This is a genomic window from Cupriavidus oxalaticus (genome assembly GCF_016894385.1).
GTDB lineage: Bacteria > Pseudomonadota > Gammaproteobacteria > Burkholderiales > Burkholderiaceae > Cupriavidus > Cupriavidus oxalaticus.
Genome location: NZ_CP069812.1, coordinates 1,632,310 through 1,688,643 on the forward strand (window position 1 = coordinate 1,632,310; position 56,334 = coordinate 1,688,643).

The following is a 56,334-nucleotide window of genomic DNA, read 5'->3' on the forward strand; positions in this document are numbered from 1 at the left end:
GCGGTTGCACGTTCGCAATCGGTGTCGGTCTCGCCGGCGCCATCCACGTGGCTCAGGCGCAAGAGGCCTGGCCCGGCAAGCCGCTTCGCCTGGTGGTGGCGGGGCCGGCGGGCGGCACCGCCGACGCCCTGGCGCGGCTGCTGGCCGAGGGCCTGCAGCAAAGACTGGGCAAGCCCGCCATCGTGGAAAACAAGCCCGGCGCCGCCGGCGCGCTGGCAATCAGCGATCTGCGATCCACCGGCAAGGACGGCCATACCCTGCTGGTGATCCAGGGTGGCGTCGTCAGCGAGGCGCCGCTGGCGTACAAGGTCCATTACGAGCCGTTCAAGGACCTGAAGCCTCTGGCCCAGGTCAGCCGTACCGGGTTGGTGCTGGTTGCCAACAAGGATCTGCCGGTTTCCAACCTGAAGCAGCTGGTCGACTATGGGAAGTCGCAGAAGGATGGAGTGGTCTTCGCGTCTTACGCTGCGGGCTTGCGGGGGCACACCTCTGGCATGCAACTCGGGCAACTCACGGGCGTGCCAATGCGGCATGTGGGCTACAAAGGCTCGCCTCCGGCATTGAACGACCTGATGGGCGGCCACGTGCCCCTGATGTTCGATGGGGTGACAACCTCGTTGCCACTGATCAAGGCCGGAAAGATCAAGGCGATTGCCGTGGGCTATCCGACCCGGATTGCCGGACTTCCCGATGTGCCGACCTTCAATGAGCTTGGCTATCCGCAGTTGGCGCAAGCAGGCTGGTTCGCCGTGTGGTCCCGCCCGGACGTCGATCCTGCTGTCCAGCAAAAGATCCGCGAGGTGACGCTGGCGTATTTCAGGCAGCCCGCGGTGCAGCATCGCATCAAGGAGATGGGCATGGAGCAGGGGAGTGCCGCCACCCCGGAAGAATTGGTGGCGGACTTGAAGCTGGCATACCAGCAACAGTCCGCGCTGCTGAAATCCATCAATTACCAGCCGGACTGAGCCGGACTTAGCCGGACTGAATTCCGGCTATCCGCGGGCCGTCGTCGGGAGATTCGCTTGCGAGAGCTCGCGGATGAACGCTTCGGCCCGCGGCCATTCACCATAGCCCGAGGCCGGGTTCAGGTGCCCGACCTCGCCCAGCTCGACGAAGCGGCTTCCCCACGCCTGCGCCAGCTCGCGGGCGCGGTCGAGGCGCGTCAGCGGATCGTTGCTGCTTGCCGCAACAATGCTGGGGAACGGCAACTCGCCACGAGGAATCGGCAGCCAGCCCTGGGCGTCCAGTGCCTCGGTCGTCGGGTAGCCTGCCGGCATCGGCGTCTCGAGGTCCGCGGGCGCTGCCAGCAGGGCGCCAAGAATCTCGCGTGTGGCACCCCGGGCCGCCCAATGGGCGACCATCATCGCGCCCGCGCTGTGCGCGACGATGATCACCGGCCCGTCGATGGCGGCCAGGGCGCGGTCGATGGCCTCGACCCGGGCAGCGCAACTGAGCTTGTCCTGCTCAAGCGGGGCGACGCTGACGACGCGAGGCAGCCTTGCGGCCAGCAGCGTCTGCCAGTGTTCCGGCACGTGGTCACGCAGGCCGGGAACGATGAGGACGGTTGGTTTGGTAACGGTCATGTCAGTCTTTCAGTAGGGTTGGTCACCAACGATGGCGGCGCGCTCCATCTTTCGGTGACACGGTGGGTAATCCATCACTGCGTAGTGCTGGGTCGAACGGTTGTCCCAGAACGCCACGCTGTTTTTCTTCCAGCGAAACCGAACCTGGTATTCCGGAATGCTGGCCTGGCTGACCAGATAGTTGAGCAGGTGGCTGGCGCCCGGCGCCTTGTCGAGCCCGAAGCGCACGTTGGCCGGCACATTGAAGTTGGTGAAGTGCGTCGTAAAGCTGCCATTGACGAACAGCACTTTTTCGCCGGTTTCCGGATGGGTGCGGACAACGGGGTGCTCGGCATCCGGATACCGCGCCTTCAGCGCAAGACGTTTCTCGATCGGCATGGCTGCGCCGAAGCTCGCCTCGATGCTGTGCCGGGCGCGCAATGGGGCGATCCTTGCCTTGATCTCCTCGGGCAGCTGGCGATAGGCCTCGACCATGTTGACCCACATGGTGTCGCCGCCCACGGGCGGGCATTCGACACAGCGCAGCACGCAGCCCAGCGGCGGCCTTTCGCGCCAGGTGGCATCGGTATGCCAGGAGTTTTCGTTGCGTTCGGGCGGGCTGTCGGGAGTCTTGTAGATCTGGACCAGTCCCGGGTAATCGGGATGGCTGCCCACCACGGGATGGTCCTCCAGCTCGCCAAAGCGGCGCGCAAAAGCCACATGCTCCGCGCGCGTGATGTCCTGGTCGCGGAAGAACACCACGCGATGCTTGAGCAGCAGCGCCCGGATCTCCGCCATCTGCTGGTCGTCCTGGGCAGCCGCGCCGAGGTGCACGTTACTGAGCTCGGCGCCGATCGTGCAGGTGACTGGCTCGACCCGGATGGAATTCCCGAGCGAGGTGGCGCGGACCACCGCGGGTGCCGCTTCTGGGCGTTGGCTCATGAGTGTTGTCTCCTATGGTGGATCTGGCCTGATCTGGCCGATCGCCTGCGGAGTTTGGACGCCACGGGTTTCTCCCGCTTGACACTACATGACAGGCTTTTATCATTCCGTGTCACTGTTTCACTGGGCTCTGCAATGTCGTCTCTAGTCCGCGCTGCGGCCCTCACCAACTACAGCGAGGTCGCCCTGGCTGCCGGACTGGATCCGGTGCGGATGCTCCTTGACGCGGGCTTGAGCCCCAGTGTCCTGCGCGAGCCGGACTTCATGATCCCAGGGGAGCGTGTCGGACGACTGCTGCACGCGTCCGCAACCCTGTCGGGCAACGAAAGCTTCGGTCTGTGCATGGCCGAGTCGCGCCTGTTGTCCAACCTCGGGCCGGTAGGATTGCTGATCCGCGACCAGGCGACGCTGCGCGACTCGCTGCGCATCCTGATGCGCTATCAAACACTGCTCAACAGTGCGCTCTCGCTGGCGGTCGAGGAATGCGGCGGGCTGGTGATCATTCGCGAGGCGGTCATCGCCGGCAACGCCCACCAGCCCACGCGTCAAAGGGCAGAGCTCGCGCTCGGGGTCATCGTGCGCTTGATCCGGCAGCTGCTGAGGCCGGACTGGGAACCGCGGCGCGTCTGCTTCGAACATCCTGCGCCACGCGACCTCAGTACGCACCAGCGGTTTTTCGGCGCTTGCATCGAGTTCGACCACGAATTCAACTGCATCATCTGCACGAAGGCCGATCTCGATGCCCGCAATCCCTCGGCCGATCCCGCCATGGCGCGTTACGCGCAACAGTTGGTAGACGCTTCCGCCATTGCCCGGCAAGTGACCATGCTGGAGGACGTGCGGCGCGTCATCCTGCTGCTGCTGCCCAGCGGGCGCTGCACCATCGAGCAGGTGGCGGACCATCTTGGCGTGGTGTGCCGCACGGTCCAACGCCGGCTGGCGGAAGAGGGGCAGAGCTTTTCCTCGATCGTCAATGGCATCCGCACGGAACTTGCCGCGCGCCATGTCCTCGAGAGCGATCGTCCATTGACCGAGGTGGCGACCCTGCTCGGTTTCTCCGCGCCAAGCGGATTCTCGCGCTGGTATCACGCGCAGTTTGGCTGCAGCCCGAAGGAGAGCAGGGTGGCGCGGGGCACCATGCGCCGGCGGCCAGGCCCTGTGCATGCCAACGCATAGCACTTCGCGAGGTCATGCCGGATACGGTTGCCGTTGCCGTGCCCAGCCCTTCGAGAATTGCACTAAGCTAGACACAAGAACTTTCAATGGGGCGGCAATGCAACTCCACCTCTTGTTTCTACGCGTCCGCCGCGCCCTGGGCCGTGCCCTGGCCCAGGGTGCGGCCATTGCCGTTCTCTCGGCTGGCCTGGCGGGATGCGAAGGCGTTCCGAGGGATACCAGGGGAACACCCCCTCCGCCGCGCGAGCCTATCGCGGCTGGTGACGAGGTGTATCCGGCGCCAACGTCAGTACGAGACACGCGGCCTTCGACGCGCACACCATAGAGGCTGGGGCCGCAATTTCAGTCAGCTCCGCTGGACGGTTCCCTGTCCTGCAATGCAGGGGTGGGGTTATCCGTCGATGTCGCGTGGATCGTTGCAAAAGGAGCTTCGCTCCATGATCTGGTGGTCCCGGCCGTGGATCAGCAAGTCCACCTTTGCACGCCTGGCCTTCTCCGTCCCGGTAGCGATCGCATGATCCATCGAGGTGAATCGCTGCTGGTTGCCGGAGCGTCCTTCTGCTTCGACCGCCCAACCATTATGGGTGGGCACGACGTGGATATTCTTGCCTGGCATGGCACTCTCCGGAAGTTGGCAGTGTCAGTGTCTGCTCAACGACAGCGCGCCGGTATCGGGCGTCGTCTGACAAGGCCACGGGCACTGACGTGATGTGAATGCCGTTATCCACGTCTAAATCATTGATTTTATTTGTATTGCGGCCCGTTGCGATGCCGTTGTCACGCGGATTGACGTCATTGCTTCGGCATCACGGCCAGGTCCGGGCGCGCTTGCCGATCGCTTGCAGCAACGCAAGTGCGCGGGCAGCGGCCGTCGCCGCGTCCGGTACATCGCCACGGACGTAGAGCGGCCGCAGCTCCTCGATCTCGCCCAGGTTGCGCACCAGGCCTGCTTCGGCAAGCGAGTACTTGCGGAGCCGGTTGACCGCTGTCATGGTGGTGTGGACCATGTCCTCGTCCTCGGCGGACACGCCACGACGATGCAGCACATAGTTGACCCAGTGGGTTCCCGCCAGCATCGCCCCTTCGATCTTCATTTCCCAGTCGTCATCGCCAAGCCGGGACATGGATCGTTCGATGCGTTCGGCCTTGATCCGATGGTCATCGGCTTTCATGCCTGCTCTCCCCGATCGCGCGCGTGAAGATGGAAACGACGGTGCCAAAGGCGCGTTCGCATTCCTCGACGATTGCTCGTGTCGGCACGCCATAGCCGCGGATGCATGGATCCCGGTGCTGCTCGATGGTATGGAGGGCGACTTCCAGTTCCCGGATGAAGGCAGGCACCGCGCCCTCGATCGGCGGCCAGCCCACATGGCTGACATCTCCGAGGCCGCGCAGCGTATAGGCGTAGGTGCCATCGGCTTGCGGTACGACATGGACACCGGGGATCGTGGAGAAGGCCCGGTCGTCGTTGGTCAGGCCCGCGACATGCAAGGTGGCGTTGAGCATGTTGGTGCCGGCGGTCAGCGTGGTCCAGAACCAGATCTCGAAATCGGCGAGCGGGTCGAGACGCTGGCGCAGCGCGCTCAGGCGCTGCGCCTTGTCGATATGAGCGGGGATATTCACGGCTGCGTCCCTGGATTCACGCCGGCCTTGCGGATACGGCATTCGTGGCGAACACACGTGGCCGGGGTGGGGATGTCCTGGATCTCGAGTGTGCCGCCTTCGGCGCCAGGGACCATTCTTATGGCTTTCATCGCATCTCCTTGGTCTGGAACGTGAAACTGGACGGTGGCGTGAGGGACCTTTCGCAGACAGGTTCGACACGATGCAGTCTAGCAGTCGAAATTAATAATGTCGACAACAATAAAAGGAACGTCTATAGTCCTTTCCAACAGTGGCCTGGGGTGGTCGGCATTGGCCGGGGATCCCGACCCGAGGAATCCAGCCAACTCGTTGTCACGCGAACAGGGAGACGTTCATGATCATGGTTGAGAAGCTGACCCGCTGCATTGGTGCGGTGGTATCGGGGTTGCATCTTGGCGAGGCGTCGCGAAACGACGCGCTGTTTGCCGAGATCAAGGCGCTGCTGTTGAAGCATCGCGTCCTGTTCTTCCGGAACCAGGACATCACGCGCGCAGAGCACGTGGCGTTCGCGTCCAGGTTCGGCGACCTTGAGACCCACCCGGTGGCTGGCAGTCATCCCGACCACCCCGGGCTGGTGCAGGTCTATAACGCGGACCAGAAACGGCCTTACGAGAACAACTACCATACCGACGGGCTGTGGCGCCCGACGCCTCCGATGGGGGCCGTGCTCCGGTGCATCGAGTGCCCGGAGGAGGGCGGGGACACGATCTGGGTCAATATGGTCGAGGCGTACAGGCGGCTGCCCGATGACATCAAACGGCGCATCGATGGCTTGCGTGCAAAGAGCAGCATCGAGCATTCGTTCGGTGCCGTGATGTCGCCGGAAGAGCGGGCAAACCTTGCCAGGAAGAACCCGGAAGTCGAGCATCCCGTGGTCCGTACCCACCCGGAGACGGGCGAGAAGATTCTCTACGTCGGCAGCTTCACCACGCATTTCGTCAATTACCACACGCCGGAGAACGTCCGCTTCGGCCTCGACAAGAATCCGGGGGCGGGCCTGCTGCTCCAGTACCTGCAGAGCCAGGCTTCGGTTCCGGAGTACCAGGTGCGTTATCGCTGGCGTCCGAACGATGTCGCCGTCTGGGATAACCGGGCCACGCAGCACTACGCCGTCATGGATTACTGGCCGGCGCCGCGCAAGATGGAGCGTGCGGGGATCATCGGCGACAAGCCGTTCTGAGGTCCGCGTCGTACCGGGCGCCCGAGCCCGCCGTCATGGCGCGCGTTATCGAGCGCGTGGCATTTCCGTCCAGATCAGAAGCGGGTGGGCTTCTGGTTCCTGGTTGTCTCCAACCGCTCCTGGGAGCGTTCAAAGGTCTCATTGGAATACTTCCGATGAGATCTTTTTTTGTGAGGGCCGATCACCCCGTTTCATGCGTTATTAGCGCGACATCAGGAATTCAGGCTGCCAGCCGGGATTCTCCAATTCGGCTCGATGGTAGTTTGGAGACGCATTCGTTCATGCCGCGATTCGCGGATCGAGCTTCAACGGAAGTGAAGCAAGGAGGAGACAGAATGACATCACGCATGCAATCGCTCGTTGCCGCATTGGGAGCAGGGACCGTGCTGACGCTGGGCACGGCCAGCGGTGCAATGGCGCAGGAAGCCTGGCCCAGCCGCCCGATCCAGCTGATTGTCGCCTCTTCCGCAGGGTCGGGGACCGATGCCCTGGCGCGGCTGATGGGCCAGCGCCTGTCGGAGGTGCTGAAGCAGCCCGTTGTGGTGGATGCCAGGCCCGGCGGCAGCGGCATCATTGCCGCAAAGGCGGTCATCAAGGCGCCGAACGACGGCTACACGCTCTTGTATGCCACCGCATCTGGCCATGTGATCGCTCCTTCGGTCATGAAGCACTACCCGCTTGATCTGAGGAAGGGTCTCGTTCCTGTCGCACAGACCATGGAAGGCGGGGTGATCCTGGCGGTCAATGCTGAACTGCCGGTTCACAACCTGTCCGAGCTGATCAATTTCGTGAAAGCGAACCCGGACAAGTACAGCTACGCGACCTGGGCGAACGGCTCTTCGGCCAACCTGACCATGGAGTGGCTCAAGAAGAAGACCGGAATGAAGACCGAACACGTGGCGTACAAGACCTCGACGCAGCTTCTCACCGATGTATCCTCCGGCGTGGTGAAAATCGGGTGGGCTGATCCGTCGGTGATGACACCCTTCGTGCGTTCAGGCAAGGTGCGTCCCATTGCCATTCCCGGCAACGTACGCCCACCACAGTTCCCCGAGGTACAGACGATGGGCGAGCAAGGCTACGGCTTCGATGCGGTGGGATGGTTCGGGGTGTTTGCGCCCGCCGGAACGGATCCGGCCATCGTGAAGCGGCTTCATGCCGAGATCAACAAAGTCCAGCAGTCTCCCGAAGCGGCGGCGATGATGAAGAACATGAACTTCGGGCCGCCGCCGGCGAAGACGACCGAGCAGTTCCGGGATATCGTGGACAGCGATCTGAATACCTGGTCGAAGATCGCCGCGGACGCCGGTATCCAGCTTGACCTCTGACGGCACGCGGACTCAGGGCGGCTTCGGACCTCGATAAACCGGGAAAGCCGCCGCCCTGCAGGATCCCATCCAGCCAGGAGGCTTGACCTGAATGGCGGCCTCCCCGGAGGTCGCCGCAGCCGCGGCGACGTCTCTTCCTTCCTTCCCTCCTTCCTTCCTTCCTTCCCTCCTTCCTTCCTTTCAGTAGCCTCCGGCCGCGAGCTTCGGTTCGATCTGCCAGGGGAACCCGCGCTTGTGCAAACGCTTGAGCCAACGTGAGTGTTCCGTGGGCAAAGAATTTTTTTGAAACCTCACCAAGGCACGGCAGGGGCCAAGCGCGCCGCCGATGGCTTCGTCGCCATCGCGGGACGAACATTCGTGGTGTGATTAATGTCGACAAAAACAGGAATCGTGTATATAGTTTTTTCAAGCGGGGAAGGCCGGTGCTGCGGCAACCCCGTCCACGTCCAACAGAGGAGACGACATGACAGACCTGACCGACGCCCGCTTCGCCCAGCTGGCGGGCAAGATCATCGACTTCCGGCTGCGCCCGCCCACCGGTCCGTACCGGACGTTCTTCACGCCTAACGTGGTGGGCGCTGTCAATCGCGTCCTTGGCCACCCGGTGCCGCGCTCGTACACGATCAGCACCGAGCCATACCCGCATGCGGAGGATCGGGCGCTCCGGGCGCTGATCCACGAGATGGACAGCGTGGGGGTGCGCCTGGGCGTGATGAATGGCCGGCATTCAGTGAACCGGCCGACACCGGTGCACATCGAGGACCGGGACCTGGCGGAGCTGGCGCAGCGCACGGAGCAGCGGGTGCTGGGGCTGGCGGGAATCGACTTCGACAAGCCGGTGGGCGAGATCATCGAGGGGCTGGACACGGCGGTGAAGGAGCTGGGGCTGGTGGGGGTGTGCATGGAGCCGGGGCTGGCACGCGCGCCGATGTATGCGGACGACGAGAAGCTGTTCCCGCTGTACGAGAAGATCGAGGAACTGAAGGTGCCGCTGCTGTTCATGACCGGCCCGCTGGCGGGCCCGGACATTTCGCACACGGATCCGGTGCGCTTTGACCGGGTGGCGCGGCGCTACTCGACGATGCCGGTGGTGCTGGGGCATGGCTGCTACCCGTACGTGAACGAGGCGGTGGCGCTGGCGTTCAAGAGCGAGGTGACGGGACTGATGAACGTGTTCGTGTCGCCGGACGTGTACACGTTCGCGCCGGGCGGACAGGGGTATGTGGAGGGCATCAACTGGCTGTCCAGGCGCTTCATCTACGCGTCGGCCTATTCGTTCTTTGGCGTGGACGACTCGGTGCGCGACACGCTCAGGCTGCCGATCAGGGACGAGGCCCTGGAGGACTACATGTACCGCAACGCCGAGGCGCTGCTGCGCCTTGCAAAGGGAGCCCAGGCATGAGCGAGCGCAATACAAAGATCGTCATGAAGCGCCATCCCGCGGGGATGGTGCAGCCCGAGGACTTCGAGGTGGTGCGGGCCGACCTGCCCACGCTGTCCGAAGGCGAGGCGCTGGTGCGGGTCATGTACCTGTCGCTGGACCCGTACATGCGCCCGATGATGGATCCGGTGCGCTCGTACGTCGAGCCGCTCACGCCGGGCCAGGTGATGCCGGGCGGCACGGTCGGGGAGGTGGTGGCCAGCCGCGACCCGGAGTTGCCCAAGGGCACGCTGGTGGCGGCGCCGCTGGGCTGGCAGAGCCACGGGGTAGTGACGCGAGGGGCGGTGCGGGTGGTCGATCCGGAGCTGGGCCCGCCGTCGGCGGCACTGGGCGCGCTGGGCATGACCGGGGTGACGGCGCATTACGGGATGCTGGCGCTGGCCAGGCCCAGGGCAGGCGAGACGGTGGTGGTGACGGCGGCCTCGGGTGCGGTGGGCAGCGTGGCGGGGCAGATTGCGAAGCTGCAGGGCTGCCGGGTGGTGGGCATTGCCGGCGGCGCGCAGAAGTGCCGCTACGTGATGGAGGAGTTGGGCTTCGATGCATGCGTCGACTACCGCGCGGCGGACTTCGAGCAGCAGCTTGCGGCGGCCACGCCGGACTATGTCGACGTGCTGTTCGAGAACGTGGGCGGCCCGGTGATGGACGCGGTGCTCAGGCGCATCGCGGACCATGCGCGCATTGCGCTGTGCGGCAACATCAGCCAGTACAACGAACAGGCGCCGTACGGCTTCCAGGGCATGCGCCAGTTGCTGATGCACCGCGTGACCGTGCACGCGTTCGTCATTGCGGACCATCGCGCTTACTGGCCGGCCGCGCAAGCCGACCTGGCGCAGTGGCTCAGGGAAGGAAAACTGAAGTACCGGGAGGACGTCAGCGACGGGCTGCGTGATGCGCCGCACGCGTTCATCCGGATGCTTACCGGGGGCAACTTCGGCAAGCAGCTGGTGCGGGTGTCGTAGGGCCCCTGAGAGGGATGCCAGCCGACCCGCGCCTTTCGCCCCTCTTGCGCTTGCGCGAGGGGGGCAGCGGTAGTTGCGTGCGCTTGCCGCTGCGTCGCGACTCGCGTTCGACCATGTTGTCGGCCCGCCAGAAGAAAACCAACTAAATCAAGAAATTCGGAGAAAAGCAGTCATGAGGAAGACGATTTTCGGCTTTGCGGCCGTGTGCGCATGCGGTGCAGCCGAAGCGCAGTCCAGCGTCACGCTGTATGGCGTCATTGACACCAACATCGAATACGTCAACAAGGTCGGTGAGGTGCCCCGGTCGACCAACAATTTCAACTCCGGCCAGGGCCAGAAGGTCTTTCGCGAAAATGCCGGCGGCTACTCCGGCTCGCGTTGGGGCCTTCGCGGCACGGAAGACCTGGGTGGCGGCCTGAAGGCGGTCTTCGTACTGGAAGGTGGCTTCAACAGCGATACCGGCACCATGCAACAAGGCGGCCGCGTGTTCGGCCGCCAGGCGTTTGTCGGGCTTGGCTCGCGGATGGGCCAGATCACCGTTGGCCGCCAATACCACTCGCTGTTCAGCACGATCGCCAACTTTATCCCAGCTCGATATGCCACCCAGTACGAGCCGACTGCCCTGATCGTCGGCCCCAATTTCCGCGAGGACAACACGGTGAAGTATACGGGCGCATTCGGCCCGCTTACGGCCAGCGCGCACTGGTCGTTCGGCGTCGGAACATCGCTGCCGCAGGTTTCCCCGACGATTCCGGCGGCGGGCGGCACCGGAGAGGTGCCGGGGCAATTTCGCCGGGACACGGGCTACGGCGCAGGCCTGAACTATGTGATCGGGCCTGTCGGGTTCGGCATTGGCTATGACCAGTGGAACCCGACGATCGGGACCGGCAACGGAACTTTCAGGAAGGCAGCCGTGATGGCCAACTACGCCTTCAACAGCACGGCAAAAGTGATGGGTGGCTACCGTTGGGGGCAGAACAAGGCGCCAGACGGTACCCTGCTGCTGCGGGACGATTTCTACTGGATTGGCGGCCAATACCAGGCTACGGCGAATATCGATTTCACGCTCGAGTACAACTACCAGAATGTAAAGAGCATCGGCGGCAGCAGCAATTTTGCCAACCCCTGGCAGATTGCCCTGATTGCCGACTACCGGATCTCGAAGCGCACCGACATCTATCTGACCACGGCCTATTCAAGGAACGCTGGCCTGACCCTGGATTCGGCGGCGAATAACTACGCGTCGAGTCTTGCGCTGGGCAACAGCTACACGCTCGCCAGCGGCCAGACCTCGATGTTTGGCGCCGCCATGGGTATCCGCCACGTGTTCTGACGAGCGCTCGCGATGAACCGGGGCTGGAGGGGAGAACTGTCGGACGGACAAGTTGCTGCCGGCGAAGCCCCGGCCCGGTAACGAAAGCAACAACGCATTCCGGACCGAAATGGAGAAGTCATGATCTCAGCAAGCCGCCTTATGACCTGGCTGTTCGCCATCATGGTCGCCGCTTTATCGCCTGGCGCACAGGCGGATCAGTACCCGGTGCGCTCCGTTCGCTTTATCGTTCCCTTTCCCGCCGGCACCAGCATCGATGCCGCATCCCGCATCCTGGCGCGCCAAATGGCGGCAGAGATTGGTGTCCCGGTCGTGGTCGAGAACAAGCCGGGCGCGGGCGGAGCCGTCGGCGCCGTTGCGGCGGCACGTGCCGAACCGAATGGATACACCATCTTCCTTGGCAGCGTCGCGACGCTGATCGGGAAGCTGGCACAGCCCTCTGCCGCGTTCGATCCGGTAAAGGACTTCAGCCCGGTGTCTCTCGTCTACAAGTCCGCCGGAATACTGACTGTCAGCAGTGATTCGGCGGTGAAGTCAGCGGCGGATCTGGTCGAATGGGCCAGGCGGCATCCCGGCGCGCTGAACTATTACTCGGGAGGCGTCGGCACCGCAGCCCACCTCCTGGGTGCCACCTTTGCCAGAAAGGAGCGCATCGAGGCGGTTCATGTTCCGGTGCGGACCGTGACGGATATGCTCCCTCAGTTGACGGATGACGTGCCACATTTCGCGTTCTTCACCGGTGCGGCGGTGCGCCCCTACATCGAGTCGAACCGTCTGCGTCCCCTGGCGGTATCGACCCGCGTCCGCATGCCGCAGCTGCCGGACGTGCCAACCCTGCTCGAGCTGTTCAAGGATGCGGACCTGGTTCACGAGAGCTGGCTGGGAATCTGGGCACCCGCCAATACCCCCACGCCGATCGTGCGCAAGCTCTTCGCAGCTGTGGTGAAGGCGGCGAATACCGCCGACTTCAGGAATGCGATGCTCCAGCAGGGCCAGCAGGCCGTCGCCAGCGGCTCGCCGGAGGAGTTCCGCAAGTACATCAGCTCGGAATATGAACAGCTGAGAAGGGTGGCCAAGGCCGTACAGATTTCGTCCAGTCATTGATACCGCAGGGATCGACGCGGATTCCGCGCGCGCTATTGGGGTTGTACTTGGGAGCATCAACATGAAGGCAGTCTGGTATGACCGGCAAGGACCGGCGCAAGAGGTCCTTTGTTTCGGCGAGATGCCGACGCCGGAGCCCGGCCCTGGCGAGGTTCGCGTGCGGCTCCATGCGTCGGCCGTCAACCCGGCTGACGCCAATCGCCGTGCAGGACGCTTGCACGGCATGGACTATCCCCGCGTCATTCCGAACAGCGATGGCGCCGGCGTGATAGATGCGGTGGGGAAGGGTGTCGATCCGGATTTGCTGGCGCGTAGGGTCTGGCTGCATTTCGGGCAGCGCGGGCGCGCCTTTGGCACGGCCGCGGAGTTTATCTGCCTGCCTGGTGAGCTGGCCGCACCATTACCGGACCAGGTCGATTTCATCGAGGGCGCCTGCCTGGGCATACCAGCGATGACTGCCTATTGCAGCCTGTTCCTGGACGGGCCGATTGAAGGGAAGACCGTACTGGTCACGGGTGGCGCGGGAGCGGTCGGCCACTACGCCGTGCAGCTTGCGAAATGGGGAGGCGCTCGCGTCGTGGCCACGGTGAGTTCTGCGGCAAAGGCTGCCCACGCAAGACGGGGCGGAGCGCACGAAGTGGTCGACTACACGAGCGACGATGTTGCCGAGCGAATTCTCGACTTCACAGCAGGGAAAGGCGTCGATCGCATCGTCGATGTCGATGCCATCGGCAATATGAAGCTTGGCTTCCGGGTGGCTGCCGATCATGCGACCTGGGTCTCGTATGCCATTGGCCCGGATCCGGCGGAAGCCTTGCCCGTGGTCTCGCTGATCCGCCGCAATCTTTCGCTGCGAGGGCTGTACCTCTCGGGTATGCCGATCGAAGTTCGGCGGCAGGCGCAGCGCGGCATTGGCCGATGGCTGGCCGAGGCTCCCGATGCCGTCCACGCAGTGGACCGCTTATTTTCGCTGCGCGATACCGCCCAGGCCCATCTCGCGGTCGAGGCGCGCCGCAAGGTCGGCACCGTTGTCGTTCGTTGCGACTGGGTGTGAGCGGGCGCGTATGAGCGGGCGCTACCGCGGCCTTGTGTTGCCGGGCACCCCTGGGTATGCAGGTGCCTCTGGTCAGATATCCAGCACGATCTTGCCGATGTGCTGGTTCGCTTCCTGGTAGCGAAAGGCGTCGGCCATCGCTTCCAGCGGGAAATGCCGGTCAATGACCGGGCGGATGCCGGTGGCATTCAAGGCACGCACCATGTCGAGCTGGTGCTGGCGGCTCCCCACCAGCAGCCCCGTCAGGCGCAGGTGCTTGCGCAGCAGCTGGGTGACGGTGACCGGCCCGGTCGGGTTTCCCAATGAGCCGATCACGGCGATATGTCCGCCGACACGGGCTGCCGTCATCGACTGGTCCAGGGTTGCGGCGCCGCCAACCTCGATGACATGGTCAACGCCAGCGCCGCCTGTCAGCTCGCGTACTGTCTCGCCCCATTGCGCCGTTTTGCGATAGTTGATCAGGCAATCCGCGCCCAGCTGGTGAAGCCTGGCAAGCTTCTCGTCCGAGGATGAGGTGGCGATCACCCGCGCGCCGGCCGCCTTGGCGAATTGCAGTGCAAAGACGGATACGCCGCCGGTGCCGAGTACCAGCACGGTCTCTCCCGGCTTCAGGCCGCCATCGGCAAACAATGCCCGCCAGGCCGTCACGCCGGCCGTGGTCAGCGTGGCGGCCTCGGCATGGCTGTAGCCGTGTGGCGCGTGCGTGAAGCACGCTTCGGGCAACGTCACCGCTTCCCGCGCAAAGCCGTCGACGCCATCGCCGGGAACGGTAGCGAAGTCGCACAGAAACGGCACGCCGTCATGCCACGTCGGGAAGAAGGTGCTGACGACATGGTCTCCGACCGAGAATGCCTTCACGCCCGCACCCACGGCGGTGACTTCCCCGGCGCCGTCCGCCATCGGAATGCGCCTTTGCGTCAAGCCCCGACGGCCCGAAACCACGGCGTAGTCATGATAGTTGAGCGAACTGGCACGGATGCGGACGGTGATCTCGCCCGGTCCCGGGAGGGCGGCCGTGGCCTCCCCGATGACGATGCGCTCGAACCCGGCCGGAGGATCGAGATATACGGCTTTTGCAGCAGTCATGGCATTCCCTGAGTCGCCGACAAGAAAAAGGCGTCCTGAGTTTAGCATCTCAATATTATTAAAGTCGACTATATGTATAGTCGGTCGGGGACGTCAGCCGGCCGAGGGCCACGCGTAAGGTAAGATCTTGGGCGCCGTGCGCTCGGCCTCGCCTGCGCCGGACCCGATCGCAACTCTCGGAAGGACTTCCACTCATGGGTAGACTCAAGACTACCAATACGCCTGAACTGCAGGATTTGCTGACGCCGCAGAATCCACAGAATCCCCTCACGCTGGCAGTGGAGCGGGCGCTCAAGCATGGACGCGACTGGTCGGCATCGGTGGCCGAGCAGATTGCGGTCCGGCTGGCGGGCCTGATCGCGATCGACGTGATCCATGCCGGCCAGAGGCTGCTGGAGAAGGATATCAGCGATGTCCTGGAGGTCAGCCGCGCTCCCGTGCGCGAAGCCCTGCGCATTCTGGAGCGCGAACGGCTGATCGAGTTCCGGGCACGGCGCGGCGCCATCGTCACGGAGCCGAATGCGCAGGACCTGAGGGATATCTATATCGTGCGCGAGGCACTGTTTGCCATCCTGCTAAGGGAACTGATGGAAGAGCGCGCCGAGGCGCTTGACGCCCTGTTCGAGGCAATCATGCCGAAAGTCAGCAAGGCGGTGAAAGAATCTGCGGTGGATACCTATACCAGCGAGACCTTCATGGCCAACATGGCGATGGCGGACCTGTCGGGAAACCGGCTGGTCGCGGATTTGCTGAATTCGATCTCGCTTCGCACGCTGCGGTATGTGCGGCTCGGCCTGGCAGCCAACCCCGGCTCGCTCGAAAACTCACTCAAGACCTGGCGTGCACTGCAGCGCGCCGTGGCCAAGCGCGACATCGACGCGGTCCTGCAGACCGCGCGCAAGCGCATCGAAAGCTCCCGCGACGCCGCCATCCGTGCGCTGTCATCCGGCGCGCCGAAGGGTAGTGGCGCCGCTTCCCGCCGCAACGCCGCGCCAGCCAAGGCCGCCTGAGCGCCAGCCTCCCTTACGCCACGCACCGGCTTCTGCATCAGCCAGAAGCAGGGATGCCATCAAATCCTGCACCGGCGCTCGTGTCCGCCACGAGCACACGCTGTGCCATGCCGCCGCATCAACGTAGTGATCGCGGCCCGGGCGCCGATTGCGACCTCGTAACGCCGGTGCGCGTGTCGCTGCACTTCATACGCGGTTCGGCGCAAAGCCCGCAAGCGTGTGCTTCACACGAAAGAAATCTTCGTTGCCCGGTCCATTCAGACGCCGCCATCAGATCAAGATAAATTGATGTCGACATAAAAAATGTCGGCTGCTATGATCGGACTCACCATAGCCTGAGCGGGTGGGAACTGCTTGTCGCGCAGCTTCGTGGGTGAGGCAGGCCACACCTGGAAAGGCTGGTAATAGTCGAAATACCATGGGGACGACAATGTCATCACTGAAGAAGCTGCTCTCAATCACGTTGTGCGCGGTGGCAGGCATCACCTTGTGCGCGCCAGAACCGGTGCAGGCGCAGGAAGCCTGGCCCGCGCGCCCGATTCAAATGATCGTTCCGTCATCTGCCGGATCGGGAACCGACGCGCTGGCGCGGGCCATGGCGCAGCGCCTTTCCGAGTCGCTGAAGCAGTCCGTGGTCGTGGAGAACCGGCCAGGTGGCAGCGGGGTGATCGGGACTAACGCGGTCCTCAAGGCGGCGCCGGATGGCTACACGATCCTCTACACGACGGCATCCAGCATGGTGGTTGCGCCGGCCGTCATCAAGACCATTTCCCAGGACGCAAGAAAGAACCTCGTGCCGATCGCGCAGACAGCCGTGGGCGGCGTATTGCTGCTGGTGAGCCCGGATCTGCCGGTACACGACCTGCCTGGACTGATCGAGTTCGTGAAGGCGCATCCGGACAAGTACAGCTACGGCAGCTGGGCCACCGGTTCGTCCGCGCACCTGACGATGGAGTGGCTGAAGAAGCAGACCGGCATGAAGACCGAACACGTTGCATATCGGACATCCGGTCAACTGCTCACAGAGCTTTCCTCCGGGGTGCTGAAGATCGGCTGGACTGACCCCAGCGTGGCGGTTCCGTTCCTGCGTTCCGGCAAGGTGCGCGGCATTGCCATTGTGGGCAATGTGCGGTCTCCCCAGCTTGCCGATGTCAAGACGCTGGATGAGCAGGGCTACAAGTTCAATACGGTGGGATGGTTCGGCATGTTTGCGCCGGCCGGGACCAATCCGGCGATCGTGAAGCGCCTGGCCGATGAGGTCAACAAGGTGCAGGGGACGCCGGAGATCGCGGCCCTGATGAAGAAGCTGAACTTCGAGCCGCCTCCGGTAAAGTCCTCCGCGCAGTTGGGCGAGATCGTCCGAAGCGATCTGCAAGTCTGGACGAAGATCGCCAACGACGCAGGCATCAAGGTCGACGAATAAGCCGGGGACGCCGCCACCTAGTGGCGCGTATTTGTCATAAATGGATAAGTGCCAGACATCCAGCGTAAAGCGGGAAGTGGTGCGGGACCGGAAGATTCACTCGAAGTCCCGACACTTCGGCATAAACCGCTTTGAGGAGACTTGCATGCACTTGTCAATATTCGCATTTCTACGTAGAGACCCAACATGAACTTCCTTGACGGCCACCTGTATCCCGAGAACCAGCAGCCTCTGATCATCACCGCCGCTCCCTATGCGCCGGGCTGGATTCCTTCCGATTTCCCGGAAGATATTCCTGTCACCATGGAGGAGCAAATCCAGAAGGCGGTGGATTGCTACGAAGCTGGCGCCGCCGTGCTGCATCTGCACGTGCGCGAAGCCGATGGCAAGGGCAGCAAGCGCTTGTCCATGTTCAATGAACTGATCGCCGGAGTACGCGCCCGCGTGCCGGAAATGATCATCCAGGTGGGCGGCTCCATCAGCTTCGCCCCCGAGAGCGACGGCGCGGCGGCCAAATGGCTATCCGACGACACGCGACACATGCTGGCCGAACTCGATCCGAAGCCCGACCAGGTGACGGTGACCGTCAACACCACGCAGATGAACGTGACGGAGCACGCTGGCATCGATGACTTCAAGGGGGTATCGCGCGGCTTCCCGCATCTCTACGGGACCTACAAGGACATGATCGTGCCCTCGAATCCGAGCTTTATCGAGGAGCATATCCGACGCCTGACGGCTGCCGGCATTCAAAGCGAGTTCCAGGTCTACAACATCAACAGCTTCGAAACGATCGAGCGCCTGATTCGCCGCGGCGTTTACAAGGGGCCGCTAGTGATGAACTGGGTGGCCATCAGCGGCGGCATGGATCAGGCGAACATCTACAACCTGGCCAACATGCTGCGTGCCGTGCCCGACGGTGCGGTGGTCACAGTGGAAAGCTCGGTGCTCAATGTGCTGCCCATCAATATGATTGGCATGGCGCTGGGGCTGCATGTGCGGTGCGGCATCGAGGATGTGCTGTGGAATCAGACCCGCACGGGCAAGATGAGCTCCGTGGAACAGATCAAGCAATTGGTGCGTATCGCCGGCGAATTCGGTCGCCCCATCGCGACGGCTAAGCAGGCGCGCGAGATCTGCAAGATCGGCGTGTTCTACGACACGGCGGAAGAGACGCTTCAGGCCAATGGCTTCGCGCCAAACCGTAACGGCGGGAACCAGGGGTTCCTGCGCAAGCCGGACTGAAGGAGGCCGGAGCCGCCAGTCATTGGCGGCAGGCTCCCGGGCTGTGATTCCGGCAATTCGCCCTTCATTGACGGGCCGCGCAATGCCCGTGCGCGGTCAGGCCCATCCGCGCGGCCCGTCAACCAGGCAAGTTCGGAAGCGGACTCGTAAACTCGTCCGGCAGCTGAATCGGACATCGACGACACTTCGTCCTCACAACGATCGGCGCGAATCTGGCAGTCGCGACGCCTCCCCGGTTGTTGAATGCGGTTCATTTCTGTTCTGACCTGCCTACCGTAGATGGGCTGCGACAGCACTCCTATCATCGTTCGTAGCCGCGTCCGCCCGCGAGAGGCGCCCGTGCGGCATTTCTGCAACGAGAAGGAGCAATAGGCGTGGACAATCTGGAGGCTTGGAGGCGGCAAGCACGTGAGCATCGCGGCATCACGCGGGAACTTGCGGCATTCGTGGCAGGACTGCGGCCGGGCGACGTGCCCAAAGGCACGCGTGCAGTGCTGGGCAAGGCGCTGGTCGACGCCCTGGGTTGCGGCCTTTACGGCCTGGCCACGCCCTGGGGCCGGATCATGGCTGGTTTCGCGCGCGAGCTGCAAGGCCCTGCGGAAGCCGCGCTGTGGGGCGGCGGGGTGCGGATCAGCGCCGTCAACAGTGTGCTGGCCGGCGGCACGGCCATCCACGGCTTCGATTTCGACGACCATAGCCGTGCCAAGATCCATCCGGGCGCGCTGGTGGTGCCCGTGGCGCTCGCATTGGCCGAGCGGCAGCGCTCTCGCGGCGAGGTCATCCTGGCCGCCATGGCAGCCGGCTACGAGACCATGAACCGCGTCAGCCAGGCGGCCAATCCTGGGCGCGCGCGCATGCGCGGCTGGCATCTGACCGGCACCACCGGTACGCTGGCCGCTGCGGCCACGGCCAGTGTCATGCTGGGGCTGGATGCCGACACCACGGCCAGCGCGCTGGGCCTGGCCGGTACGCAATCGGCCGGCACGTGGGCCTTCACTGCCGACGGCGGCATGAGCAAGCGCATGCATCCGGGCCGTTCGGCGCAGGCCGGCGTGATGGCCGCGCTGCTGGCCCAGCGGGGCTTTGCCGGACCGCACTACATTCTGGAGGCAGAGGACGGCGGCCTGCTGTTCGGCATGTCCGATACACCGCGTCCGGAAAAGCTGACCGAGGAGCTTGGCAGCCGCTGGCATGCCGACGAGACCTGCTTCAAGCCGCATGCCTGCTGCGGCAGCAACCATGCCTGCATCGATGCGGCGCTGGCGCTGATGCGCGAGCACGGCCTGCAGGTGGCCGACGTGACGCGCGTGGTGGCCGGCGTGGCCAGCGTGGTCGAGACGCAGACTGGCTTCGAGTACCGCGCCGATTCGGTGCTGAACGCTCAGATGAGCCTGCGCTACAACGTCGCTGTGGCCATGTACGACGGCCAGGCCTACCTTGAGCAGTTCACGCCCGAGCGCATCGTCGAGCCCGGCGTGGTGGCACTGGCGCGGCGCGTCGAGGTCGAGATCGATCCGCAGATCGATCGCGCGTATCCCGAGATCTACGGCGGCAAGGTCACGCTGGTGACGCGCGATGGCCGCACGCTGTCGAAGCAGGTGGACTACTCGCGCGGAATGCCCGAGAACCCCATGGGGCACGATGAGATCGAGCGCAAATTCCTGTCGCTGGCCTCCGCCGCAGTAGGCGCGGAGCACGCCCGGCGCGTGCTGGCCGCCGCCAACGCGCTGTTCGACAGCGCATCGGCCGAACCGCTGGCGCGGCTGATGATGCAGGCCGAGGTGCGCAGCGGCGCATCGGCGACAGCGCAGGCGGCCTGATGCCTGCGGAGGGGCAGGGCGCGGGGCACGGCGGCTGGCGGGGGCCCCGCGCGCCCTTCATTGCGGCGTGATCTTGTCCCAGTCCGGATCGCCGGGAATCAACTCTCGCAGGAAATTGACAAAGGTACGCACCTTCGGCGACAGGTTGCGGCTGGGCAGGTACACCACCGACACCTGCGGACCGATGCCCACATAGTCGGTCAGCACGCAGCGCAGGCGGCCGTCGCGGATTGCGTCGGCCGCGATGAAATTGCTGATCATGGCGATGCCCAGGCCCGAACAGGCGGCCTCCAGCAGCGACTCGGCGTTGTTGATGTTGAGCCGTCCCGACACGCTCTTGGGGTAGGCCTTGCCGTCCTTCACGAACTGCCAGTCGCGGTAGCGGCCGGTGTGCATCAGCACGTAGGCCAGGCAATGGTGCTGGTCCAGTTCCTCCGGCGTCTTTGGCGTGCCGTGGCGGGCCAGGTACTCGGGCGACGCGCAGGCGACGAAGCGCAGGTTGCACAGCTTGCGCGCGATCAGCCGGGCGTCGGCCAGCTCGCCGATGTGAACGGCGGCATCGATGCCCTCGTAAGCCAGGTCGACGCTACGGTCGCTCAGTTCGGCATCCAGCACCAGGTCGGGATTCTGCTGGATGAACCGGCTGAGCGCCGGCACGATGACACGCCGGCCGAAACCCACTGGCATATGCACCCGCAGTCGTCCGTGCGGGCTGGACGTGGCGCGATTCAGCGCATTCTCGGCGTCCTCGATCTGGGCCAGCACCTGAACGCAATGCTCGAAGAAGCTGGCGCCGTCGTTGGTCAGCCCGACCGAGCGGGTGGTCCGCTGTAGCAGCCGCACGTTCAGTTCCTGTTCCAGCCGCGTGATGGCCTTGCTGACCGCCGAGGAAGTCAGGCCGAGCCGCTTCGCCGCTTCGGTGAAGCTGCGGGTTTCCGCGACCCGCACGAATACGCGCAGGGCGTTGAGATTCTCCACCCCTTGTCTCCTGTCTTTTTATGAACCGCGTTCACTAGTATTGTGAATTTCGCGTGATTGATCGCTTCTTATACCGTAATTAGACTGGATGCATCAAGTCGAAACACCCAGGACCGCACACCAGATGCGGCTATGCAAGGAGACAAGGCGATGCATGCAGGCCGTTCCCTGCCGACCTACGAGGTCTACGCCATCCGCTATGCCACGCGCGGCGGCATGCGCCACAACCATTTTATCGGCGGCGATCCGCACGATGCCCCCATGCCCATGGACTACTACCTGTGGCTTGTACGCGGGCCCGACCGGGAGTTCGTGGTGGACACCGGTTTCGGCGCCGAGGTGGCGAAGCAGCGCGGCCGCACACTGCTGCGCACGCCGGCCGAAGGCCTGGCGCTGCTGGATGTGAACGTGGCACAGGTGCGCGACGTGATCATCACGCACCTGCACTACGACCATGTCGGCACCTTCGACACCTTCGCCAGTGCGCGCTTCCATCTGCAGGACGACGAGATGCAATACGCCACGGGGCGCCACATGCGCCACCGCCAGTTCAACCACGGCTACGAGGTGGAGGAGGTGGTGGGCATGGTGCGCATGGTCTACAAGGATCGTGTCGTCTTCCACAAGGGCGAGGCCGAACTCGCGCCAGGCTTGACCGTGCACCGCATCGGCGGGCACACACATGGTCTGCAGTGCGTGCGTGTGCACACCCGGCGCGGCTGGGTGGTGCTGGCCTCCGACACCAGCCACTTCTACGAGCACTTCGAGAAGAAACGCGCCTTCACCACCATGTTCCATCTGGGCGAGACCCTCGAGGGCTATGACACGCTGCGGCGCCTTGCCGACAGCGAGCGCCACATCGTGCCCGGCCACGACCCGCTGGTGATGCAGCGCTATCCGGCCGCCTCGGCCGAACTGGACGGCATCGTGGTTCGGCTGGACGCCGAGCCCGGTGCCTGATGCCGCGCCGCCCATCGATTCCATCGCAACCGAGAGAGACCCTTATGAGCAGTTCCAAGCCCCCGTTGTTGCCGGATGCCACCCGCGACCTCGCCCGTTTCGCGGCGCAACTGCGCTACGAGGACATCCCCGCCGACGTCGTCGCGCGCATGAAGACCAGCCTGCTGGATAGCCTGGGCTGTTGCCTGTACGGCGTGACGCTGCCGTGGACGCAGGCAGTGCAGGCCTTGGTCGAGGCCGAGCAGGCCGCGCCGTTCGCGTCGCTCTTCGGCAGCGGCCGCAAGACCTCGGTAGCCGGTGCCGTGCTGGTCAACGGCACGGCCGGCCATGCCTTCGAGCTGGACGACATCCACAAGGAATCCATCGTGCATCCGGGCTCGATCGCAGTGCCGGTGGCGCTGGCCTATGCCGAGCGCGATGGCAACTGGTCCGGGCGCGACCTGATCACTGCCATGGTGGCGGGCTATGAGATCGGCACCCGCGTCGGCAATGCGGCCACCATGAACCTGTTCTACCGCGGCTTTCACCCGCAAGGCACCTCTGGCGCGTTCGTGGCCGCGGCCTGCGCCGGGCGCAGCCTGTCACTGGACGGTGCGCGCATGCAGCACGCGCTGGGCATCGTGGGTTCGCAGGCCGGCGGGCTGATGGCCGCGCAAGAGGGCGCCATGGTCAAGCGCCTGCATTGCGGCCGGGCCGCGCAGAGCGGGGTGTATGCGGCCGAGCTGGCGCGGCGCGATTTCACTGGCATCACTGACGTGCTGGAAGCCAGCTATGGCGGCTATCTCAGCGCGTATTCCGACGCGCCCAACCCGGCGCGCCTGACCGACGGCCTGGGCACCGTGTGGGAGACCGGCAAGGTCGGCTACAAGCCCCACGCCAGCGTCACCAGCATCCATGCTGCGCTGGATGCGCTGGCCCACCTGATGCGCGAGCACGAGCTGCGGCCGGCCGACGTGGCCGCGCTGCAGGTCGGTGTCAGCCAGATGACCTACGTGCACTGCGCATGGGAATACAAGGCGCAGGGCGTGACCGCCGCGCAGATGAACCTGTACTACGGCCTGGCGGTGACCGCGCACGACGGCATGGCTTTCGTCGAGCAGTATCGCCAGGACCGATTGGCCGATCCGGCCCTGCTCGATTTCATCGGCCGCATCGAGGCGCGCGTCGATCCCGAGATCGAGGGCATGGGGCCTGCGTTCCGCCACGCCGCCGTCGTCACGGTGCGCACCCGCGACGGCCGCGAACTGACGCATCGCATCCTGAACCGGCGCGGCAGTCCAGAGAACCCGATCTCGGCGCAGGACGTGGAATACAAGTTCCGCAACGTGGTGAAGTCCTGCCTTCCCGCCGCCGACATCGACCGCCTGGTGCGGCTGTCGGACCAGGTGGACCGGCTGGACCAGCTGGACGAACTGATCGCCATCGTGGCCCGGCCGCGCGCCTGACCGGCCGCTGCGGACCGCCTTCGAACCCGTCTTCCCTTCATCTCTCCCAAGACAGACTCTCTTACCATGGCAAAGACTCTCGCTGAACGACTCGCCGCGCATTTCGCCGGATTTACCTACGACAAGCTGACCGACGACAACCGCAAGGCCGTCAAGCGGCTGCTGCTCGACTACCTGGGCGTGGCGGTGGCCGGCAGCCAGACCGGCAGCGGCAAGGTGGCGCGCCAGTACGCCGCCTCGATGGGCGGCCATGCGCAGGCCACGCTGATCGGCGATGGCGCGCGCGTGCCCGCCATGCAGGCGGCCTTCGCCAATGCCATTTCGTCGCACAGCGTGGAGCTGGACGACATCGACGTGCTGGCGCTGTTCCACTTCAGCCCGCCGGTGTATTCCGCCGCGTTGGCCACGGCGGAACAGGTCTCGGCCGGCGGCCGCGAACTGCTCGCAGCGCTGGCCGCAGGCTGCGAGATGATGGAGCGCCTGAGCAAGGCCGCCAATAATTCGCTGCGCAACCGCGGCTATCACACCACACCGACCTGCGGGGTGTTTGGCGCGGCCATCGCGGCATCGCAACTGCTCAGGCTGTCAGAAGAGCAGATCGTCTCGGCGCTGGGGCTGACCGGCGCGCAGGCCGGCGGCCTGATGGAAATGTACGGCCCCTCGATGCAGAAGCGCTTCAACCCGGGACCGGCCTCGCGCAGCGGTATCACGGCGGCGGCGATGGCGCAGCTTGGTTTCACCGGCGCAGCTACCATCTTTGACGGCGAGCGCGGTTTCCTGGCAGCCTTCACCGACGCCAACCAGCCCGGGCAGCTGGTGGCCGGGCTGGACCAACCCTATCAGCTGGACATCGAATTCAAGCCGTATTCGTGTGCGCGCCCGATCCACAACGCCATCGACTGCGCGCTGGAGATCCGCCGCAAGCACGCGCCAGACCTGGAGCGCGTCAAGCGCATCCAGATGGCGCGCCATCCCGACTGGGCGCTGTACCACCAGAACGCCCATCCAAGCACCTACCACGAGGCCCAGGTCAGCCTGCCGTACTCGGTGGCGGTGGCGTTGACCGACGGCCAGGCCCTGTTCGCGCAATACAACAATGCGCGCCTGAAGGAGCCGATGCTGGTACGCCTGTCCGAGATGGTCGAGATCAGCGTCGACGACAGCCTGCCGCGCGGCGTGTCGTGCCGCATGACGATGGAAATGGACGACGGCGCGCGGCACGTGTCGCAGGTCGACTACCCGAAGGGCTCGATCCAGAACCCGATGTCCGACGCCGAGCTGCGCGCCAAGTTCGACAGCCTGGCCGTGCCGGTGCTGGGCAAGGGCCGCGCCGCCGAGGCAGCCGCAATGGTCGAGAACATCGAGGAATGCCGCGACATCGGCGAGCTGATGCGCCTGCTGGCGCCTTCGGAGAAGTGACATGAACGGGGCCGAGCTGCCGCGCTATGAGGTCCTGGCCCTGAAGTACGCCACGCGCCCGGCCCGGCGCGCGGCCAACTTCCTGGGCGGCGACCCGCATGACGCGCCCATGCCGCTGGACTATTACATATGGGTAGTGCGGGATGCGCAGCGCCTGTACCTGATCGATACCGGCTTCGGGCAAGACATGGCCGACAAGCGCCATCGCACGCTGCTGCGCACGCCGGTGGAGGCCCTTGCGCTGGTCGGCGTCGCGCCGCAGGACGTGCGGGAGATCGTCATCACCCATCTGCACAACGATCACGTGGGCACGTTCGACGCCTGGCCGCAGGCGCGCTTTCACCTGCAGGACGCGGAGATGGCGTACGCCACCGGTCGCCACATGTGCTGCGGCACGCATAACCGCCCCTACGAGCCAGACCACGTGGCCGGCATGATCCGGCTGGTGTACCGCGACCGGGTGGTGTTCCACGACGGCGATGCCGAGATCGGTCCCGGCATCAGCGTGCATCGTATCGGTGGCCACACCGCTGGCATGCAGGCCGTGCGGGTGCATACTGCCCGCGGCTGGGTGGTACTGGCGTCCGATGCCAGCCATTTCTACGAGCACTTCGAGAAAGGGCGGTGTTTTCCTCTGGTCTTCCACGTGGGCGACGTGTTCCAGGGCTATGCCCGCCTGCAGGCCTTGGCGGACTCGCCCGAGCACATCGTACCCGGCCACGACCCGGAGGTGCTGTGCCGCTATCGGCCGGCATCGCCGGAACTCGCGGGCATTGCTGCCAGGCTGGACTTGCCGCCCGCGGCCGGCGCCCCGGGATGAGCCGCTCATGACCCGCTTCGCAACATAAAAAATGGAGACATCTATGTTCTGCAAACGACCGAAGCCATTCTGGCGTCGCACGCTTGGTACCGTGGCGGCAATGTTGCTCGCGACCTGGATCGCGCCGACCCAGGCGGCCGAACCGTATCCGTCCAAGCCGATACACCTGGTAGTGGGTTTTCCGCCCGGCGGCTCCAACGACATCGTTGCGCGCATCCTCGCCCCGAAGCTGGGCGAGCTGCTGGGCGTATCGGTGGTGGTAGACAACCGGCCCGGGGCCAATGCCACGATCGGCACGGAATACACGGTGCGCGCGGCGCCAGATGGCTACACCATTACGCTGGGTAGCGCCAGCCCGCTGGCGATCAGCCCGCACACCTATCCGAAGCTGCCCTACGATCCGCTGAAAGACCTGGCCGGCATCACGACGGTGGCCGCAACGCCCGAGCTGCTGGCGGTGAATCCCAACGTCCCGGCCAAGACCCTGCCCGAGCTTGTGGCGCTGTCCAAAAAGCGCGATGTCAGGCTGGCCTCGGCCGGCAACGGCGGCCTGCCGCACCTGGCGATCGAACTGCTCAAGTCCGAGTCCAACGGCCGCATCGTGCATGTGCCATACAAGGGCGCGGGGCCAGGCATGACCGACGCGGTGGGCGGCCATGTCGACGGCATCATCGTCGACCTGCCGGCGCTCTATACGCTGGTCAACGACGGCAAGCTTCGTCCCATCGCCGTCACCAATACTCACCGCGCGCAGGTGATGCCGGATGTGCCCACCTCGGGCGAGGGTGGCTTGCCGTCGGTGCTGGCGTTCAACTGGTTCGCCGTCATGGCCCCCGCCAGGACGCCCAAGCCCATCATCGACAAGCTGCACGCGGCGCTGGTCAAGACCGTGGATTCCCCGGATGTGAAGGCCAAGCTGGCGAAGCTGGGTATCGAGCCTTTTACGCAGCCGTCGCCCGAAGCCTTCACTGATTTCATGAAGTCGGAGTCGGTGCGCTGGGGCAAGGTTGCCAGGCAATCGGGGGCCATGGCAGACGACTGACCACGCCCGCGTCCATTCGCCACCGGCAGCCGTGCCTCGAAGCCCGGCGCCGTCCCACCCATCAATGAGGAGACCGCAGCGATGTTATTGGAACAGCCAGGCCGCATCGGCAGCCTGCCCCTGAAGAACCGTGTCGTGATGGCCCCGATGGGCACCAACTACAGCACGACCGACGGCTTCTCCACCGAGCGCGACAAGCGCTACTACGAGGAGCGCGCGCGCGGCGGCGTGGGCATGATCATGACGGAGGCCATGGTCGTCACCGAGCAGGCGCGCCCGCATCACAACTCGCTGTGCTGCTACCACGACCGGTTCATTCCCGGCCTGGCCAGCATCGTCGAGGCGATCAAGCGGCACGATTGCCGGGTGTTCGGCCAGCTGAACCACCGCGGCGCGCTACTGCGCCGCTCGGTGCTCAACATGGAGCCGGTCGGCCCTTCACCGTGGGTCAATCCGAATACCGGCGACACGGTACGCCCGCTCACGTCGGCGGAGATCGTCGAGATCCAGAAGCTGTTCGTGGCCAGCGCCCGCAGGTTGTGGCTGGCGGGCTACGATGGGGTGGAAATCCACGCCGCCAACGGCTACCTGTTCCAGCAGTTCTTCAGCCCGCGCGTCAACCGCCGCACCGATGCCTACGGCGGCACGCTCGAGAACCGCATGCGCTTCCTGCTGGAGACCATCGACCGCATGCGCGATGCTTTGCCGGAGCTATGCCTGGTGGTGCGCTTGAGCGCCAGCGAATTCGTCGAGGGTGGGTACAGCCGGGAGGACATCATCGCGCTGGCGCAGGCCGTGGAGCGCGAGGGCGCCGACGCCATCGACCTGTCCGGGGGCAGCAACGAGAGCCCTCAGCTTTCCAAGTTCTGTATCCAGCCGCCGTCGTTCCCGCGCGGCTGCCTGGCCGACCATGCGCGGCCCATCAAGCAGGCAGTGGGCATCCCGGTGTTCGTGGCAGGCCGCATGGTGCAGCCCGAGGACGCCGAGCGCGTGCTGGCCTCTGGCAGCGCCGACTTCGTCTCGATCGGCCGCGCGCTGTACGCCGATCCGCACTGGTGCCTGAAGGCCTTCGGCAAGGTGCGGGCACCCATCCGCCAATGCATCGCCTGCAACGTCTGCTTCGAGCGCCTGACGCAGGAGAAGGACGTGTCTTGCGTACAGAACCCGATGATAGGCACCGAGTTCGAAACGCTGGAACACGCCGAGCCGCAACTGTATCCGCCACCAACTGTGGGGCGCAGGCGCGTGCTGGTGCTGGGCGCGGGCGTGGCCGGCATCGAGGCGGCGCGCGTGCTGAAGGGCCGCGGCCACGATGTGGAAGTCTGGGAGCGGCAGGCGCGCGCGGGCGGCCAGGTGCCGCTCGCCGTGGCCTCGCCCGACAAGCTGGAGGTAGAGCCGGTGTGGAGCTACCGTTGGCAGACCCTGCAGGCGCTTGGCGTGCCGGTGCGCACCGGCATGCAGGCCGATGCCGCCCGCATCCGCGCCTACGCGCCCGATCACGTCATTGTCGCCACAGGCTCGCAGCCGGCCCGTCCACCGCTGGATCTGGACGGGCTGGACGCGAAGGTGCGGGTGCGCCACGCTTGGGAAGTGCTGGCTGACCTGGACGCCGCACGGCCGGGGCTGCACGTGACAATTGTGGGCGGCGGCATGGTGGGCGCGGAGACGGCCGATGCGCTGCGCGTTCGCGGTGTGGCCGTGACGGTGCTGGAGCTGCTGCCGTCCATCGCCGCCGGCATGGCGCGCAACAACCGCTACGAACTGGTCGAGCGGCTGGCCGCCGACGGGATCCGGTTGATGGCCAACTGCCGCATCTTCGGCGTGCATGGCCAGGAGCTGGAGATTCAGGTGGCCGATCAGCCCATGGAGCGCCTGCCCATCGGCGACTGGCTGGTGTTCGCCACCGGGCCGCGTCCGGTACTGGATGCGGTGGCGGCGGTGGAGCAGAGCGGGGTGCCGTATACCCGCGTGGGCGATTGCAGCGCGCCCGGTGACTTCCTGGCGGCCATCCGTGATGCGTGGATGACCGCGCTGGCGTTGGACGCTGTGCCCCTGAGCGGCACCGGTGCCGCACGCCACATTCCAGCATGACCCATAAAGGCGAGGTGACAGTGATGAAAACATCGATGGGAAGGACTCTGTTGGCGGGCCTGTTCCTTGCGGCCGCGACGGGCGCAGCACTGGCGCAGGACTACCCCAAACGGCCCATTCGCGTGGTCGTGGCCTTTCCGGCCGGCGGCAGCGCCGACATCGTGGCGCGCATCGTCACGCAGAAAGTCTCGGAAATGTCGGGCTACAACTTCGTGGTGGAGAACCGGCCGGGTGCCGGTGGCAATCTGGCCTTCGGCAACGTGGCCACCTCGGAAGCCGATGGCTACACCTTGCTGTTCAGCACGCCGGGCATCGCCATCAACCCCAGCCTGTATCGCAAGGTGGAGTACAAGCTGGAGGATTTCAAATCCATCGCCGTGGTGGGCGAGGCGCCGCTGGTTCTGCTGGCGCGGCCGTCGTTGGGTATTTCCTCGGTATCGGAGCTGGTGCAGGCCGGCAAGGGCCAGCCCGACGCGATCCGCTTCGCCAGCTCCGGCAATGGCAGCTCGTCGCACCTGGCGGCCGAGGTGCTGCGCTCGATGACGGGCATGCAGTACCTGCACGTGCCGTACAAAGGCGGCTCGGCTGCCATGACCGATGTGGTGGGCCAGCGGCTGGACATCACGATGCAGCCGATTTCCGAAAGCCTGCCGTTCATCCGTAGCGGTGGCCTGCGCGCGCTGGGCCAGACGGGCGGCGTGCGCTCTCCCATTGCACCGGACATCCCGACGTTGGCGGAGGCCGGCGTCAAAGGCTATTCGGTGACCACCTGGTACATGCTGCTGGGACCGGCAAGGCTGCCCGACGACATCGTGACCGCACTGGCCGGCAAGTTTGACCAGGCGCTACGCCAACCCGAGCTGCGCGAGAAGCTGCAGAGCGTGGGCGTCAGCATCATCAACTCTGGGCCGAAACAGGCGAGCACGTTCCTCAGGAGCGAGGCCGACAAGTGGGCGCAAGCCATCAAGGCTTCGGGTACGCGAATCGAATAACCGCGGCGGCCGCCACGCGGGTGGCGAGACGCCGCATTCATTAAAGGGAACAGGCAATGAGCAAGTCGACGAAACAAGTCCTGCGCGAGCGGGTAGCGCAGCGCAACGGCATGCTGGTGGCGGGTGCATTCAACGCGATGAGTGCCAGGGTCGTGGCGGACCAGGGCTTCGAGGCGGTCTACCTGACCGGCGCGGGCCTGACCAACATGCACTACGGGGCGCCGGACCTCGGCATCATCGGCCTGCGCGACGTGGCCAACGCCACCTCGCGCATCCGCGATGCCGTCGAGCTGCCGTTGATCGTCGATGCGGACACCGGCTTCGGCAATGCGGTTAACGTCTGGCATAGCGTGCGCGTGCTGGAGCGTGCCGGAGCCGACGCAATCCAGCTGGAAGACCAGATATTCCCGAAGCGATGCGGCCACTTCGCCGGCAAGAACGTGGCGCCGCTGCCAGAAATGCTGTCGAAGATCAAAGCTGCGGCCGATGCGCGCCGCGATCCGGATTTCCTCATCATCGGCCGCACCGACGCGCGTGCGGTGGAGGGCTTTGACGCCGCCATCGAGCGCGCGCAGCGTTTTGCCGAGGCTGGTGCCGATATCCTGTTCGTCGAAGCCATCGTCGACGAGGACGAAGTGAGAAAGGTCCCGCAGCGGTTGCCACAGCCGCTGCTGATCAATATCGTGGTGGGCGGCAAGACGCCGGCCGTGCCGGCCGCCGAGTTGGGCCGCCAGGGCTACAGTCTGGTGCTGTATGCCAACGCCGCGCTGCAGGGCGCAGTGCTCGGCATGCAACGTGCGCTGGGCACCCTGATGCGGGACGGAAAGCTGGACGAGGATCCGGCGCTGCTGGCCCCGTTCCGGGAGCGCCAGCGGCTGGTCGGCAAGCCGCTGTACGATGAGCTGGAGCAACGCTACCAAGACAAGTGACACACATGGCTAAGGCGGCATGCTGGCTCCGCGCACGCGAGCCGAACTTGACGTTCTGGAAGTGCGAGGCGCAGCCGCTGCCGAGGCGGACCAGCAAATAGACGAGGTCGGCATGGCAGATTGTGGAACGCTCGTGGTTTTGCGTCACGCCCAGTCGGAATGGAATCGCACGAACCGCTTCACCGGCTGGATGGACATAGCGCTGTCGGCACACGGCGTCGCGCAGGCGAAGCACATCGGCGATCAGATCCATGCCCTGTCGTTGCCGTTCGATCTGGCTGTCACGTCGGCGCTGCGCCGGGCAGGGCATACGCTGGATCTGATCCTCGATCGATGCGGCGCGCCGCGGCGGCCCGTGGTGCGGTCGTGGCGCTTGAACGACCGACATTACGGCGCGCTGACCGGCATGGACAAGGACGAAGCCGCGAGCCACTACGGCGCGGCCCAGGTGCGCGCATGGCGGCGCGGCTTTGACGAGGCCCCGCCGCCGCTCGATGTCGCGCGGCAGCAGGCCATCGTCGCGCAGTTCTCCGATGCGAGGCTACCGCACCCCGCCGCGTTGCCGTGCACCGAAAGCCTGCGTGATACGCTCTTGCGCGTGCTTGCCCTCTGGGAAGATACGGTGACGCCAGCGTTGCGCGGTGGGGAGTCCGTGCTGATGGTGGCGCACGGCAACGCGCTGCGTGCATTGTTCAAGCATCTCGACGGCATCGACGACAGGCGGATCGCCTCGCTCGAAGTCGCACACGCGGAACCGCTCGTGCTCCGCTTCGACGATACGCTGCGCATCGTCTCGCGCACGGGGATCGGCTCGCTGAGCGCACCTTGGTGACAGCCAGCGCAGAATCCTCGCAGCATGCAGGCTACTTCAGCCTGCGCTGCTACCACTATCCTTTGCCGCCGATGCGGAATTTCTTTCCCTTCCGCCACGGACTGACCTGACCTCGCGGGTTCAAGTCCGTCATAGGGGACGGGCTGCCATCGCGCAACGCGATGGCAACATCACCAATCCCTGCTTTACGGACGGCGCTGCATCTTTCAACCTCAAGCGTTGTCACCCACTTCCCGTTCCCGTTTCTCGCGGCGCGGCTGCGCCAGGCATATGCAGGGCCAGGTGAGTGAGTGCCATATCGTCGGCGAACGTTAGTCATTCGATTTCGAGAATAAAACGAATACGGCATATGAAATGGCGGAAATGACGTGAATTCATTACCTTGAAGACCATTCCGGCAGCACAAATATTTCATTGCAAGAGAATATGGCGGCGGCTTTTCGATTCCATGCGACTGAATGCACCCGTGCGGAACCGGAAATCCATTCACGTCGCTATGTCTTGTTTTATTTCAGCCTGCATTATTCATTGAGACAAACCTTGAACGAAAGGCTTGCACAAACGGCACTTGATGATGTTGAAGATGGTTCCGCCATCCGCGTGCTGGTCGTTTTTCACTCATGGTCCGGAAATACGCTGTCGCTTGCCCAGGCGGTCGCAGGGGGTGCAAGGTGTGAATCCGGCGCGACCGTCAGCATCCGCCGGGTCGCCGAGATACGGAATGAACACGAGCTGCTGTCGGACCGGCGATTCGGCCAGCAGTTTGCCGCGGCATGCGCATATCCGGTCGTGACCGCGGATGAAGTGCTGGACGCTGACGTCGTCATCCTTGGCTGCCCGACGCGCATGGGGACGCTCTCCGCGGAGATGAAGCGCTTCATCGACGGATTGGGGCCGATATGGAGCGACGGGGCCCTGGCCAACAAGGTTGGCGCAGCCTTTACCACGGCGTCGACGCCGCACGGCGGCCAGGAAATGACGCTGTTGTCGCTGGTGGTGGCGATGAGCCATCTCGGCATGATCGTGGCCTGCCCGGGCTACACCGCCGGCATCTTCGAAATCGCGGGATCTCCCTACGGAGCAAGCTCGACGTCGAAGGTCGACGGCATTCGCACCCGGCCACGACCCGCGGATCTTGCAGCGGCCGCCGCGCTCGGGGAGCGATCGGCTTGCGTGGGGAGGTGGGTACGCCGCGGGCGGCAGATGGAAAGACTTTAACCGAAGGTTCGATACCCGATTCCGATTCCATCCAAGGAGGTCAATTTGCTTATTCTCGACGACACTTACCCGGTTGAATTCAAGCTGCTCATGCCGGGTTTCAACTGGCTTCGCCTGGGCGCGGTGGTCGCGCACGCGCTCAATGGCTACCACAGCCCGCTGCCGGCTGGCTCTTCCATTTCCGTACATACGCGCCATGCCGGGCGCATGTGCTTCGAAGGTCCGGAACTGGTCCATCGGGGCGTCTATCACGTCGGCGTGTCGTCGCCGCCGTGGCTCGTCGGGATGCTGGCCCAGAACCGCCTCCAGACAGGGCATCCACTCGATCTGGTGGCACTCGCGGTACTGCCGCACAAGGACGTGTCGACGATGATGGTGAGGCGGGACCTCGGCATCAGGCGCGTCGAAGACATCCTTGAGCGCAAGATCCCCCTGCGTGTCGGCATCGCTCCGCGCGGCTTCGATCATCCGGGCGGCTGGATCATCGACAAGGTGCTCGAAGAATACGGCTTTAGCCTGTCAGACATCGAATCGTGGGGCGGGAAGGTGATCGATTCCGATCGGGCACCGATCGAAGCGCTGGCGGTGCACGTCAAGGAAAAGAGCCGTGTCCAGAAGATCCGCGACGGCGAACTCGACGCGATCTTCGACGAGGCCATCATGACCAAGCCGTGGAAGGACATTACCGACACCGTTGACATGCAGTTCCTCTCCGTCGACGGTCCCGTGCTTGACCGTCTCGCAGCCAAATATGGCGCAAAGCGGGCCGTGCTTCCGAAGGGCGCCATGCGTGGCATCGAAGAGGACGTCGCCTGCGTGGACTTCAGCGGCTGGTGCCTCTACTGCCGCCGCGACCTGCCCGAGCGCTATGCCTATCTCGTGACCCAGGCGATTGTCCAGCATGCCTCGGAAGTCGAGGGCATGTACGAGGAGGGACAGTTCAGCCCGCTGACCTCGCGGATCAGCGCCCAGGTGCTCTGCGCCGACGACTCGATGACTTACCACCCTGGCGCCGTCCGCTTCTACGAGGAGCATGGTGCCGTGATCGGCGGCCAGTGAGCGCTCCGGCTGTTGCCCTGGAAGGAGACATCCGGGGCATCAGCGGAAAGACGTCGCGGGCCTGCCATCTGGCCCCATAACAAGAATTCGATCAAGACACACACCGGAGGATCGACGTGATGCGTAGAAGGAGCTTTCTATACGGCGGACTCGGCGCCGGGCTGACATCGCTGGCTTGCCAGGGCCGCGCGCTGGCTCAGATGATGGGTACCGATTCCGACCCGGCGGCCCTTGGCTACAAGAAGCTTGGCACTGTGCTTTCAACGCCAGAAGGCCGGCTGATATCGATGGATTCGCTGCTGTTCATGGACGACGACCGCATCACGACCAATGATGTCGTCGTTGCGGGTTCCTACTGTGGCGCGGCGACGCTGCCGCATGCCACGCGCAAAGGGGTCAAGGCCGTCATCGCCCACGATGCGGGTATCGGAAAAGACGAGGCGGGTGTGAGCGCCCTGGCCGCCGGCGATGAGCACGGCATGCCGGTGGTGGCCGTGGCAGGCATGAGCGCGTCCATCTCCAATGGCAATTCCATGGCCCTGGGAACGATCTCCCGTGCCAATCGGCTCGCGCGCGAATTAGGGGTGAAGCCGGGGCAGAGTATCACGGAAGCCGGTGCGCTGCTGCTCAAGGCGCCCGCCGGAAAGCCCAATGCATTGGCGATTCCGTTCGACAAGAAGGTCTACGAGATGGACCGCGTGGGCGAGGGAAGGATCTTCGCATCATCGGCGCTGACCAACCTGCCACCCGGGCAGGACTACTCGAAAGATGTCATCGCTTGGGGGGCACACTCGGGCGCGGTTGTCGAGGACCTGATGGCGAAGTGGAGGGTAAAGGGCTGGATCGGCAACGACGCCGGCATGGCGAAAAACAACACCGGCATAGGTGGCTTGCCTCCCAGCAATGCGTTGGGAATTGCAGCGGCGGCGGTTTCCACCATGTCGGCCCGCATCGGCGACGGCATGAGCACCTATAGCGAGGGTGTCATTTCAGCGGTCAACGACGTGGCGTCCGCGAAGGGGGTAAGGGTCGGCATGAAGACGCCGGAAGCCCTGCGCCTGATGATTCGTTAGTGAGGTAGTGGGCAGAAACGCCATCGCATCCATGGCATCTGCCGCCGCGCCGCAATGGCGGACGGCCATGCCACTCCTGAACACCAGAGGAACGTTGAGGACTTGTTCATGCATGCCGAAGAGATCGACTATTCGCACGGCGGGCGAAAGCGGGGCGGATATTTCGCCTGCAACGACGCCATCGCGGGAAAGCGGCCGGGGGTCCTGGTCATTCATGACCTGTGGGGGCTCGGCGAGCAACCGAAGGAGCGTGCGCGGAAGCTCGCCGAGCTGGGCTATGTGGCGCTGGCCGTCGACCTGTATGGCGACCGCAGGCAGCCGACGGCCCTGTCGGAGGCGCTACCGCTGGTTGACGAACTCCGATCGGACAACGGCAGGTTCCGCGGCCTGCTGAGAGCCGGTCTTGACACGCTTCGCCGGCATCCACTGGTCGATGGGTCGAGGCTGGCAGCGATTGGATTCTGCCTCGGCGGGATCGCCGTTCTCGAGCTGGCGCGAGACGGCACGGACCTGCGCGGTGTCGTCTGCTTTCACGGCAATCTCGACACGCCGGCGCCGGCGCAAGCGGGCCAGGTCAAGGCAGGTGTTCTTGTTTGCACGGGAGGCGACGACCCCCTCATACCCGGCGCGCAGATCTCCGCATTCCAGGACGAGATGAAGAATGCGGGAGTCGACTGGCAGGTCAATGTCTACGGCGGGGCCGAGCACAGCTTCACCAACGTCTTTGCCGACCGCGCCGGAATCCCGGGGGTCCGATACCACAGGAACGCCGACTTGCGCTCGTGGGAAGCGATGCGCCAGTTCCTGGCCGAGAGCTTTGGCGACTGACTGACTGACCCGAACAGACGCGCTTCGATTCGCTTTTTTAAATAGTCTGATTACAAATCGTGAAATAGCAAAAAGACATCCAGCTGATTATCGTTGACCCCATCCTCAGGAAGAGGAAGGACTTTAACCGAAGGAGAGAGACAAGATGTCGAAACAAGAAGCAACGCTGGAGAACGTGTACAGCCCGATCGGGCATCGGGATGTCCGCAAGGACAATGCATTCGGACTGAACCGCATCGACCATTTCGCATTGCCCACGCGCAATATCGCGCTGATGGAGCGCTTTATCCGTGAACTGCTGGGCGGCGAGCCGTACTACTACGCCGGGTTCGACGAGGTGGACCGCAAGATGGGCCGCTCGCACCATATCTTTATCCGTGTCGGCGACGTGCTGATGCAGTGCACCGAGACCGACGATGGCTCGATGATCATCCGCAAGGACGATCCGAACATCGCGCCGCACATCGCGTTCAAGGTGTCGGCGGACGATCTGACCCGCAACTTCGAGCGGCTCAGCGAGGTGATTCCCGTGGCAGGCCCCTTCCGGCACCGCGGCGTGGACGTGGTTTCGTTCTATTTCATGAGTCCCGAGGGGCACAAGCTTGAGATCTGCACGTGGGAGCCTTACCCGGAGGAGAAGGCGCGCATGATGGGCGCGCCCGACGTGGGCATCATGAAATGGGCGGACCTCGTGCACGACTGGCCGAACCAGCCTGAATAACAGCCTGCCTCGAAATCGTACGGAAAGGCTTTGCCTGGTGCCAGCTATCCCCGCGCCGGCGGGGACGGCTGGCACCAGGCGCACCACCTGATGCAATAAACAGGATTCCACAAAGGAAATCGCTGTAACACGCTGTGCGCTTCATTCAAGGACATGCATCCAGGGGGGAGGAATGGATAAAAGTGGCACCAACAGAGTCGCCGGGGCGGCAGGCGGCGAGCCGATGTTCCGGATGCGCGCCCGCTCCGGCGCGCCCCAGCACCAACTGTCCCGGGCACTGCCATTCTTTGGCCCGGCAGTTGTGGTATCGGTCGCATACATGGATCCGGGGAATTTCGCAACCAATATCCAGGCGGGCGCCCGCTATGGGTATTCGCTGCTGTGGATCGTCCTGCTGGCCAATGTGATCGCCATGCTATTCCAATCGCTGTCGGCAAAGCTGGGGATTGTCACTGGCCGCAACCTCGCGGAGCTGTGCCGCGACCATTTGCCGAAGCCGCTGGTCTACCTGATATGGGTCGTCAGCGAAGTTGCCGCCATGGCCACGGACCTGGCAGAACTCCTGGGAGGCGCGATCGGGTTGAGCCTGCTCTTCAATCTGCCGCTTCTTGCCGGCATGGCCATCACGGCGATCGTGACCTATGCAATCCTGCTCTTCGAGCGAAGCGGATATCGGCCGCTGGAGATAGTCATCGGCGCGCTGGTCGGCATCATCGGCCTGTCCTATATCGCCGAACTGTTCATCGTTCCCATTGAATGGGCAGGTGTTGCGGTGCACCTCTTCAAGCCGGAACTGCCGGATGCGCAAGCCGTGACCATTGCCGTGGGTATTATCGGCGCTACGGTCATGCCCCATGCGCTCTTCCTGCATTCCGCGCTCACGCAAGGCCGCGTCAGCGTCAACACGGAATCCGAGCGTGCGAAGCTGGTGGGCTCCTCAAACTACGAAGTTGTAGTTGCCCTGACCGCGGCGGGGGTGATCAATATGGCGATGGTGATCATGGCGGCCGGTGCCTTTCACGCTGGCCATCCCGACGTTGCCAGCATTGAAACGGCATACCACACCCTTGCACCCGTTCTCGGCATTGCTGCGGCGGGAGTCTTCCTGTTGTCGCTGATCGCCTCGGGAATATCCAGCTCGGTGGTGGGGACGATGGCCGGGCAGATCATCATGCAGGGCTTCGTCGGGTTTCGAATTCCGGTCTGGCTACGCCGGGCGATCACGATGATCCCGAGCTTCATCGTGGTGGCGCTCGGCGTGAATGCGACAGAGGCGCTCGTCACGAGCCAGGTGATACTCAGTCTTGCACTGCCGTTCCCGATGATCGCACTGGTCTGGTTCACGTCCCGCGCGGACATCATGGGCCGATACCGGAACCGGCCGCTGGTGGTGGGCATCGCGACCTTTTCGGCGCTGGGCGTCCTGCTCATGAACGCCATCCTGCTGCTTCAAACCTTTGGTGTAAGCGTTCCGGGCCTGTAAGGCCTGCGGATGAGACTGGCCTGATCGAGCCAGGCCCAGGACAGGCGCGCGGCTGCCTTGCACGGCAGTCCGCGCTCTTTCCTTCAGGACCTGTTCATCTCGAGAATGCTCTTGCGCAGCCAGGCATGTGCCACGTCATGCTGCGACCGCGGATGCCAATGTTGCGAAATGCTGAACGTCGGCGTGCAAATGGGTACCGGGGCGGTTGTCAGGGGATGGTTCCGCAGCAGCACGGCAGCCAGCCGCTCGGGAACCGTTGCGATCAGGTCGGTTGCAGCCAGCATCTCCGGTATTCCGAAATAGCTTGGTGTTACCACCGCCGTCTCCACAGCGATGCGTGCATCGCGGAAAGCGCGCCTCAGCAGGGCGAGGGAGCTGCCATTTCCGTCGACCAGGATGTGTTGTGAGGCGGCGTAGGCCGAGGTCGCAATGGCCGCGCCCGCGAGTGGATGGTCGGTGCGCAGCAGGCAGACGAACTTGTCTTTGAACAGCACCTGCCGATACAGCCCGCGCTTGCTCTGGCCCATATAGCCGATGGCCAGGTCAATGTCGCCGTGCTCGATGCGTTCCGGTGTTTCAAGGTCCAGGGGCCGGATATCAAGCGTCAGATGCGGCGCTTGCCGGCGCAGGTACTCAACGATTCCCGGCAACGTCACCAAGGTGCCCGCGTCCGCCAACGCGACGCGAAACTTCCGTGAAGCGTCTTGCGGTGAGAACTCCGGCACTGTCTCCCCCGACTGGTCGATGAGGCGAACAGCCTCGAGCAGGGGACGCGACAACTCGATCGCGCGCACCGTGGGTTGCATCGTCTGGCCGCTGCGGACGAACAGTGGGTCCCGATAGTGCTGGCGCAGTTTCCCAAGCGCGATGCTGATGCGCGGCTGCGTCGTGTCGAGTGTCTCCGCGGTGCGCGAAACGCTACGCTGGCGAAACAATTCCAGAAAAATCTTCAGATGCTGCAGATCGACAGCGGTTCGCTGAGATTCAGTCATATTCGGTTCCGGGAATAGCGAAATTACCAACCATGGCATAGAAGAAATCATACTGATTCAGTATCGTCCAATCAATCCGCTGCACGACAAATACGCGCGAATTTCATGCTTCAGGAAACGGGAGATGTAAAGATGAGAAATCTGCAGGCAAGCCTCGACCACCTGTCGATCGGCAGTCCCGATCCCGGGTCGTTGGCATCGTTCTATGCGAATGCGCTTCACCTCTCGGTCGCGGCGAGAGAGGGCGGTGCGTTCGAATGCACCGGACGCGAGCGCCGCGTACTGATCGTTCCCGGCGCGAAGGGAACGCTGAACTTCGTCGCGCTCAATCTGCCATCGCGGCAGGCGCTGCGAGAGTTTCGGGCCCGGCTTGCGGAGGAAGGCGTGGCGATCGAAACGGCCCCGCCGAGCCTGTTCGGAGGGGAGGCCTTTTCCATTGTCGACCCGGATGGAAACCGGCTCGTTTTCGGCCATGCCACACGTGAGGATACCGGCGACGGCATGAAGGCCAGGCTCCAGCATTTCGCCATCGGGACGACCGATATCGATCGTGCGCTTGCGTTCTACCAGCAAGTGGTGGGATTGCGAACGAGCGATGTGGTTTGCTCCGACGATGGCCGCGTGCGGACCGCATTCCTACGCGCCGGGGACGAGCATCACATCATCGCGGTGTTCCTGGCGCCGAAGAAATCCTTTGACCATCACTGCTACGAGGCAGGCGACTGGGCGCTGATCCGAGACTGGGCAGATCACTTTGGGACGCTGGACATTCCGCTGGACTGGGGGCCCGGACGCCATGGCCCGGGTAACAACCTCTTCATCATGATCCGCGATCCGGACCGCAACTGGCTGGAGATCTCGGCGGAGCTGGAAGTGGTTCCGGATTTCAAGCCAGCCGGAAAATGGGAGCATTGCCAGAAAACCGGAAATTTCTGGGGCGTTGCGTATCTCAGAAGTTGAAGAAAGGTCCGGAAAATTACCTGATTTATTCCACTATTGTCATTCAATAAATTGACAAAAAAATATGAAAAATATGTTAGGAGAAACACAAACGATCGACGTCAGGACACGTCTGGCATGCGAACACACCGTGGTGAGCTTCATGGCCCACTTCGATCAACGCGAGTTCGATGCCATGGAGGCATACCTGGATCCGGATGGCACGTGGCTTCGCGCGGATGGCGCAGTCGACGGCATCGCGGGCCTTCGTGAGCTGGCCAAGGCAATGCCTGCCGACATCCGCGTGCGGCACGTGTTGTCCAACTTTCGCATGACCCGGCGGGACGCTTCCCATGTCACGGTCCGCAGCTACGTGACGGTGTACCGGGAGCAGTCCAACTGCGATACATCGCCGGCCTGCTTCAGTGCCCCGCATCTGGTGGGACGGTATACGGACGAGCTCGTCTTGACGGATGGCGCCTGGAGAATCACGCACAAGTCGGTCATCAGGGATTTCGTCAGGGATTAGGCGCTTCACCAAGAGTAACGATTGTGCGACAGCTTCCTTGCAGGAAGCACGAGGAGACGATATGCGCCTGGCCAATGTCAGCGTGGGTGGCGTCGCCCGGTACGGGGCGATCACGGAAGATGGGTTCATAGACCTCGGTCTGTTCTTTGGTGGCCGTTGCCAGTGCCTGGCGGACATCCTGACGGAGGATCTGCTTGCAGAAGCGCGCGCAGCGCAGAAGGAGGCCGCGGCATCGGCAACTCCCCTGGATGCGATCCGGTACTTGCCCGCGCTGCCCGGCAAGGCATCCAGGGTCATCGCCATAGGATGGGCGTACGGCGAGCATCAACGCGAGGTCGGACGCGAGCCGTCACCCTTTCCGTCGATCTTTCCCAAATTCCAGGAGTCGTTTGTCGGGCACGGCGAAACGCTTGCCGCGCCCCACATATCGGACATGTATGACTTCGAGGGCGAAGTCGCACTGGTCATCGGCAAGGGCGGGCGCGATATTCCGGCGGCGCGGGGCTGCGAGCATATCGCCGGCTATACGATCGTCATGGACGGATCGGTTCGCGATTGGCAGCAGCACAGTGTACCGGCCGGCAAGAACTTCGAGAAAAGCAGTGCCATCGGACCCTGGATCACGACCGCCGATGAAATCGAGCGGCCGGGCGACATGAGGCTTTCTACGCGGCTGAATGGGCAGTTGATGCAGCAGGCCGACTTCCGGGAGATGGTGTGGGATCCGGGCTATCTCGTGCACTACCTGTCCACGATTTTCGCGCTGCGGCCCGGCGACATTGTTTCGACTGGCACGCCTGCCGGTGTCGGGCACAAGCGTCGGCCCCAAGTCTTCATGAAGGCGGGAGACGTCATAGAGGTAGGCGTTGAAGGGCTTGGCACGTTGCGCAACCCGATTGAAAGGAGTGCCGCGGCATGAGTTCACCAGCCTCTCGGGCGGCAGCATCTCAGCCCGGAAACGCGCCGCACTATGCGGTGGTAATCGTCGGAGCCGGCCCCACCGGACTGACGTTGGCGAATCTGCTGGGCACCTATGGAGTCCGGACGCTGCTGGTGGAGCGCGGCTCGGACGTTGTCGATGAGCCGCGCGCGGTCAGCATTGACGATGAAAGCCTGCGCACGCTGCAGGCTGCGGGCGTGGTCGAATCGGTACTGGAGCAGGTAGTCAGGGGCTACGGCACGTGGTACTACTCCTGGCGCGGAAAGGAGTTCGCGCGGGTCGAGCCGAACGCCAGCGAGTACGGCTTTCCGAAGCGGAACGCCTTCCGCCAGCAGGTCCTCGTCGCGCAACTACGGGACAACCTGAAGCGGTTCGAGCACGTAGCATTAAAGTTCGACCACGAATCGGTTGCCTTCACTGACTACGGCGACGGCGTTCGGTTGCAACTGTCGCATGCAGGCGAGATCAAGCAGGTTCGGTGCGATTGGCTGGTGGCTTGTGATGGCGGGCGAAGCGGCATCCGCGAACAGCTCGGCATCGTCCTTGCCGGCAAGACCTACGGCAAACGGTGGCTCATCGTCGACCTGACCGGACGGACCTCGCCGTTCCGTCATACCAGGACCTTCTGCGACCCTGCAAGGCCGGCGATCCGGTTGCCGGGGCCGCATGGCACGCTGCGCTACGAGTTCATGCTGCACGACCATGAAAGTGCGGAGGATGTGCTGGATGAAGCGCGGATCCGTCAGTGGATCCGCGCTCGGGACCCGGCGGACGCTGCCCTGCCGATCGCTAGAAAGGTCGTCTACACGTTTCACGCGCGCGTCGCCGAGCGCTGGAGAACTGGGCGCGTATTCCTGGCCGGCGATGCGGCGCACCTGACGCCGCCCTTTGCCGGACAGGGCATGAACAGCGGCGTGCGCGATGCTGCAAACCTTTCGTGGAAGCTCGCCGCGGTCGTGCATGGGCGCCTGGGCGAGCCGTTGCTCGACAGCTACGAGGAAGAGCGTCGCCCGCATGCGTGGGCGCTGATCCGCATGGCCATGCGCATCGGCAGGTTCATGCAGCCGACATCCGTGGCCAGTGCAATCCTGATGCAGGCAACGCTGAGGCTCGTCAGCACCTACCGTCCCGTGCGTGACTACATCCTGCATCTGCGATTCAAGCCGAAGCCGCGCTTCCTGAGCGGATTCTTCTCAGCGGGAAACGCAAGACGCGCCTCCGCTCCGGGTGGTCAGCTCCTGCCTCAGCCATGGGTCGAGCTCTATCACGGCGAACGCATTCGACTCGACGAGGTGCTCGGGTCCGGGTTCGCCATGCTGATGCTGCCGGGCGCGAGCTTGACCGGGTTCGGCCAGCTCTTCGAGCGTACCGGTGTGCCATATCGGCGGGTGAGGATCGTTCCCAGGATCGACGACTTCATCGAGCCACCCGAGCCGGGCTGCAATGATGCCGTCATCCGCGACGATGCCGGGATCCTGGAGGACATCATGCGCAGTGCCGGCGCGGACGTGATGTTCGTCCGCCCGGATCGCTATGTATTGGGCTATGCGAAGGAGGGCGACCCTGCGAGCATCGCCGCCCTGGCCCAACTATTCGCGCGCCTTGCCTGCGCCACAGGGCAAACGAGGTCCGCTGTTTCCCAGGAAGCGGCTGGAACAGTTGTGCCGGCTGATGAGGAAATGGCCGAGAAGATCGATTGAGTGATCTGAGGGAGGAACTTGCTTCTCCTTACTTTTTGCAATGTGCTTTCGAAGTGAGGGGGCGTGAGGTGGTGGTGCAGCAACTGACAATATCTAATAAATCTGGAGACACTGAACATGAAGCGATCGCTGTATGCGGTGATGGCACTGAGTGCGCTGGGAACTGTAGCGCCCGATACCTGGGCAACTACCGTAACCCTTTATGGGGTCGTGGATGCGAACGTCGAGTACGTCACCAACATCGCCCCTGGCCAGCCGACCGTAAACCCCGTGACGGGACAGGTGTCCGTCGGCCCGGGGCATGACCGCGTCGCGCTGCAGAGCGGGGGGATGTCGGCATCTCGCTGGGGCTTGCGCGGCGTGGAGGACCTGGGAGGAGGCGTACAGGCGTTGTTCGTGCTCGAAAGCGGCTTCAGTCTGGACGACGGGAAATCCATGCAGGGCGGGCGCCTGTTTGGTCGACAGGCTTTCGTCGGATTGTCCAGTAGTCTCGGCGCGCTGACGTTCGGACGGCAGTACACCCCCCTTGGCACTGCACTCGCCAATTTCTCGCCGGGCGCATACGCTTACCAGTATGAGCCACTGGATGTCATGACCGGCCTTAACAGGCTGCTGAAGTACTCGCCGCGCAAGCGGCGAAGCTTCCCCTGCAAGGCTGATTGGTTTGTGATTTTTCACAATCCGGAAGCCGAACGTCACTGCATCGACTTTATCAGCGATTTGGTACCTGATTCCGGCCTCATTACCGCGATTACGGCAACTGCGGACGGATTTGTCCCAGCGAGCGCATGCGCACGAGGTTGTAGGCGGCCATGCTCAGCACAAACATCTGGTCAACCTTCTTCAGGCCGCGCACCATCACATGGCGCATGCGCCCCACGGTCTTGGCCCAGCCAAAGCCTTGTTCGATCAACTTGCGCTTCTGCTGCGAGATCGCATAACCGGTGCTGTTGGCGATCTCGTCCGGAACGGCCGAGCGCCGCCCCGAGGTGTTCTGTGCCACGTGGGGCGTCACCTTCATCTCCAGGCATGCCTGAATGAATTCTTCGGCGTCGTAGCCCTTATCCGCGCCCACGGTGACTTCCACATCCAGGTCCTCAGCCACCTGCCTGGCATCATTTAGCATGACTTTGGCGGCCTCGCGCTCGGCATGTCCGTCCGCATTGGTGACCATCGCGCTCACCACCAGGCCGTGGCGGTTGTCGCTCAGGGTATGACCCATGTAGCGCAGTGCACTGGCGGTCTTGCCCTTGCGGTAGAGCCTGGCATCGGGATCGGTCTTGGACTCGTGCGTGTCGTTGCCGCGCTTGCGACCCTTGAAGTTGGCGCCGTCGTTGTCGTCTTCGTCGCCGCCATCCTTGCGCACGAAGCTCTTGTGGCCCGCCCACGCTTGAATCAGCGTGCCGTCGACGCTGAAGTGCTCGCCCGACAGCCAGTCCTTCTTCTGCGCGATGGCCAGCACTTCGTTGAAGAACTCGATCACCGCATCATGCTTGATCAGCCGTTCGCGGTTCTTGGTAAAGACCGTGGGCACCCAAACTGTATCGTCCATCGACAGCCCGATGAACCAGCGAAACAGCAGGTTGTATTGCGTCTGCTCCATGAGCTGGCGTTCGGAGCGAATGCTGTAGAGCACCTGCAGCAGCATGGCCCGCAGCAACTTCTCCGGCGCGATGCTGGGCCGGCCGCCCTTAATGTCGGCCTCGTACATCTGCGCGAACAACCGGTTCATCTTCACCAGCGCCAGGTTGGCCATAGTGCGGATCGAGCGCAGCGGGTGGGACTTTGGCACGAAATCATCCAGCCTCCGCATGGTGAACAGGCTTTCGGAGAAGGTGTCTGCGCCGCGCATAAATGTGAGGTTGGATGGGATCCTCAAATCAACGCTTCACCCGGCTGTCGCGCTGACTTCCGCTGGAGGTATTTCAGCAGCCTGTTAATTACCGGTCTGACAATACGGTCAAATATGCCGGGAAATTCGGCAGCTTCAGCGGCGAGGGGTATTGGTCTTTCGGGAACGGCGTTGCCGGGGCTGGCGAAGTGCCGGGCCAATTCATGCGTGACATCGGCTATGGCGCTTCGCTGGTCTACGCGAACGGAAGCTTCTCCGCCACCGTTGCCTACGACGAATACAGGCCGACGATCACGCCTGCGACCGGCGCTACCGGCAAGTTCAGGAAAGCAGCGGGGGCCGTGAACTATGCCTTCGATCGCGCGACGATCATGGCGGGATACCGGTGGGGCAGGAACCAGTTCCCCGACGGCACGGTGGCGTTGCACGACAATCTCTGGTGGATCGGAGGAATCTACGCGATTTCCCCGGTGCTGAAGCTCTCGCTGGGCTACTACTACCAGGACCTGCGCACCATGAAGGTGACGCCGGCCGCTCCGACGGTGCACCCGGCCAATCCGTGGGAAGTCTTGTTCATTGCTGACTACTCCTTGTCCAAGCGTACCGACGTCTATCTCACCACGGCGTATGCCAAGAACGCCGGACTGGACCTTCATTCGGCAAGCCTTGGCTTTTCAAACGTTTATGTGCTCGGCCAGGGCAAGACCAATATGTTCGGCGCGGCCGTGGGCATTCGGCACAAGTTCTAGCCGCAGGCAAGCCGGAACGGTCCGGTAACAGGTCATGCCGCGCCTGCCACGGCCCGGCATGACGTGCCGTTCGGCGGCTACCCGTACTTCGCTTTCCGCGATGGCGCCTTCGTCAAATATTGCTTTACGCATGCCACCAGGTATTCCACTCTGCACCGTTGCCGCAGAACAATTAATTGAAGGGGAGAATGAATGACAGCTGGGGACAAGTGGTTATGGATGTCGTGATGGATGCCACGTTGAAGGGGCGCCAGAACCGCCTGTCCGGATTCCTGCCATTCCTCGGGCCTGCCGTGATCGTATCGGTCGCATATATGGATCCGGGGAACTTTGCGGCAAATACACCTGCTGGCGGGCGCCACGATTATTCATTGCTTTGGATTGTGCTGCTGGCAAATGCCGTTGCCATGTTGTTCCAGTCGCTTTCCGCCAGGCTCGGAATCGTCACGGGGCACAATCTCGCGGAACTCTGCCGCGGTCATTTTCCCAAGCCGCTGGTTTACCTGATGTGGGTGATCAGTGAAATTTCCGCGATGGCTACAGGCGTGGCCCAATTTCTGGGTGGCGCGATAGGTCTGAGCGTGCTATTTCACTTGCCGCTTCTGGTCGGCATGATCGTCATGGCGATTGTGGCATATCTCATACGCATCATCGCGGAGGGCGGCTACCGTCCACTCGAGGTGGTGATCGGTACCCTGGTCGGCATCATTGGTTTGTCCTATCTCGCTGAATTGTTCGTTGCCTCGATTGCCTGGGCAGGCGCTGTGCCACACCTGTTCAGGTTTGAACCGTCCGATGCGCAAACCGTGACGTTCGCTGCAGGCCTCATTGGAGCGACCATCATGCCGCACGCACTATTGTTGCACTCCGGGCTTGGCCAAGGGCGCTCTTGGGCAAAGCTTGAGTCCGGGCATGAGAAGCTGCTGGAATATGCCAACTACGAAATCGTCGCGGCATTGACGGTAGCCGGGTTAATCAACATGGCCATGGTCATCATGACGGCTGGCGCCTTTCACGAGGGGCATCCTGTCCTGGCGAAAATCGAGGGGGGATACGATACGCTCGCTCCGTTTCTCGGCATCGCTGCTGCGGGGATCTTCCTGTGGTCTCTGGTCGCCTCGGGAATATCCAGTTCGGCCGTGGGCGAGAAGGCCGCGCAGGCAATCATGCGAGGCTTCGTTGGTATGCAGATGCCGATCTGGCTGCGACGCACAATTCCAATGATCCTGAGTTTCATCGTGATAGCGCTGGGTGCAAACGCGGCACAAACTCTCGTCATGAGTCTGGTAGTGCTCAGTCTTGCCCTGCCGTTTCCGATGATCGCACTCATCTGGTTCACGTCCAGAACCGAATTCATGGGCCGGTATCGGAACCGTACCTTGATCATTGGCGTGGCAAGCCTTTGCGCCGGAGGCGTACTGCTAATGAACGCTATCCTGTTGCTGCAAGCGGTTGGCGTCAGCGTGCATGGTCTGTAGTGCGCGATCCCGGAAGTTGTAGGTCAGGCGGCGGCCAATTGCGGCTTGCGCCAGCCACGGGCAGGCACCTACGATAGTTCGTGTCTCCCTTGCGCCGGCATGGATCGGCCACGCAGTGGCGCGCCGGGAGCGGCCATGGCCGGAGAGGCGCGCACATCATGAGAGCTCTTGAGCTGCGGCAGCTACGCTATTTTTTGATCCTTGCCAGGGAACTGCATTTCGGCCGGGCCGCCGAACTGGCCTTCGTGACCCAACCCGCACTCAGCCAGCAACTGGCAAAGCTTGAAGAACTGGTCGGCGTGCAACTGGTCATGCGCGACCGCCGCCAAGTCGCGCTCACCCCGGCCGGGGTGGCCCTGCGCGACGGCATCGACCGGGCCCTGGCCGAGATCGACCTGGCCTTGCGGCGCGCGCGCGAGGCCGGTGAGCACCAGGCGTTCGAGCTGTCGCTGGGTATGGTCGAGTACACCAACCTGCCGTTCGTACCGCCGGCATTGATACGGCTGCAGGCGCTCTATCCAGAGGTCAAGATCGTCCGGCATGAAATGAACGGCGCGCAGCAGATGGACGCGTTGCTGCGCGAGCAGATCGATGTCGGTTTCGCGGTCCCGGTCAGTGACATGCCGCCCGGGGATGTGCTGGGCCTCGATCCGTTGCTCGTATCCGGCTGGGCGCTGCTGATGCGCAAGGACCACCGCCTGGCTTCGCTTGCGCGCCTGCGCGTGGACGACCTGGCCGCCGAGCGGCTGGTCGTGCCGGCGCGCGCCGTCAATGCACCGCTGTACGACGCGCTGGTAGCGCGCTGCAAGGGACATCACTTCACCCCCAACTTCGTCTACGAAACCATGCAGGCGCAGATGGGCATCGCGCTGGTGGAGCAGGGCCTCGGGGTGATGCTGGGGGCAACTTATGTGTTCTCCGCGGTGGCCCAGGGCCTGGTCTACCGCCTGATCGACGGGCTGGATCCGCTGGTCGTGCATCAGTTCTACCGCAAGAGCGAGACCAATGCGCTGATCCTGGACTTCCTCGACATCACCGCGGAAGAGGCGAGGCGGGCGCAGCAGCGGCTCGATGGGGCGCAGGCCGCCGACGAGGCATAGCCCCGTCGGGGCCGCGCGTCCGCACTGAATGTGCGGCACCCGCGGGCCACGCCACGCGCTGCGGCGCGCCGCTTCAGGCGCCCTGGCTGAAGGTGTCGTACGGGGCGCTGCGGGCGCCGTCGTAGAAGGCGTTGCGAGGACGGTGGATATCGCGCGCGCCGTCCGTGTACACGTCGCGCGCGCCAATCCGGTTGCCCTGGGTGAAGACATCGCGCTGCGCGGTGATCCTGCCGCCGTTGCTGTAGACATCGGCATGGCCGCCGGCGGCGATCGCGGGCGCGGCAAGGGCCAGTCCCGAGAGGGCAGCCACGAGCAGGGGGACGAAACGGTTGGTCTGCTTGGTCATGATGGACTCCATGAGGTTCAGGTCAGCTTCAGGTCGGGCCGGTGCCTGTATCTGTATCGGCATCGGGCGGGCCGGTTGGATGCCGGTCCTTGCGTTGCAGTGTGGTCGCTGCCGCGCGGAAGGGCCAATTAGATCGGGTGCGCCGGCTGATAAGCCGCGGCACGGTGCCCGCATGCGCGGCTTGCCCCGCACTTTGGCGTGTATGTCGTGTACGCGCGGCACGCGGTCTGATTAGCCGCGCTTATCACACGTCCGCACGCTGCGGCAGGGGTGTCAGGTGTGCGCGCCGTGGCCGCCACGTGCCGGGCGCACCGCGCGGGCTTGCATGACGTCTGGCTGGGCTTCGACGCAGCGTTGCGCGGTTGAGCCTCGCCTGTCCGCACGGGACGGTGTGGGCCGCGAAGGCGCGGCCAAGCGCCTCCCGGTCAGGAGACACCATGCCAAGGTGGAGTCGATGGTCGCGCCCATGTGCGTCAACCCGGCGCGCAAGGCTGGCGTGCCGGCGCGGTGATGTTCGACGCCATGGAGCAGGGTCTGGCCAACCGCCATGCGCTCCGGGTACAGGGGCGGGCGTTGCGGTGAGCCTGGCGGAGGTCGGCAGCGTGGGCTGCAAGGTGACCAACGGCCTGCAGAACTGCACCGGTGAGGTGCCTTCCGGAACCTTCTGTCAACCTTGCCTGCGTCAAGCAAGCTGGCTGGACAAGGCGTGTCCCGTGGCCGGGCAAATGGATTTACCGGGCCACGTGCAGGTGCATCGCCTGTGCGGTCTTAATCAGCCGTGATGTTGTTTGCCTTCACCACGTCGCCCCATATCTTGTAGTGGGTGCGGGTCAGGGTGGCGAGCTGCTCCGGTGTGCCGCCACCGGGCTCGTCGCCGCGATCGACGATGCTCTTGACGACGGCCGGGTCCTTCAGCGCCGTATTCAGGGCGCCGTTGGCCTTCCTGACGATGTCAGGGCTCAGGCCCGGCGGCCCGTACAGGCCGATGAACGAGATGATGGTGAAGTCCTTGATGCCGCTCTCGGTAGCCGTCGGCACATCCGGGATCATTGCCACGCGCGTGGGTCCGGTGACCATCAGCGGGCGCAACTGGCCTGACTTGATGAAGGGCGCAACGACCGAGGTTGCATCGAACATCGCGTCCAGTCGTCCGGCCATCAGGTCGACCATCGCCGGGCTGCTGCCCTTGTAAGGCACATGGTTCATCTTCGGGCCGCCCATGCGCTCGCGCAGCAGTTCCATCGTGACATGCGGCAGCGCGCCGGTGCCCCCCGAGCCATAGTCGACGGTCTTGCCCGACTTGTCCCGCGCCTTCACCTCCTGGACGAACTGCGCGTAGGTCTTGATGGGCGAGCTGGCGGGCACGACGAGGACCAGCGGAGATTGCAGCATCACGCCGATCGGCGTCAGCTTCTGCGGGTCGACGATGCCGAGCTTGGTGTAGACATGCGGCATGATCGTCATCGAGCCGTTGCCTACCAGCAGCTTGTTGCCGTCCGGCGCCGCGCGCATTACCTCTATGGAGGCGATATTGCCGTTCACGCCGGCCTTGTTGTCGATGACGAACGACTGGCCGAGCGAACTCTGCAGGCCGCTAAGCAGCGCACGCCCCGCGAAGTCGGTCTGGCCGCCGGGCGGGAAGCCGACCAGCAGCGTCACCGGCTTGGTCGGCCAGGCGGTCTGGGCCCAGGCGGCCGTCGGCATCAGCGTGCCAAGGCCGAGCGCGGCGAGGCCCAGGATCAGCGCCGAGCGGCGCGAATTCACGGCCGATTTCTTGTTGATAGTCATGACAGGTCTCCGATTATGTTTTGACAGGGCCGCAGGCCCACGGCGCTTCAGGCCGTCTTTTCCATCGCTTCCCACATCCCGTTGATATAGACCGCGCCAAGTGCCCGGTCGTAGAGGCCGTATCCCGGCTTGCCCGTCTCGCCCCAGATCATGCGGCCATGGTCGGGGCGGAAATAGCCCTGGAAGCCGACGTCGTGGTACGCCTTGACGATCGCGGCGATATCCAGCGATCCGCAGCTCGACAGGTGAGCGGTTTCCTCGAAGTCGCCTTGCTGCGTGATCTTGACGTTGCGGATATGGGCGAAGTGGATGCGGCCCATGCCGCCGAACTCGCGCACCAGCGCCTCGACGTTGTTCTGCGGGCCGGCGCCAAGCGAGCCCGAGCACAGCGTCAGGCCATTTGCCGGGGTGTCGACGATCCCGAGGATGCGCGCGAGGTCGTCGCGGTCCTTGACGATGCGCGGCAGTCCGAAGATGGGGCGCGGCGGATCGTCCGGATGAATGGCCATCTTGATGCCGCACTCCTGTGCCACGGGAATGATCGCGTGCAGGAAATGCTCCAGATGCTCCCAGAGCCTGGCTTCGTCGATGCCGCGGTATTCGGCCAGCAGCGCCTGCAGCTCGCCTGGCTGATAGCTGGAATCCCAGCCGGGCAGGGCGATGCCCTGGCTGACGTCGATCTGTTCGGCCTCCCGGGTGCTGAAGGCAAGGCAGGTCGAGCCGTCATCGAGTTTTTTCGCCAGTTCTGTACGCGTCCAGTCGAACACCGGCATGAAGTTGTAGCAGATGACTTCGATGCCCGCGGCGGCCAGGTTCCTGATGTTCTGCTGGTAATTGGCGATCAGCTGGTCGCGCGCCGGCTTTCCAAGCTTGATGTCCTCGTGGACCGGGACCGACTCGACCACCTTGAATTGCAAGCCCGCCGCCTCGATGGCGGACTTGAGTGCCAGGATCTTGTCCAGCGGCCATACCTCGCCAACGGGTTCGTCGTAGATGGCCGAGACGATATGGGTCATGCCCGGAATCTGCCGGATGTATTCGAGAGGAATCGGGTCGGACGTGCCAAACCAGCGAAACGACATCTTCATGGGTGGGGCTTCCTTGGGGCAACTCTGTTGAGGCAGCACGCGGCGGCAGCGGCGTTCGGTCCTGCCATCGGATGCGGCGCCTGGCATGGACCGGACGCCTCGCAGCATTGGTGAACCAAATTGGCTAACGTGGTTCACCAATTATGAACCGGTTGCCCAATTTTGCCGTCATGGTTTACCATGGGGTGTATCAGGCGCTGCCTTGCCATGCGGCGTATTTGTGGCAGGTGGTCTAATCGGTGATGACTTGGGCAGCCGCCGCCTTTCCTACGATGCGAAATTCCACAAGCGATCCTGCAACCCGTCCGATAGTTGAGAACCCGCCTGCTGCCACAGACAGGTCTTATCTGAGCCTGGCCAGCCAGGTGCATGCACTGATCGCCTCCGGAGAGTTCTCCGCCGGTATGCGGCTGCCGTCCGAGCGCACCCTGGCAGAGCGGTTCAGCGTCAGCCGTACCCTGGTGCGCGAAGCGATCATCGCGCTGGAGGTCCAGGGGCTGGTCGAAGTGCGCGGCGGCTCGGGGATCTACGTCTGTGCGGCGGCGCCCGCGCCCGGTCCCGAGCCGTTCGAACTGCCCTGGCGGCCGGGGCCGATCGAATCGCTGCGCGCCAGGGCGTTGATCGAATCGGAAGTCGCCGGCCTGGCGGCCAGTGAGCGCAAGGACAGCGACCTTGACCGCATGTTCTCGGCCCTGAGCCTGATGCGCGAGCACATGGACGACAAGCAAGCCAACGAGGCGGCGGACCGCCAGTTCCACCTGTGCCTTGCCGAATCGACCGGCAACAGGGTCCTGCTGCATATGGTCACCGCACTGTGGGACAGCGGGCGCAGCGATCCCCTGTGGGGCAAGATCGAGGAACACTTCCATACCACCGGACTGCGGGAGGCCTCGCAGCAAGACCATCAACGGATCTTCGCGGCTGTAATGGCCCGCGACGCAACGGCGGCGCGGACGGCAATGCGCAACCATCTGGAGAGGGTCATCAGCGAGTTCACGCAGGCGTGGCGTTGAAGGCTGGAAGTCCTCGCCTGGTCCATGTATTCCGCCTGACCGAACCTGGATGGGCCGGGACGCCTGCTTGAGTTTGGATTAAGCGGGCCATTGTTATCCGCCGAGGGAAAAGGCTAGCTCTCGCTGGTCCACCCGATCCGGTGCCGCTCCTGCGTCGCCTCGTGCCGCGCATCCTCTTCGCTGTGCAGGTAGCCGCTCGTCGTCGAGATCGACGCGTGCCCAAAATTGTCCCTGACGTACCGCAGGTCGAGCTGCTGGTCGCTCATGTGCGAGCCGGCGGTGTGGCGCAGCCAGTGCGCCGAGGCGCTGGCCAGCACGCCGGCCTGCGCCTCCCACTCGGGCCCGCGCGCCCGCAGGCGCTCGGCTGCCATGCCGAACACTTCCTTCATGATCAGGTGCAGCGCGCCGCGTGACAGCGGCTTTTCGCGGCCGATGAGGGGCAGCACTAGCGGGCGCGTCTCACCGTGCTGCGGCGTCGGCGCGAGCCCATGGGCGCGCCGGTAGCGCGCCAGTTCGGCAATCAGCTCGTCGGTGGCCGGCACCAGCCGGGTCTTGTTGCCCTTGCCGGTGACCTCCAGCCACCAGCGCTCGGCGCCCTGCGCATCGCGCCGGCAGAAAAACGCCCCCATGGCCGTGCCGGTGACTTCCGCCGCGCGCAACCCGCCCAGATAGAGCACGGTCAGCACCCACCGGCAGCGCGCCGCATGCAGGCGCTCGCGTGCGGTGTCGGTCGGCATGGCCGCCACCGTGTCCTTCACCGTCTCCCACAGCGCGTGGCTCAGGTAGCGCGTGATGCGTGCCTTCGCTGGCGCGCGGCGGCGGCGCGCCAGCGCGAGCGGGTTGCCGGCGAGGTAGCCCGCTTCGGTCAGCCAGGCGAACAGCGCGTTCAGGATCACCAGTGCCTGGCGCACGCTGCGAGGCGCCAGCGCTCCGGCAAACGGGCGCCAGTCCGGATGGCCGCGCGCGAGCTTCTTCCTGCTGCCCGCCAGCACCCAGCGTGCGGCCGGTTGCGGGTCGGCGAGGAAGCGCTCGTACGTGAGCAGATCCTCGTGCGTGAGCGACGACAGTGGCTTGCCCAGCTGCAGCACGGCCCACAGCAGCAGCCGCTCGGCTTCCCGCCGGTAGGTGGCCAGCGTCGCCGCGCTGTCGGCATAGCGCGCGAGCCAAGCGGCGACGGCGGCAAGGTCGTCGGCCGCGGCGATGCGGGTGGCACTGGCCGGGGCGCGGTTGCTGCCGGCCGCGCCAGACAGCGCCGGGGCCAGGCGCAGGCGCTCGAGCGGGGAGGGAAGCGGCGTGGCCAGACTATCTAAAGGTTTAATCGGGCGCAGTTCCATGGTGTATCGATTGAATCACATGCTATTTGCGTCATTATAGCATTTGGCTAGACATAAGCGCAGTTATGTCTAAAGTATCGCTCGTCGAATTAGCTTCGTTACGTATTACGGTGTAATATTTATCATCACCTTTTCCGTTTTTTCTCCCGATGCCCGCTGCCGACCTGGATTTGACCGACGCCGCGCTACAGGCCGACCTGGCCGAGTTGCGCGGCCGCTTTCCCGAAACCCGCGCGCTGTACCGCGAGGTCTGCGGCCTGCTGTTCTTCCGCTACGGCGTCACGCCCACCGCCAACAAGCTCTACAGCCTGGTGCGCAAGGGCAGCATGGGCACGCCCGCCGACGTGTTGCAGGCGTTCTGGCAGGAACTGCGCGGGCGCACGCGCGTGACCATCGACCATCCCGACTTGCCGGATGCGTTGAAGGAGATTGCGGCCGGGGCGGTCCAGACCATCTGGCAGGCGGCCAACGAGGCCGCCACCGGCGAGCTGGCCACGCTGCGCGCCGAGGCCCGCCATGCGGCCAGCGTCGCCGAGGCCGAGCGCGACGCGGCCCGGGCCGAAACCACCGCCGCGAGGGAAGAGGTGGTGGCGGTCTCTGCGCAGCTGGCCGAGGCGCGCGACGCGCACGACGCCGTGCAGGCGGCGCTGGTGGCGGAGCGGCAGGCGCACGCGGCGACCCAGGCCCGGCTGGAGGCGGGGCGGGCGGAGCTGGACGCCGCTGGCCGGCAGCTGGCGGAACTGCGCACCCAATTCTCGACCGAGCTGGAACGCGCCCGCGAGGCGGTGACCCTCGCGCAGGAACGGGCCGAAGCCAGCGAGCGCCGCGCCTTGCGCGAACTGGACGCGGAGCGCACCGCGCGCCAGCAGAGCGAGCGCACGGCTGAAGCGTTGCGCGGCGAGCTGGTGGCGGCGCGCAGCGAGGCGCGCGATGCGGCGGTGGCGCAGGCCGAAGTCCGCGCCCGGCTCGAAGCCCAGGCCGCGGCGCTCGCCGATCGGCTCGCCAGCGCCGAGCAGGCGCAGCGCAAAGCGGCGCACGACCTGGACGCGGTGCAGGCGGAGCTGGGCGCGGCGCAGCGCCGCGCGGAGCGCGCCGAGGCCGAAGCAGCGCTGGCGCGCCAGCTGCTGGCAGAATTGCGGGTGGCGCCACCCGGGCGGAGCGAGGGTGGCGGCGGGCGGCGGCGCAAGGCCGGCGGCCCGGCGCCGACCGAGCAGGCGGCGCCAGGCGAAAAACGGGACGAACAGCAGAAAGACAAGCAGGACGCCGGCGTCCTGAATCCGGAAGGCGGCAGCGACAGCAGTGACGACAGCAATGACAGCAAAAACTGAGCGGGCGGCGGCGATCCGCTGGATCCAGAATGAGATGGCCGACTACGGGCTGACCATGGAGGAGCTGGCAGCGGCGGGGTGCTTCGATCCGCCGCCTCCTCCGCCCCCGCCGCCACCCGCACCCGCGCCACCGCCAGTGGTCTGCTACCGCAACGCCGCGGGGCAGAGTTGGGACGGTCAGGGCGACATGCCCGACTGGCTGCGGCGGGCGGTCAATGCGGGGCAGAGCGTGGAGTTTTACCGGGTTGGATAACGCCGCAGCCTATGCCACTTCAACAGCGGCGGTGAGCTATGCCCTTGTGATAGCGAATTGCCCGTATCTTGGCATGCTCCCAATGGCCTGTCGAACCGTAAGGCCGGCATCTCGGATCATCGGCTGCAGTGTTTGCCGATCCGGTGGCATGTTCAGATACTCGATGACATTCGGCTCGATGCCCGCATTGCGAATCATGGCCAGCGTGTGCGGGACGTCCCGCATTCTGGGTTGTGATAGATGGTGACAGGCATTGTGCTTTCTCAATGAATCTTAGCCTCGCACTACTTTTCGGACGCCGCATTAATCGTTGTGGGTCGCGTGCTGGCCAGACGCCTCGATGACGTTTGGATGTCCGGGCGCATCTGGACGTGGCAGCAAGGCGGTATGAATCAGCAACCCGATACCCGCGCCGATCAGTTCCGCGAACATAAATCCGGGCACGCTTGTCGGTGCAATGCCTGCAAAGCTTTCACTGAACATCCGTCCGAAGGCGGCTGCCGGATTGGCAAACGACGTGGAGGCAGTAAACCAGTAGGCCGCGCCGATGTAGCTGGCTACCATTGCCGGGGCCCGCCCGTCCGGTGCGCGCAGGATGACCAGGATCAGCCCGGCCGTCGCCACCGCCTCCGCAATCCACTGGCCCGGCCCACTGCGGAGCTTGGACGAAAACTGAAGGATGCTGACGTCGAACATGGCGTGTGCCAA

General features: G+C 64.3%; 52 protein-coding genes and 2 pseudogenes (2 of these 54 cut by a window edge). 39 read left to right on the forward strand and 15 right to left on the reverse strand.

The genetic code is table 11. The features are described 5' to 3' along the window. A protein-coding gene (locus JTE92_RS19925) for a Bug family tripartite tricarboxylate transporter substrate binding protein (protein WP_063239063.1) crosses the window boundary here: on the forward strand, window positions 1-965 show its 3' portion. It extends 31 nt beyond the left edge of the window; 965 of the gene's 996 nt are visible here — the last part of the coding sequence; the start codon falls outside the window, past its left edge; the stop codon is at window positions 963-965. Window positions 966-992: 27 nt separating this feature from the next. On the opposite strand, the gene JTE92_RS19930 is transcribed toward JTE92_RS19925, so the two are convergent. Together JTE92_RS19930 and JTE92_RS19935 are read right to left on the reverse strand one after the other, a co-directional pair. Then, window positions 993-1,583, reverse strand: coding sequence for an RBBP9/YdeN family alpha/beta hydrolase (locus JTE92_RS19930; protein ID WP_063238982.1), 591 nt, complete (start codon window positions 1,581-1,583; stop codon window positions 993-995). A gap of 9 nt (window positions 1,584-1,592) precedes the next feature. After that, a complete protein-coding gene (locus JTE92_RS19935; protein ID WP_084254583.1) occupies window positions 1,593-2,504 on the reverse strand; it encodes a TauD/TfdA dioxygenase family protein in 912 nt (303 codons plus the stop codon). A 135-nt stretch (window positions 2,505-2,639) separates the two neighbouring features. Here JTE92_RS19935 and JTE92_RS19940 point away from each other — a divergent pair, with 135 nt between their 5' ends. Next, on the forward strand, window positions 2,640-3,680 hold the full coding sequence (locus JTE92_RS19940; protein WP_063238981.1) for an AraC family transcriptional regulator: 1,041 nt from the start codon (window positions 2,640-2,642) through the stop codon (window positions 3,678-3,680). A gap of 391 nt (window positions 3,681-4,071) precedes the next feature. Here the strand turns inward: JTE92_RS19940 and JTE92_RS19945 are convergent, their stop codons facing one another. The 3 genes from JTE92_RS19945 to JTE92_RS19955 all read right to left on the reverse strand — a co-directional run bounded on the left by JTE92_RS19945 (window position 4,072) and on the right by JTE92_RS19955 (window position 5,303). Beyond that, window positions 4,072-4,296, reverse strand: a complete 225-nt coding sequence (locus JTE92_RS19945; protein ID WP_063238980.1) for a DUF2188 domain-containing protein — start codon at window positions 4,294-4,296, stop codon at window positions 4,072-4,074. A gap of 190 nt (window positions 4,297-4,486) precedes the next feature. Further along, window positions 4,487-4,852 carry a hypothetical protein gene (locus tag JTE92_RS19950; RefSeq protein ID WP_063238979.1) on the reverse strand — a complete coding sequence of 122 codons (366 nt, stop codon included), beginning with the start codon at window positions 4,850-4,852 and terminating at the stop codon, window positions 4,487-4,489. Further along, complete coding sequence (locus tag JTE92_RS19955) at window positions 4,839-5,303, reverse strand: hypothetical protein (protein ID WP_063239061.1); 465 nt, start codon at window positions 5,301-5,303, stop codon at window positions 4,839-4,841. Before JTE92_RS19955 ends, JTE92_RS19950 begins: the two co-directional genes overlap by 14 nt. A 355-nt stretch (window positions 5,304-5,658) precedes the next feature. On the opposite strand from JTE92_RS19955, the gene JTE92_RS19960 reads away from it, so the two are divergent. The 7 genes from JTE92_RS19960 to JTE92_RS19990 all read left to right on the forward strand — a co-directional run bounded on the left by JTE92_RS19960 (window position 5,659) and on the right by JTE92_RS19990 (window position 13,723). Beyond that, window positions 5,659-6,504, forward strand: coding sequence for a TauD/TfdA dioxygenase family protein (locus JTE92_RS19960; protein ID WP_371136929.1), 846 nt, complete (start codon window positions 5,659-5,661; stop codon window positions 6,502-6,504). Window positions 6,505-6,839: 335 nt separating this feature from the next. Beyond that, on the forward strand, window positions 6,840-7,832 hold the full coding sequence (locus tag JTE92_RS19965; RefSeq protein ID WP_063238978.1) for a Bug family tripartite tricarboxylate transporter substrate binding protein: 993 nt from the start codon (window positions 6,840-6,842) through the stop codon (window positions 7,830-7,832). Between the two features lie 463 nt (window positions 7,833-8,295). Then, window positions 8,296-9,234, forward strand: coding sequence for an amidohydrolase family protein (locus JTE92_RS19970; RefSeq protein WP_232353268.1), 939 nt, complete (start codon window positions 8,296-8,298; stop codon window positions 9,232-9,234). After that, window positions 9,231-10,232 carry an NADP-dependent oxidoreductase gene (locus JTE92_RS19975; protein ID WP_063238977.1) on the forward strand — a complete coding sequence of 334 codons (1,002 nt, stop codon included), beginning with the start codon at window positions 9,231-9,233 and terminating at the stop codon, window positions 10,230-10,232. The genes JTE92_RS19970 and JTE92_RS19975 overlap by 4 nt, the downstream gene beginning before the upstream one ends. 172 nt (window positions 10,233-10,404) lie before the next feature. Beyond that, window positions 10,405-11,565, forward strand: coding sequence for a porin (locus JTE92_RS19980; protein WP_063238976.1), 1,161 nt, complete (start codon window positions 10,405-10,407; stop codon window positions 11,563-11,565). A gap of 120 nt (window positions 11,566-11,685) precedes the next feature. Beyond that, complete coding sequence (locus tag JTE92_RS19985; protein WP_084254582.1) at window positions 11,686-12,669, forward strand: Bug family tripartite tricarboxylate transporter substrate binding protein; 984 nt, start codon at window positions 11,686-11,688, stop codon at window positions 12,667-12,669. Window positions 12,670-12,730: 61 nt separating this feature from the next. Further along, window positions 12,731-13,723, forward strand: coding sequence for an NADPH:quinone reductase (locus JTE92_RS19990; protein ID WP_063238974.1), 993 nt, complete (start codon window positions 12,731-12,733; stop codon window positions 13,721-13,723). Window positions 13,724-13,795: 72 nt separating this feature from the next. Here the strand turns inward: JTE92_RS19990 and JTE92_RS19995 are convergent, their stop codons facing one another. Next, window positions 13,796-14,809 (reverse strand): zinc-dependent alcohol dehydrogenase family protein, encoded by a 1,014-nt coding sequence (locus tag JTE92_RS19995; RefSeq protein WP_063238973.1) that lies wholly within the window; start codon window positions 14,807-14,809, stop codon window positions 13,796-13,798. Between the two features lie 236 nt (window positions 14,810-15,045). On the opposite strand from JTE92_RS19995, the gene JTE92_RS20000 reads away from it, so the two are divergent. The 4 genes from JTE92_RS20000 to JTE92_RS20015 all read left to right on the forward strand — a co-directional run bounded on the left by JTE92_RS20000 (window position 15,046) and on the right by JTE92_RS20015 (window position 20,307). Next, window positions 15,046-15,819 (forward strand): GntR family transcriptional regulator, encoded by a 774-nt coding sequence (locus JTE92_RS20000; RefSeq protein WP_239477834.1) that lies wholly within the window; start codon window positions 15,046-15,048, stop codon window positions 15,817-15,819. Between the two features lie 430 nt (window positions 15,820-16,249). Then, window positions 16,250-17,242: a Bug family tripartite tricarboxylate transporter substrate binding protein gene (locus tag JTE92_RS20005; RefSeq protein WP_063238971.1), complete on the forward strand. Its 993-nt coding sequence runs from the start codon at window positions 16,250-16,252 to the stop codon at window positions 17,240-17,242. 186 nt (window positions 17,243-17,428) lie between these two features. After that, a complete protein-coding gene (locus JTE92_RS20010; RefSeq protein WP_063238970.1) occupies window positions 17,429-18,487 on the forward strand; it encodes a beta-keto acid cleavage family enzyme in 1,059 nt (352 codons plus the stop codon). 446 nt (window positions 18,488-18,933) lie between these two features. Beyond that, window positions 18,934-20,307, forward strand: a complete 1,374-nt coding sequence (locus JTE92_RS20015) for an MmgE/PrpD family protein (RefSeq protein WP_169834817.1) — start codon at window positions 18,934-18,936, stop codon at window positions 20,305-20,307. 57 nt (window positions 20,308-20,364) lie between these two features. On the opposite strand, the gene JTE92_RS20020 is transcribed toward JTE92_RS20015, so the two are convergent. After that, on the reverse strand, window positions 20,365-21,285 hold the full coding sequence (locus JTE92_RS20020) for a LysR family transcriptional regulator (protein WP_063238968.1): 921 nt from the start codon (window positions 21,283-21,285) through the stop codon (window positions 20,365-20,367). A gap of 150 nt (window positions 21,286-21,435) precedes the next feature. Here JTE92_RS20020 and JTE92_RS20025 point away from each other — a divergent pair, with 150 nt between their 5' ends. From JTE92_RS20025 to JTE92_RS20095, 15 genes are all read left to right on the forward strand, one after another. Then, window positions 21,436-22,245, forward strand: a complete 810-nt coding sequence (locus JTE92_RS20025; protein ID WP_063238967.1) for an N-acyl homoserine lactonase family protein — start codon at window positions 21,436-21,438, stop codon at window positions 22,243-22,245. Window positions 22,246-22,289: 44 nt separating this feature from the next. Continuing rightward, a complete protein-coding gene (locus JTE92_RS20030) occupies window positions 22,290-23,690 on the forward strand; it encodes an MmgE/PrpD family protein (protein WP_169834816.1) in 1,401 nt (466 codons plus the stop codon). A gap of 66 nt (window positions 23,691-23,756) precedes the next feature. After that, window positions 23,757-25,109 (forward strand): MmgE/PrpD family protein, encoded by a 1,353-nt coding sequence (locus JTE92_RS20035; RefSeq protein WP_063238965.1) that lies wholly within the window; start codon window positions 23,757-23,759, stop codon window positions 25,107-25,109. A 1-nt stretch (window position 25,110) separates the two neighbouring features. Next, window positions 25,111-25,929: an N-acyl homoserine lactonase family protein gene (locus tag JTE92_RS20040; RefSeq protein ID WP_063238964.1), complete on the forward strand. Its 819-nt coding sequence runs from the start codon at window positions 25,111-25,113 to the stop codon at window positions 25,927-25,929. A 100-nt stretch (window positions 25,930-26,029) separates the two neighbouring features. Then, window positions 26,030-26,971: a Bug family tripartite tricarboxylate transporter substrate binding protein gene (locus JTE92_RS20045; RefSeq protein WP_169834815.1), complete on the forward strand. Its 942-nt coding sequence runs from the start codon at window positions 26,030-26,032 to the stop codon at window positions 26,969-26,971. 81 nt (window positions 26,972-27,052) lie between these two features. Continuing rightward, window positions 27,053-29,062: an oxidoreductase gene (locus JTE92_RS20050; RefSeq protein ID WP_084254578.1), complete on the forward strand. Its 2,010-nt coding sequence runs from the start codon at window positions 27,053-27,055 to the stop codon at window positions 29,060-29,062. Window positions 29,063-29,097: 35 nt separating this feature from the next. Then, entirely contained in the window at window positions 29,098-30,054 is a 957-nt protein-coding gene (locus JTE92_RS20055) for a Bug family tripartite tricarboxylate transporter substrate binding protein (protein WP_169834814.1), read from the forward strand. Window positions 30,055-30,110: 56 nt separating this feature from the next. Then, on the forward strand, window positions 30,111-30,983 hold the full coding sequence (locus JTE92_RS20060; RefSeq protein ID WP_063238960.1) for an isocitrate lyase/PEP mutase family protein: 873 nt from the start codon (window positions 30,111-30,113) through the stop codon (window positions 30,981-30,983). A gap of 19 nt (window positions 30,984-31,002) precedes the next feature. Next, entirely contained in the window at window positions 31,003-31,815 is an 813-nt protein-coding gene (locus tag JTE92_RS20065) for a 2,3-bisphosphoglycerate-dependent phosphoglycerate mutase (RefSeq protein ID WP_232353269.1), read from the forward strand. Window positions 31,816-32,229: 414 nt separating this feature from the next. Further along, window positions 32,230-33,033 (forward strand): NAD(P)H:quinone oxidoreductase, encoded by an 804-nt coding sequence (gene wrbA, locus JTE92_RS20070; protein WP_147318563.1) that lies wholly within the window; start codon window positions 32,230-32,232, stop codon window positions 33,031-33,033. Window positions 33,034-33,078: 45 nt separating this feature from the next. Further along, window positions 33,079-34,092 carry a TAXI family TRAP transporter solute-binding subunit gene (locus JTE92_RS20075; RefSeq protein ID WP_063238957.1) on the forward strand — a complete coding sequence of 338 codons (1,014 nt, stop codon included), beginning with the start codon at window positions 33,079-33,081 and terminating at the stop codon, window positions 34,090-34,092. 119 nt (window positions 34,093-34,211) lie between these two features. Further along, the gene (locus JTE92_RS20080) at window positions 34,212-35,165 is read left to right on the forward strand and encodes a hypothetical protein (protein ID WP_063238956.1); all 954 of its coding nucleotides are present in this window, start codon (window positions 34,212-34,214) and stop codon (window positions 35,163-35,165) included. A 108-nt stretch (window positions 35,166-35,273) separates the two neighbouring features. Further along, a complete protein-coding gene (locus tag JTE92_RS20085) occupies window positions 35,274-35,993 on the forward strand; it encodes a dienelactone hydrolase family protein (protein WP_169834813.1) in 720 nt (239 codons plus the stop codon). Between the two features lie 145 nt (window positions 35,994-36,138). Beyond that, complete coding sequence (locus JTE92_RS20090) at window positions 36,139-36,714, forward strand: VOC family protein (protein WP_063238954.1); 576 nt, start codon at window positions 36,139-36,141, stop codon at window positions 36,712-36,714. 223 nt (window positions 36,715-36,937) lie between these two features. Continuing rightward, entirely contained in the window at window positions 36,938-38,197 is a 1,260-nt protein-coding gene (locus tag JTE92_RS20095; protein WP_063238953.1) for an Nramp family divalent metal transporter, read from the forward strand. A gap of 83 nt (window positions 38,198-38,280) precedes the next feature. Here JTE92_RS20095 and JTE92_RS20100 read toward each other — a convergent pair whose 3' ends face one another. Beyond that, a complete protein-coding gene (locus JTE92_RS20100; RefSeq protein WP_063238952.1) occupies window positions 38,281-39,189 on the reverse strand; it encodes a LysR family transcriptional regulator in 909 nt (302 codons plus the stop codon). A 132-nt stretch (window positions 39,190-39,321) separates the two neighbouring features. Here JTE92_RS20100 and JTE92_RS20105 point away from each other — a divergent pair, with 132 nt between their 5' ends. From JTE92_RS20105 to JTE92_RS20125, 5 genes and pseudogenes are all read left to right on the forward strand, one after another. Next, complete coding sequence (locus JTE92_RS20105; protein ID WP_063238951.1) at window positions 39,322-40,149, forward strand: VOC family protein; 828 nt, start codon at window positions 39,322-39,324, stop codon at window positions 40,147-40,149. A 142-nt stretch (window positions 40,150-40,291) separates the two neighbouring features. Next, window positions 40,292-40,657, forward strand: coding sequence for a nuclear transport factor 2 family protein (locus JTE92_RS20110; protein ID WP_169834812.1), 366 nt, complete (start codon window positions 40,292-40,294; stop codon window positions 40,655-40,657). Window positions 40,658-40,718: 61 nt separating this feature from the next. Beyond that, complete coding sequence (locus JTE92_RS20115) at window positions 40,719-41,576, forward strand: fumarylacetoacetate hydrolase family protein (RefSeq protein ID WP_063238949.1); 858 nt, start codon at window positions 40,719-40,721, stop codon at window positions 41,574-41,576. Further along, complete coding sequence (locus JTE92_RS20120) at window positions 41,573-43,297, forward strand: bifunctional 3-(3-hydroxy-phenyl)propionate/3-hydroxycinnamic acid hydroxylase (protein WP_084254570.1); 1,725 nt, start codon at window positions 41,573-41,575, stop codon at window positions 43,295-43,297. Before JTE92_RS20115 ends, JTE92_RS20120 begins: the two co-directional genes overlap by 4 nt. A 141-nt stretch (window positions 43,298-43,438) precedes the next feature. Continuing rightward, window positions 43,439-43,792: pseudogene (locus JTE92_RS20125) on the forward strand (porin); the annotation flags it as partial. A 256-nt stretch (window positions 43,793-44,048) separates the two neighbouring features. Here JTE92_RS20125 and JTE92_RS20130 read toward each other — a convergent pair. Further along, window positions 44,049-45,149, reverse strand: coding sequence for an IS5 family transposase (locus tag JTE92_RS20130; protein ID WP_063242167.1), 1,101 nt, complete (start codon window positions 45,147-45,149; stop codon window positions 44,049-44,051). A 62-nt stretch (window positions 45,150-45,211) separates the two neighbouring features. Between JTE92_RS20130 and JTE92_RS20135 the strand changes: the two genes are divergently transcribed. The 3 genes from JTE92_RS20135 to JTE92_RS20145 all read left to right on the forward strand — a co-directional run bounded on the left by JTE92_RS20135 (window position 45,212) and on the right by JTE92_RS20145 (window position 48,476). After that, window positions 45,212-45,898 carry a porin gene (locus JTE92_RS20135; RefSeq protein ID WP_204620467.1) on the forward strand — a complete coding sequence of 229 codons (687 nt, stop codon included), beginning with the start codon at window positions 45,212-45,214 and terminating at the stop codon, window positions 45,896-45,898. Window positions 45,899-46,086: 188 nt separating this feature from the next. Then, entirely contained in the window at window positions 46,087-47,376 is a 1,290-nt protein-coding gene (locus tag JTE92_RS20140) for an Nramp family divalent metal transporter (protein ID WP_063238946.1), read from the forward strand. 158 nt (window positions 47,377-47,534) lie between these two features. Next, a complete protein-coding gene (locus JTE92_RS20145) occupies window positions 47,535-48,476 on the forward strand; it encodes a LysR substrate-binding domain-containing protein (protein WP_063238945.1) in 942 nt (313 codons plus the stop codon). 73 nt (window positions 48,477-48,549) lie between these two features. Here the strand turns inward: JTE92_RS20145 and JTE92_RS20150 are convergent, their stop codons facing one another. From JTE92_RS20150 to uxuA, 3 genes are all read right to left on the reverse strand, one after another. Continuing rightward, window positions 48,550-48,822, reverse strand: a complete 273-nt coding sequence (locus JTE92_RS20150; protein WP_063239058.1) for a hypothetical protein — start codon at window positions 48,820-48,822, stop codon at window positions 48,550-48,552. A 768-nt stretch (window positions 48,823-49,590) separates the two neighbouring features. Beyond that, on the reverse strand, window positions 49,591-50,610 hold the full coding sequence (locus tag JTE92_RS20155) for a Bug family tripartite tricarboxylate transporter substrate binding protein (protein WP_063238944.1): 1,020 nt from the start codon (window positions 50,608-50,610) through the stop codon (window positions 49,591-49,593). A 47-nt stretch (window positions 50,611-50,657) separates the two neighbouring features. Continuing rightward, window positions 50,658-51,698, reverse strand: coding sequence for a mannonate dehydratase (gene uxuA / locus JTE92_RS20160; protein ID WP_063238943.1), 1,041 nt, complete (start codon window positions 51,696-51,698; stop codon window positions 50,658-50,660). A gap of 272 nt (window positions 51,699-51,970) precedes the next feature. Here uxuA and JTE92_RS20165 point away from each other — a divergent pair, with 272 nt between their 5' ends. Next, the gene (locus JTE92_RS20165; RefSeq protein WP_063238942.1) at window positions 51,971-52,711 is read left to right on the forward strand and encodes a FadR/GntR family transcriptional regulator; all 741 of its coding nucleotides are present in this window, start codon (window positions 51,971-51,973) and stop codon (window positions 52,709-52,711) included. A 113-nt stretch (window positions 52,712-52,824) separates the two neighbouring features. Here JTE92_RS20165 and JTE92_RS20170 read toward each other — a convergent pair whose 3' ends face one another. Next, complete coding sequence (locus tag JTE92_RS20170) at window positions 52,825-54,045, reverse strand: tyrosine-type recombinase/integrase (protein ID WP_063238941.1); 1,221 nt, start codon at window positions 54,043-54,045, stop codon at window positions 52,825-52,827. A 149-nt stretch (window positions 54,046-54,194) separates the two neighbouring features. Here JTE92_RS20170 and JTE92_RS20175 point away from each other — a divergent pair, with 149 nt between their 5' ends. Both JTE92_RS20175 and JTE92_RS20180 read left to right on the forward strand, forming a co-directional pair. After that, window positions 54,195-55,373 (forward strand): DNA-binding protein, encoded by a 1,179-nt coding sequence (locus tag JTE92_RS20175; protein ID WP_063238940.1) that lies wholly within the window; start codon window positions 54,195-54,197, stop codon window positions 55,371-55,373. After that, on the forward strand, window positions 55,357-55,626 hold the full coding sequence (locus JTE92_RS20180; RefSeq protein WP_084254569.1) for an H-NS histone family protein: 270 nt from the start codon (window positions 55,357-55,359) through the stop codon (window positions 55,624-55,626). The genes JTE92_RS20175 and JTE92_RS20180 overlap by 17 nt, the downstream gene beginning before the upstream one ends. Window positions 55,627-55,707: 81 nt before the next feature. Here JTE92_RS20180 and JTE92_RS30480 read toward each other — a convergent pair. Together JTE92_RS30480 and JTE92_RS20185 are read right to left on the reverse strand one after the other, a co-directional pair. Then, window positions 55,708-55,880, reverse strand: a pseudogene (locus JTE92_RS30480) (thioredoxin domain-containing protein); the annotation flags it as partial. Between the two features lie 49 nt (window positions 55,881-55,929). Further along, window positions 55,930-56,334 carry the 3' portion of an aquaporin gene (locus JTE92_RS20185; RefSeq protein WP_063238939.1) on the reverse strand. It continues 312 nt past the right edge of the window, so only the last 405 of its 717 coding nucleotides appear in the window; its start codon lies beyond the right edge, outside the window — the gene reads right to left on this strand; its stop codon occupies window positions 55,930-55,932.

Bases quoted from the DNA above. Each gene is read 5' to 3' on its own strand.
- uxuA (WP_063238943.1), bottom strand. From the start codon at position 51,698: ATGAAGATGTCGTTTCGCTGGTTTGGCACGTCCGACCCGATTCCTCTC.
- JTE92_RS20080 (WP_063238956.1), top strand. From the start codon at position 34,212: ATGCGTAGAAGGAGCTTTCTATACGGCGGACTCGGCGCCGGGCTGACA.
- JTE92_RS19980 (WP_063238976.1), top strand. From the start codon at position 10,405: ATGAGGAAGACGATTTTCGGCTTTGCGGCCGTGTGCGCATGCGGTGCA.
- JTE92_RS20060 (WP_063238960.1), top strand. From the start codon at position 30,111: ATGAGCAAGTCGACGAAACAAGTCCTGCGCGAGCGGGTAGCGCAGCGC.
- JTE92_RS19950 (WP_063238979.1), bottom strand. From the start codon at position 4,852: ATGAAAGCCGATGACCATCGGATCAAGGCCGAACGCATCGAACGATCC.
- JTE92_RS19935 (WP_084254583.1), bottom strand. From the start codon at position 2,504: ATGAGCCAACGCCCAGAAGCGGCACCCGCGGTGGTCCGCGCCACCTCG.
- JTE92_RS19965 (WP_063238978.1), top strand. From the start codon at position 6,840: ATGACATCACGCATGCAATCGCTCGTTGCCGCATTGGGAGCAGGGACC.
- JTE92_RS20085 (WP_169834813.1), top strand. From the start codon at position 35,274: ATGCATGCCGAAGAGATCGACTATTCGCACGGCGGGCGAAAGCGGGGC.
- JTE92_RS19995 (WP_063238973.1), bottom strand. From the start codon at position 14,809: ATGACTGCTGCAAAAGCCGTATATCTCGATCCTCCGGCCGGGTTCGAG.
- JTE92_RS20170 (WP_063238941.1), bottom strand. From the start codon at position 54,045: ATGGAACTGCGCCCGATTAAACCTTTAGATAGTCTGGCCACGCCGCTT.
- JTE92_RS20035 (WP_063238965.1), top strand. From the start codon at position 23,757: ATGGCAAAGACTCTCGCTGAACGACTCGCCGCGCATTTCGCCGGATTT.
- JTE92_RS20180 (WP_084254569.1), top strand. From the start codon at position 55,357: ATGACAGCAAAAACTGAGCGGGCGGCGGCGATCCGCTGGATCCAGAAT.
- JTE92_RS20100 (WP_063238952.1), bottom strand. From the start codon at position 39,189: ATGACTGAATCTCAGCGAACCGCTGTCGATCTGCAGCATCTGAAGATT.
- JTE92_RS20095 (WP_063238953.1), top strand. From the start codon at position 36,938: ATGTTCCGGATGCGCGCCCGCTCCGGCGCGCCCCAGCACCAACTGTCC.
- JTE92_RS20150 (WP_063239058.1), bottom strand. From the start codon at position 48,822: ATGACCAAGCAGACCAACCGTTTCGTCCCCCTGCTCGTGGCTGCCCTC.
- JTE92_RS19990 (WP_063238974.1), top strand. From the start codon at position 12,731: ATGAAGGCAGTCTGGTATGACCGGCAAGGACCGGCGCAAGAGGTCCTT.
- JTE92_RS20110 (WP_169834812.1), top strand. From the start codon at position 40,292: ATGGCCCACTTCGATCAACGCGAGTTCGATGCCATGGAGGCATACCTG.
- JTE92_RS19945 (WP_063238980.1), bottom strand. From the start codon at position 4,296: ATGCCAGGCAAGAATATCCACGTCGTGCCCACCCATAATGGTTGGGCG.
- JTE92_RS19940 (WP_063238981.1), top strand. From the start codon at position 2,640: ATGTCGTCTCTAGTCCGCGCTGCGGCCCTCACCAACTACAGCGAGGTC.
- JTE92_RS19975 (WP_063238977.1), top strand. From the start codon at position 9,231: ATGAGCGAGCGCAATACAAAGATCGTCATGAAGCGCCATCCCGCGGGG.
- JTE92_RS20155 (WP_063238944.1), bottom strand. From the start codon at position 50,610: ATGACTATCAACAAGAAATCGGCCGTGAATTCGCGCCGCTCGGCGCTG.
- JTE92_RS20005 (WP_063238971.1), top strand. From the start codon at position 16,250: ATGTCATCACTGAAGAAGCTGCTCTCAATCACGTTGTGCGCGGTGGCA.
- JTE92_RS19960 (WP_371136929.1), top strand. From the start codon at position 5,659: ATGATCATGGTTGAGAAGCTGACCCGCTGCATTGGTGCGGTGGTATCG.
- JTE92_RS19970 (WP_232353268.1), top strand. From the start codon at position 8,296: ATGACAGACCTGACCGACGCCCGCTTCGCCCAGCTGGCGGGCAAGATC.
- JTE92_RS20165 (WP_063238942.1), top strand. From the start codon at position 51,971: ATGCGAAATTCCACAAGCGATCCTGCAACCCGTCCGATAGTTGAGAAC.
- JTE92_RS20090 (WP_063238954.1), top strand. From the start codon at position 36,139: ATGTCGAAACAAGAAGCAACGCTGGAGAACGTGTACAGCCCGATCGGG.
- JTE92_RS20130 (WP_063242167.1), bottom strand. From the start codon at position 45,149: ATGCGCGGCGCAGACACCTTCTCCGAAAGCCTGTTCACCATGCGGAGG.
- JTE92_RS19930 (WP_063238982.1), bottom strand. From the start codon at position 1,583: ATGACCGTTACCAAACCAACCGTCCTCATCGTTCCCGGCCTGCGTGAC.
- JTE92_RS20065 (WP_232353269.1), top strand. From the start codon at position 31,003: ATGCTGGCTCCGCGCACGCGAGCCGAACTTGACGTTCTGGAAGTGCGA.
- JTE92_RS20025 (WP_063238967.1), top strand. From the start codon at position 21,436: ATGCATGCAGGCCGTTCCCTGCCGACCTACGAGGTCTACGCCATCCGC.
- JTE92_RS20145 (WP_063238945.1), top strand. From the start codon at position 47,535: ATGAGAGCTCTTGAGCTGCGGCAGCTACGCTATTTTTTGATCCTTGCC.
- JTE92_RS20120 (WP_084254570.1), top strand. From the start codon at position 41,573: ATGAGTTCACCAGCCTCTCGGGCGGCAGCATCTCAGCCCGGAAACGCG.
- JTE92_RS20140 (WP_063238946.1), top strand. From the start codon at position 46,087: ATGAATGACAGCTGGGGACAAGTGGTTATGGATGTCGTGATGGATGCC.
- JTE92_RS20115 (WP_063238949.1), top strand. From the start codon at position 40,719: ATGCGCCTGGCCAATGTCAGCGTGGGTGGCGTCGCCCGGTACGGGGCG.
- JTE92_RS20175 (WP_063238940.1), top strand. From the start codon at position 54,195: ATGCCCGCTGCCGACCTGGATTTGACCGACGCCGCGCTACAGGCCGAC.
- JTE92_RS20105 (WP_063238951.1), top strand. From the start codon at position 39,322: ATGAGAAATCTGCAGGCAAGCCTCGACCACCTGTCGATCGGCAGTCCC.
- JTE92_RS20045 (WP_169834815.1), top strand. From the start codon at position 26,030: ATGTTGCTCGCGACCTGGATCGCGCCGACCCAGGCGGCCGAACCGTAT.
- JTE92_RS20010 (WP_063238970.1), top strand. From the start codon at position 17,429: ATGAACTTCCTTGACGGCCACCTGTATCCCGAGAACCAGCAGCCTCTG.
- JTE92_RS20030 (WP_169834816.1), top strand. From the start codon at position 22,290: ATGAGCAGTTCCAAGCCCCCGTTGTTGCCGGATGCCACCCGCGACCTC.
- JTE92_RS19985 (WP_084254582.1), top strand. From the start codon at position 11,686: ATGATCTCAGCAAGCCGCCTTATGACCTGGCTGTTCGCCATCATGGTC.
- JTE92_RS20050 (WP_084254578.1), top strand. From the start codon at position 27,053: ATGTTATTGGAACAGCCAGGCCGCATCGGCAGCCTGCCCCTGAAGAAC.
- JTE92_RS20040 (WP_063238964.1), top strand. From the start codon at position 25,111: ATGAACGGGGCCGAGCTGCCGCGCTATGAGGTCCTGGCCCTGAAGTAC.
- JTE92_RS20055 (WP_169834814.1), top strand. From the start codon at position 29,098: ATGGGAAGGACTCTGTTGGCGGGCCTGTTCCTTGCGGCCGCGACGGGC.